This is a genomic window from Microbacterium suaedae, from assembly GCF_003254645.1.
Taxonomy (GTDB): Bacteria; Actinomycetota; Actinomycetes; order Actinomycetales; family Microbacteriaceae; genus Microbacterium; species Microbacterium suaedae.
This window is the reverse complement of the sequence record NZ_PNFD01000007.1, coordinates 1-53,263: the sequence shown is the minus strand read 5'-3', so window position 1 is coordinate 53,263 and position 53,263 is coordinate 1. Positions and strand designations below refer to the sequence as shown.

The window sequence follows — 53,263 nt, the reverse complement described above, 5'->3', positions numbered from 1 at the left end:
ACGCGGATGCGTCCAGCGATGCATCGACGGACGTCTCCTCGGAGGCGAATGCGTCGGCCCAGGTGGCGGCTCAGGCTGCTGCGCAGGCGGATGCGACGTCGGCGTCGAACGCTGATGCCACCTCGGCTGCAGAAGGCAACGCTTCGGCGGCTGCCGCGGCTGCATCGAACGCAGACTCGTCGTCTGACGCTTCGGCCGAGGCCGCGGCGAACGCAAACGCGTCGAGTGCCGCCGACGGGCAACAGATCTCGATGGAGCTCCAGCACGAGCGCCGTCAGGTCGGCGAGCAGCAGGTTGCATACGGCTACGGCTTCGAGCCCGGCGAGACGGTCACGGCGACGCAGTTCTCCGACCCGTACGCCATCGGTGAGCAGGTGGCCGACAGCAACGGTGAGGTCGTGTTCATGTGGGACGTTCCGGCCGACTCTGAGAACGGCGACCACGTCGTTGAGCTGACAGGTGCGACCTCGGGATCCGTCGAGGCGACGTTCGAGGTCTACGGCTCGGGCGGCGACCTGGCCGCCACGGGCGGAGACACGGCTGCCACCATCGGCGCCCTCGCGGCAGCGATGCTGCTGGTCGGAGCCGGCGCCTGGTACCTGCTGCGACGTCGCGAACTCGCATGAGGTAGCGAGCGTGCCCCGGTGCTCCGCGGGAGATGATCCCGCGGGGCACCGGTCCGTACGCAGATCCACCCGTGGTCCGGTGACGCAGTACTCACCGGACCACGGGTGGTTCGTCGTCGCGATCGCCGACTGAGGAGTGACCCCATGGCACTGACAACCCGCCCCCGCCGTCGTCTCTACATCCGCATCGCCATGTGCCTCGCCGTTCTCGTGACGGCCTGGCACGTGTTCGCCTCGTTTCTCTGGATCGCCCCCTGGGCGCCCCTGCGCGAGGTCGTCGGCCAAGAGCGTCTGTCGAGCTACATGATCCCGATGTTCGGGCAGTCGTGGAGCGTCTTCGCGCCCGAGCCGATCAACGGCGATTACCGCTTTGAGGTACGGGCGCTCGTCGGGGGAGCAACCACAGAATGGGTCTCTGCGACCGATGTCGAGCTCACGATGATTCAATATCAGCTCTTCACGCCGCGCGCCGGGATCGTCGCCCAAGACGTGTCGAGCCAGCTCAAGGCGGCGTGGGCTCGACTCGACGGCGACCAGAAGTCGGTCGCAGAACTGAACTACTTCGAAGACGCGTGGGAGGAGCGCATGGCGGAGGCCATGACGGCGTACGCGGACACGAACTCGGTCGACGAGTACATGGAGCAAGAGCACCGCGCCACGGCCTACGCCACGCAGGTCGCGTACGCGCTCTGGGGCGATGATGTCGAACGCGTGCAGTATCGGGCCACTCGCCAGAACGTGATCCCCTTCGCCGACCGCCACGATCCTGACGCAGAGCCGCCCGGAATCCAGTACTCGCCGACCGGGTGGCGCGCGCCCGTCGTCAACGAAGGGCAGTCGCAGCAGGCATTCGAGGACGTATTCCGTGCGGCGTATGAACGGATGGGCGAGTGAGCGGCCGCGATGCGGGGACGCCCCGCTCCGTCGTATCCGACGTCCGGCGAACGCTCGTCCGGACACCTCGCGCGATCGCGCGGCTGCTGCGCCTGCTCGTGCACACCCTCCTCCGGGTCGCGCGAGACGCATGGCTCTGGGGCGAGGCCTGGCTGCTCGACACCAAGAAGTCGCTCTACGGGCTGGCGGTCACGCGGATCCTGTTCGGTCTCACCGGCATCGGCCTTCTGCTGACGAACTTCTCGACACGCCTGTACACGTTCGGATCCGGGTCCGCGTGGAACGGTGAGGGCGCCGAGCCGGTCAGCGACTTCCCGAAGATATGGATCTTCAGCTGGTTCCATCGCGTCGCCTACGACGACGCGCTCTTCACGACGCTCTATCTCGTCCTGCTCGCACTCGCCGTGATGTTCACGATCGGGTGGCGCTTCAAGATCGTGCTTCCCGTGTACTTCGTGCTCTGGGTCAGCTTCATCGAGATGACCGACGCCGTGGGTGACCAGGGCGACAATATGTATCGCATCGTGCTCCTCCTGCTGTTCTTCGCGGATCCCGCCGCGCGATGGTCGGTCGACGCGCGACGCCGCGCTCGCACGGGGTTCCGCACGATCCTTCCCGTCGAGATCAGCAATCTGCTGCACAATCTCGCTCTCGTCGCCCTGACGGCGCAGGTCGTCTTCGTCTACGTATCGGGCGGTCTTTACAAGGCCGGTGGCGACCCGTGGGCGGGCGGCTACGCGGTCTACGCCCCCCTCATGACCGACCGGTTCGGCACCTGGCCCGTGCTCAGCGAGTTCCTCACGGCGTGGGGTCCGGCGGTGACGATGATCAGCTGGGGATCGATCATCCTCCAGATCGCGTTTCCGCTGATGCTGCTCACGCGCCCCACGCGCATCGTCGCGCTGATCGGCATCATGTCGTTCCACATCGGCATCGGCGTGCTGATGGGGCTGCCGTGGTTCTCGCTCGCGATGATCGGCATCGACTTCATCTTCATTCGCGACCGGACCTGGATCCGTGCGCGCGAGGCGATCGTCTCGGCGTTCCGCGAGGAACCCGACGAGAGCATCGACCCACCCGTCGAATCCGAGGAGAGCCGTCCGGAACCCGCGGTCTCCGTGCGCTGATCCGAGGGATGTGCCGAACCGACACGTCGCGCCGAGGTGGGCGGGCACCGACGTTGTGTCGCTGGCACAAAGAATCCGTGGCGATGTGCACGTTCTCGTAGATTCTCGGTGATTCCCACTCGACGACACGAGAGGTCAGCCGTGGCAGACACCGCCGTTCGCCCTGACAAGCCCGCGCACACCAGCACCTCGGGACAGACCGCGCCCGAATTCGACGTGAGCATCGACGTCGATCAGCTCACGCCCCACCTGCTCGGGAAGTGGCGCGACATCCGGCTCGAGGCGCGCGAGATGATCAAGGACGACGCGTTCTGGCGCGTCGAGGGGCAGCACTACCTCGAGCACCGCGAGCGCGTGCTCGAGCAGTGCCGGATGCTCGCCGAGCGCGGCGCCGGAGGGCGGGCCTTCCCGAAGGAGTATGGCGGTCGCGGCACGCAGGGCGGCAATCTCGCGGGCTTCGAGGAGCTCGTGCTCGCGGATCCGAGCCTGCAGATCAAGTCGGGCGTGCAGTGGGGGCTGTTCACGTCGGCGATCTACCAGCTCGGCACGAAGAAGCACTGGGATCGCTGGCTCCCCGATGCGATGTCGCTCGATCTGCCGGGCGCCTTCGCGATGACCGAGACCGGTCACGGATCCGATGTGCAGTCGATCGCAACGACGGCTACGTACGACGTCGAGTCGCGGGAGTTCGTGATCCACACGCCGTTCCGTGGCGCCTACAAGGACTACCTCGGCAACGCGGCGACGCACGGGCGCGCGGCGACGGTGTTCGCGCAGCTCATCACGGGCGGCGTGAACTACGGCGTGCACTGCTTCTTCGTTCCGATCCGCGACGAGAACGGCGACAATCTGCCGGGCATCACGAGTGAAGATGACGGCCCGAAGGGCGGCCTCAACGGCATCGACAACGGCCGGCTCGCATTCGACCACGTGCGCGTGCCGCGCGAGAACCTCCTCAACCGCTACGGCGACGTCGCGGCCGACGGCACCTACTCGAGCCCCATCGCGAGCCCCGGGCGCCGCTTCTTCACCATGCTCGGCGCCCTCGTGCAGGGACGCGTGTCGCTCGACGGCGCCGCCACCTGGGCGTCCGCGCTCGCGCTGAAGATCGCGGTCACCTACGGAAACCAGCGCCGACAGTTCGACGACGGCACAGGGGAGGAGTCGGTGATCCTCGACTACGGGAAGCACCGTCGCCGGCTCATCCCGCGCATCGCGACGGCCTATGCCCAGACGTTCGCCCACGAGGAGCTGCTCCAGAAGTTCGATGGAGTGTTCAGCGGCGAGACCGACACCGACGAGAATCGCCAGGATCTCGAGACTCTCGCGGCCGCGCTCAAGCCGCTGTCCACGTGGAACGCGCTCGACACGATCCAGGAGGCACGCGAAGCGTGCGGAGGGCAGGGCTACCTCGCCGAGAACCGCCTCGTCGGCCTCCACCAGGACCTCGACGTCTACGCGACGTTTGAGGGCGACAACAACGTGCTCCTCCAGCTGGTCGGCAAGCGGCTGCTGGGCGATTTCGCAGCGCAGTTCTCGGGGAAGGACACCCGGCACCTCGCCGCATACGCCGCACGTCAGGGCGCGTCGAAGTTCTTCCACGGCGCCGGGCTCCGCCAACTTGGCCAGGCCGTCGCCGATCTCGGATCCACCGCGCGCTCGGTTGAGCTCGGCCTGCGCGCCGAAGACCAGCACCAGCTGCTCGCCGATCGCGTGCAGCAGATGGTGTCCGATGTCGGCTCGCGCCTGAACGCGGCGCGGAAACTGCCGCCCGCCGAGGCGCAGGAGGTCTTCAACGAGAACCAGGTCGAGCTGCTCGAGGCGGCCCGCGCACACGGCGAGCTGCTGCAGTGGGAGGCGTTCACCGACGGGATCGACCGGATTGAAGATGAAGACACGCGTGCCGTTCTTGTGTGGGTGCGAGACCTCTTCGGCCTCTCGCTCATCGAGACCCACCTCACCTGGCACCTCGTGAACGGCCGACTGTCGACGCAGCGAGCGGCTGCGGTCACGCGCTACATCGACCGGCTCTGCACCCGCCTGCGACCGCACGCTCAGGACCTCGTCGACGCGTTCGGCTTCGCGCCGGAGCACGTGCGGGCGCCGATCGCGTCCGGCGCGGAGCGCGAGCGGCAGGAGGAGGCACGCGCGCACTACGAGGATCTGCGCGCCCGCGGAGCGGAGCCGACCCCCGAGAAGAAGGCACGCGCACGGTAGGGGAGGCGTCGTTCCTGGCGTGTCGTCGCGGCTAGGGTGGTGAGGCTGGCGCCCTGAATGGTCGCGCGCATCCCCGCGAGCGAAAGCGAGACCCACCATGAGCATGACACCACAGCAGGCCGCGTGGTTCACGACCACCTTCGGCCGTCTCGTCGACAACGTCGATCACGCGCTGATGGGCAAGCGCGACGTCGTGAGCCTCGTGCTCGCTTCGATGCTGGCAGAGGGGCACGTTCTGCTCGAGGATGCGCCCGGCACCGGCAAGACGAGCCTCGCGAAGGCCCTCGCGGCCACGGTGCAGGGCACGTCGAACCGTATCCAGTTCACGCCAGACCTCCTGCCGAGCGACGTGACGGGCGTGACGATCTACGACCAGCAGACCCACTCCTTCGAGTTCCACAAGGGGCCGGTCTTCACGTCGATCCTCCTCGCCGACGAGATCAACCGCGCCTCGCCGAAGACCCAGTCGGCCCTGCTCGAGGTCATGGAAGAGGCGCGGGTCACGGTCGACGGGGTGACGCACGAGGTCGGTCGCCCGTTCCTCGTCGTCGCGACGCAGAACCCCGTCGAGACGGCCGGAACCTACAAGCTGCCCGAGGCACAGCTCGACCGCTTCCTCATCCAGACGTCCATCGGGTACCCGACGGTCGAGGTGACGGAGCGGATCCTGGCGGGCTCGGCCGAGCGCGACCCGGCGAGCCGTTTGGCGCCGCTGATCACGACCGACGCGGTCGCCGACATGGCGGATCTGGCGGCAAGCGTGCACGTCGAGCCCTCGGTGCTGCGATACGTGGCGGAGCTCGCCGAGGCGACCCGTACGGATCGAGACACGCGTCTCGGGGTGTCCGTGCGCGGAGCGATCGCGATGATCCGACTCGCGAAGGTGTGGGCGGGGTCCCAGGGGCGCCACTACGTGATCCCTGACGACATCAAGTCGCTCGCCCAGCCCGTGTGGGCGCACCGCCTCGTGATGGATCCGGAGGCCGAGTTCTCGGGCGTCGTGCAGAGCACCGTCATCGAGCGCGCGCTCGCAGAGATCCCCGCACCGCAGACGCGATCGCAGGCCGAGGCCGTCTGAGAGCGGAGTTCTCCGGATCCGTCGCGCATCGCGCCGGGCAGAACTGCCCGCGCCGTCGCGGAACGGTGCGACTTCGTGAGAAAGTCACAGGTACCCGAGAAGCAGTGAGCACGAAGGAGGCCTGACGTGAGTATGTCGACAGGTCAGTCAAGCGACGCAGGCGCGCCGTACGGCGGCGTACCCCCGGCGGCGCAGCACCCTCCGCACGTCGAGGCCCCTCAGCCCGCGTCTCTCGGCACGCGCGTCGGCGTCTACCTCATCGACATGGTGCTCGTCGGCGTCGCCGCGGGGATCCTCATTGGGCCGATCTCGGTCGTGCTCGCCGCCGTCTCCGCGCCGATGTTGGCGCGCGGCGAGGCGCTGGGGTATGTGCCGCTCGTGCTCGTGCCCCTTCTCATCGCCACAGCCCTCATCGTCGTCTACGTCGCCATGCAGGGCTCGGGCGGCTCGTTTGCGCAGCGGTGGCTGAAGGTGCGCCTCGTGCGGGCCGGGACGGGAGCGAAGCTCGGATTCTGGCGCGCCCTGGCGCGGCACCTCATCTGGGCGCTCTCGACGGTGATCGTCGTCGGCTACTTCTCGGTGTTCTTCGACCGATCAGGGCGACGCCAGGGGTGGCACGACAAGGCGACGGACACGCTCGTCGTCGACATCTCGGGATCGCGGGCCGCCTCCGCCGTCGCCCCGCAGGGCTGGCAGCCGGATCCGCGCCTCAACGGCGCGCCTGCGGCCGCCGCACCGGCGTCGCCCTACGCCGCGCCATCTGCACCCGCCGCGGCTCCGCAGTCTCCGGCCGGGTACGGCACGCCTCAGGCGCAGTACGCGCCGCCCGCCGCACCTCCCGTGCCGCCGAGGCCCGCGGATCCGCCGGCGCCCGCCGACCCGTCTCCCGCACCTGCTTCACCACGGGGTGGCATTGCGGCATCGGATCCCGCGCCCGCCGATCCGTTCGCCACGCCGGCTGCTCCCCAGGACGCCTTCGCGGCGCCGGATCCTGCGCAGCCCGCCGCCGCCGATCCGTTCGCCACGCCAGACGCCCCTCGGGATGCCTTCGCCGAGACGGATCCCGCACAGCAGGCGCCGGTGGATGAGGGGCCGATCGCCTTCGTGCCCGGTGTGACGGGCGAGCGTCCTCCCGCACCTCCGCGAGCCTCGGAGCCCGAGCCGCTCGAACAGCCCTCGGCCCCGCCCGCCTCGGAGACGATCGCGCAGCCGCCGGCGGACGACTTCCCGGACGACACGGTCGTGATCAACCGCTCGAGCCGGCAGGCTCCGGTGAGCGTCGTCCTCGCCTGGGACGACGGACGACACACGACATCGACTTCCCGCACGGTCTTCGGTCGGAATCCCCTCGCGGAGGACGGAGCGGATCATGTCGCGATCGAGGACGACTCGCGGTCGCTGTCGAAGACGCACTTCGAGATCTCCGTCGACGGCGAGGGTGCGACGGTGACCGATCGCCACTCGACGAATGGCGTCGTGCTTGAGCGGGACGGCGTTCCGACGGAACTCGTGCCCGGTGTGCCCACGGCGCTCGCCGTGGGGGACGTGCTCGCGATCGGTGATCGGCGGGCGACGGTCGAGCGCGCGGGCCGGTCCTGAGATGACGGCTGCGATCACGACGGCGAGCGGCGTCGCGACCGACGCCGGACGTCGTCGCACCCTCAACGAGGACGCGGCCCTCGCATCATGGCCGTGCTTCCTCGTCGCCGACGGGATGGGCGGGCATGATGCCGGGGACGTCGCGGCGGCGACCGCGCTCTCCGCGTTCCAGCGCTTCGCGGCGCGCGAGTGGGTCACGGTCGACGATGCGCGCGGGGCCGTCGAGGCCGCGCGATCTTGCATCGAGAGCTTCTCCCGGGCGCAGAAGGCCGGCGCGGGAACGACGCTCTCGGGAGTGATCGCGACGGAGATCGACGGCGTCGGCTATTGGCTGGCGCTCAACGTCGGCGATTCGCGCACCTACCGGCTGCAGAACGGCGTCCTCACGCAGCTCACCGTCGACCACTCGCTCGTTCAGGAGCTGATCGACGCGGGCGCGCTCACCGAGGAGGGGGCGCGAGGGGACCGCCGCCGCAACGTCGTCACACGCGCTCTGGGGGCCGGTGCCCTGGGGGAGACGGACGTCTGGATGCTGCCCGCCGCGGCCGGCGACCGCATCCTCGTCTGCACAGATGGGCTGACCGAGGAGCTGCCGGCAGACCTCATCGAGGCGACCCTGAACGCCGAGGTCGACCCGCGGACCGCCGCCGCCCGGCTCGTGCGCGAGGCCGTGATGCACGGCGGGCGCGACAACATCACGGCCATCGTCGTCGACGCGGTCGACGTCAGGCGCGGGTGGGACGAGCCCGAGACCGACACGCTGGACCGCGCCGCGTGGCACGACGACACCGTGCCCAGAGAACGTATCGCCGGGAGGAGCGGATGAACGAGGAAGGCTCACTCATCGTCGCGGCGGGCAGGATCGCACTCGTGCCCGAGGGGACGGACCCCGCGCGCGTGCGCATCGCGCTCGCCGAGTCGGCGGAGGCCGCGGGCGACGCGCTCGCGGATGCCGCCTGGTTCGTGATCGTCGATCACTCGGATGAGCCGCCGCGTGTGCTACGACGCGGCGATGTCCCGGTCACCATCGTCTCGGAACCGGAACCGGAACCGGAACCGGAACCGGAACCGGAACCGGAACCGGAACCGGAACCGTCCGATGCGTCTGCGGGCGACACGATCCTCGACCTCTTCGATGAGGAAGCGCCGGATCCTGACGCGGGTGATCATGACGGTGCCACGATCACCCTGGCGGAGCTGCGCGCCCGGCGCGCGGCACGCGAGGCGGAGGATCTGGGAGACGTGGATGACGCGGGCGACCACGACGGTGCCACGATCACCCTGGCGGAGCTGCGCGCTCGACGCGATGCGGCACCGAAGGCTCGCAGCTGGCGGATCCGCCTCTCGACGGGGGAGTCGTACGGCGTCGACCGCCCGATCGTGGTCGGCAGGAGCCCACGCGCGTCGCGCGTCGCGATCGAGGACGCTCCGCGCCTCGTGACGGTCGCGAGCCCGCACCTCGATATCTCCCGTAACCACATCGAGGTCCGACGGGACGGAGATGGGGTCGTGATCACCGATCTGCGCACGACGAACGGCACCGTCCTCCTTCGTGAGGGGGAGGATCCCGTTCATCTGCGGGGCGGAGAGGGCACCGCCGGTGCTGCGGGGGACGTCTTCGACCTCGGTGACGGCGTCACCGTCGAGCTCGAGGACACACCGTGACACGTCGCAAGCGACACGAAGGCTCCGACGAAGCTGCGCGGGGATCCCGGCGGCCCATGCCGGGGCGATCCGGCGAGGTGCCGACGGTCGACACGTCGACGTTTCGCGTCGCAAGCCGCGTGATCCCCCTGCCGGGCGAGCCGCGCGAGATCACGCGCCCGTCGGCGGTCGTGCAACGACGGCGATCCCGTCGCCGACGCATGACCACCTGGATCCTCGCGGGGATTGCGCTGATCGCTCTCGTCGCGGCGGTCATCGTCGTCATCGTCGCGCTCACCTCCGGTGCGCCCGACGCGGGCGCCGAGGCGTCGCTCTCCGCGGTGACCGGCGTCGAAGCCGTCGCGGCTCAGGGGGAGAGAATCGGTGCGGCTGCCCCGGAATGACGTCGAGTATCCGACGTCAGGCGACGGGCGACTCGTGCGCGAGGACCTTGATCATGATGCCGCGGCGACCGAGCTCGGCGATCGTCTGAGCCTCCTCGGAGGCATCGCGGCCGAACACGCCGACGTTCGTCACGACGACGACGTCCCCGCGCTCGAGGCGCCCGAAGAGTCGAGTGAGGCGTTCTTCCCAGGTCTCGGCGACGTTGGGCGCGGGATGACGGAAGCCCTCGATGGGAACGCCGAAGCTCGTGAGCTGGCGCCGCTGCTCGACGATCGACGGCATCCCGTCGCGTCCGACGACGATGCCGACGAGCCGTGCGTCCGTTGGGCGCGCTCGCCAGATCTCGTCCCGCGTGGTGACTTCTTCGACGTGCTCGCTCACACGTCCATTCTGCCGCACCGGGGCAGAGATCCGCAGGCGCACCCCGTCGGCGCGGCGGATGACGCGGTCGCGGAGACCGGGATCAGATGAGGCTGAGCTCGCGCAGCTTCGACTCGACGTCGGCGTTCGACGGCTCGACCTGGTGACTCGCGTCGGGGTAGAGGACCACGGGGATGTTCGTCCGCCCGGAGATGTCCTTCGCGACGTCGGCCGCACTCGGGTCGGTCTCGAGGTCGACGTAGGAGTACTCGATGCCGAGGCCGTCGAGCTGCGCCTTCGTGCGACGGCAGTCGCGGCACCACTCGGCGCCGAACATCGTGATGGTGTCGTTCGCGGGAGTCGTCATCTCTCCAGGATAATCGGCGTGAACGCGGGGGGATCCGTCGTCCGCGCCGGCCGCGGGGGCGGCGCGTGCGACGATAGGTGAGTGCTGACCGTCATCATCCCGACCTACAACGAGGTCGGCAACGTGGCGGAGCTGGTGGGCCGAGTCGAGGCGGCCCTGGCCGGGATGGAAGCCGAGATCCTCTTCGTCGACGACTCGACGGACGGCACCGACGACGAGGCGCGTCGCGTTGCGCGAACAGCGAGCGTGCCTGTTCGCGTCGTCCATAGGGACCGCCCCGCTGGCGGCCTCGGGGGTGCCGTGGTCGAAGGTTTCCGGCGCGCGCGATCGAGCCTGTGCATCGTCATGGACGGCGACCTGCAGCACCCTCCCGAGATGATCCCCGAGCTCGCCCGACGTCTCGCGGCCGACGACGTCGACCTCGTGTGCGCGTCTCGGTATGCCGATGCGGGAAGCGCGACGGGTCTCGCCGACGCGGGCCGACGGCTCGTCTCCCGCGCATCGACGGCGATCACGCGCGCGATGTTTCCCCTGCGCCTGCGGAACGTGACCGATCCCATGACGGGATTTTTCGCGATCGACACCTCGCGCATCGATCTCGACGATCTGCGCCCGCGAGGCTTCAAGATCCTCCTCGAGATCATCGTGCGCACGACGGTGCGCGTCGCCGAGGTGCCCTTCGATTTCGCGGACCGCTTCGCGGGCGACTCGAAGGCATCGCTGCGCCAGGGTGCGCGGTTCCTGCATCAGCTGGCCCTGCTGCGGTTCGGGAAGATGAGCGCGTTCGCCGCGATCGGCGCACTCGGCGCCGTCGCCAATGTGGCGATCGTGTGGCTCCTCACCGAGCTCGGCGTCGGCTATATCTGGGCGGCGATCATCGCGGCCGAGGTGACGATCATCGGCAACTTCCTGCTCGCGGAGCGCTTCGTGTTCCGCGACCTGAAGGGGCAGGCGCGGGGGTTCTGGCACCGATTCGCCTCGTCGTTCATCTTCAACAATGTCGAGTCGGCCGTGCGGATCCCCGTGATGGCCCTCATGGTCTCGGCCTGGGGGATGGCGAGCCCCGTCGCGACGGCGATCACGCTCGCGGTCGCATTCCTCATCCGCTTCACGTTCCACTCGCTCGTCGTCTACCGGCCGCGGGTTGAAGCGCGCGAGCGCACGACAACGAGCGCCTGAGCCGAACTACGCCGCCGCGGCGTGAGCCCGGCAGATCGCGCGCTCGCCGCAGTCCTCGCAGAGGACGGTGCGGCGGCGGCAGGCGTCGTCGGCGCAGTTCACCATGCGATCGCTCGGAGCATCGCAGGATCCGCACCGGCCGATCACGGTCGCGTCGTCGCCGAAGCGCGTCGTCTCGCGACCGTCGAACACGTAGAGGGAGCCTTCCCAGAGCCCGGTGTTGCCGAACGTCTCGCCGTATCGGACGATCCCGCCGTCGAGCTGATAGACCTCCTGAAATCCACGGGAGGTCATGAGGCTCGACAGCACCTCGCAGCGGATCCCGCCCGTGCAGTAGGTGACGACCGGCTTGTCCTTGAGGTGGTCGTATCGTCCTGAATCGAGCTCATCGATGAAGTCGCGCGTCGTCTCGGTCGAGGGAACGACGGCGTTCTTGAATCGGCCGATCTCGGCCTCGAAGTCGTTTCGTCCGTCGAAGAAGGTCACCTCGTCGCCGCGCTCCGCGACCAGCCGGTGCAGCTCGCCGGGCTTCAGGTGGACGCCGCCGCCCACGACACCGTTCTCGTCGACGCGCAGCTCCTCGGGGGCGCCGAACGAGACGATCTCGTCGCGCACCTTCACCGAGAGGCGCGGGAAATCGAGGGTCTGTCCGTCGTCGTCGAGCCCTGATCCCGGGGCCCACTTGAAGTCGATCGTCGAGAACGGTGCGTACTGCTTCGTCTTGCGCACGTAGCGCTTGAGGGCGCTCATGTCGCCGCCCACCGTGCCGTTGATGCCGTGCTCAGAGATCAGGATCCGGCCGCGCAGACCGAGCAGCTCGCACAGATCGCGCTGCCACAGGCGGATCGCGTCGGGATCGGCGATCGGCGTGAAGGAGTAGAAGAGCAGGATCTTGGCAAGCACGGCCCCAGGATAGGTCGGCGGCCTTCGAATCCGATGGGGTGATTCGGCGGTGGGCCTTGTCCGATCTGGGACAGAGGTTCAGGATGAGGGCGGGGGGAGGAGTCAGCGATGGCGTCACCACGAGGGGAACGGGCCGAATCGAGGCGGCGCGTGTCGCGCGTCATCGGCGCCATCGGCCTTTTGGCCGGCATGTGCGTGGCGGCCGCCTTCACGTCGTCGACCGCCGACATCGCGGTTCCGAACGCCTCGGCGCTCGTTGGTACATCGACGTTCGTGCCCGCTAACCCGGCCCCGAAGCTGGTCGCCGATGCTGTCGCGCACGCGGAGGACACCCACGCCGGTGTCGACGACGACGACGCGGCCGCGAGCATCGCCGAGCTCGCGCACAGCACCTACGCCGCGTCGACGAAGGAGGAACTCGAGGAGATCCGCCGCGAGGCGCGCGAGGAACTCATCGACCAGGCGCGCGCCGAGGGGCTTCCCCTCGGCGCGGATACGCTTCCCGGGGAGGGAAGCCTCGGCCCGGTCGGACAGCTCGCCTGGCCTCTCGGCAACTACTGGATCAGCGACCACTTCGGCACGCGCGGGGGCGCCCACATGGGCATCGACCTCGCCGCGGGAGCGGGCGAGCCGATCGGGGCAGCTGCACCGGGCGTGGTCGTGCTGTCGAGCGAGGCCCACTTCGGATACGGCGTCGCTGTCATCATCCATCACGTCGGCGGACTGCAGACGGTGTACGGCCACATGACCCACGGCTCTCGCACGGTCCACGTCGGCGACTGGGTCGAGGCGGGCGATCACATCGGCGACGTCGGGAACACGGGGCGCAGCTTCGGAAACCACCTGCACTTCGAGGTGCGTCAGGCTGGGGTTCCGATCGATCCCTACCCGCTCCTCACCGGCGGATCCGCCGCGCCCGACGACCGTCGCCCGGGAATCCCCGCCCCGGTCCCCGCGGCGCAGCCGAAATCTCCCCCGGACCAGAAGCCGTCGGAGAAGCCGAAGCCGTCGGTGAAGCCGGAGCCGTCGGAGAAGCCGAAGCCGTCGGAGAAGCCGAAGCCGTCGGAAGAGCCGAAGGAGCCGAAGCCGGATCCGTCGCCTTCGCCTTCGGACGAACCGAAGCCCGCGCCGTCACCATCACCGTCGGAGACACCGACGCCCGAGCCGTCGGAGACGCCGGATCCGTCAGAGCCGGTTCCGTCGGAGGATTCGGCGCCGGAACCTGCCGAGGATCCAGAGCCCCAACCGACGGACACACCGAAGCCGAAGCCCGCGGAGGACCCGGCTCCGACGGAGACGCCGGAGCCGACCGTGTCGCCGCAGCCGGATCCGTCGGATGAGCCGAAGGCCGCGGACGATCCGGAGCCGGAGACAGCCGAGGCGCCGGAGCCGGAGACGGAGACGACGGACGAGCCGGACTCGACGGGCACACCGAACTCGGAGTCCGCGGAAGACTCGGAGTCGACAGAGACGCCGGAGCCGAACACGGCGGAGCAGCCGGAGGATGAATTGTCCGAAGCGCTGGACGCGGCCGAGACATCGAATTCGGAGCCAGCCACCGAGCACACACGCGAGTCCGCGAAGGTGGCCGATCCGGGCCCTGCAGAGTCGTCGCAGGAGCCCGCGCAGACGCAGGAATCGATGCCACCGGCAGAGCCAACTCTGGACCCCCAATCGATGTCTGAGCCCGCGGAGAAGACCACCGAGACCGTAGTGTCTGCAGCGACCAGCTGATCACAGGGGATTTCCTGACGTCGGAGGTGGCGGATAGGGTAGGTCGCGTGCGCGCCCCGTCCAGGGGCGCGCCCCGTTCGGAGCTGCGTCTGCGTCGCGATGCACCGTTCTCCCGCGCCGTCGCATCCGACTGGTCCGGTGATTGACGTGCGGAGGGCAACCGGCATGCGCACCGCGATATCGATCACTGTCGGTCTCGCCCCCCTGGCGACCTGAACGGAACTACGACACGATGCGATCAGCTGTGCACGACGACTGAAGGAGTGATACCCGTGAGCTCGACGACAGGGAGCGGTGAAGAAGAACCGCAGAATCCCGCCGGCGGCGTGAATGACAGCAATCCCCCGACGCTGCAGAATCCCATCAGCGGCGAGATCCTCGAGGTGGATCCCGCGATCTCCGCAGTGCCCTCACGCATGCACATCGCGGAGGACGACTCCGACGACCAGATCACCCAGAAGCTGCGGCGGCAAGGCGTGCGCATCGGCAAGGGCATGATCGCCCCGCGCGTCTTCTGGCCCGCCTTCCTCGTGATCGCGCTCGTGACAGTTCTGTCGCTCGTGTTCCCCGACGTGATGGGGTCCGCGTTCAACTCGGGCAAGGCCTGGATCGCCGACACGCTCGGCTGGTACTACATGCTCATCATCGGGCTGTTCGTGATCTTCGTGATCGTGATCGCGTTCTCGAAGCTGGGCACGATCAAACTCGGTCGCGAGGGTGACAAGCCCGAGTTCAGCATCATGGCGTGGTTCGCCATGCTGTTCTCGGCCGGTATGGGCATCGGCCTCATCTTCTACGGTGTCGGCGAGCCTGTCACCTACGCCACGATCGGCGGCAATCCGAGCTGGGACGGCACCGAGAGCGAACTCGCCGGGCTCGCGATGGCGCAGACCTTTGTCCACTGGGGTCTGCACCCCTGGGCCATCTACGCGGTCATCGGCCTCGCCCTCGCTTACGCGATCCACCGTCGCGGCCGCCCCGTCTCGATCCGCTGGGCCCTCGAGCCGCTCTTCGGAGACCGGGTCAAGGGGTGGATCGGCGACGTCATCGACATCCTCGCCATCTTCGGGACCGTCTTCGGCGTCGCGACGTCGCTCGGCCTCGGCGTGCAGCAGATCGCCTCGGGCATGCAGGCGATCGGCGTCGTCGAATCGACCGACACCTGGCTGCTCGTCGCCCTGATCGCAGGAATCACCCTGCTCGCCACCATCTCGGTCGTCAGTGGCCTCGGTGCGGGCATCAAGTGGCTGTCGAACATCAACCTCTCGCTCGCCGGCGTCCTGCTGGTCGCGATGCTGCTGCTCGGCCCGACGCTGTTCCTGCTGCGTACGTTCGTCGAGTCGCTCGGCGTATACCTCGCGAACGTGTTCCACATGACGCTCGACGTCGGCGCCTTCGCCGGTGAGGACACGCACGCGTGGCTGTCGGGCTGGACGCTCTTCTACTGGGGCTGGTGGATCGCGTGGGCGCCGTTCGTCGGCGTCTTCATCGCGCGCATCTCGCGCGGCCGCACGGTGCGTCAGTTCATCGCGGGCGTGCTGCTCGTCCCCACCGTCGTCGGGTTCTTCTGGTTCTCGGTCATGGGCGGCTCGGGCATCTTCCGTCAGTTCTACGGCGAAGCAGATCTGGTGCAGGACGGGGCCGTCTCCGCCGAGGGATCCCTGTTCACGGTTCTCGGCGACCTGCCGCTCGGCAACATCCTGTCGGTCATGGCGATCATCATCGTCGCGATCTTCTTCATCACCTCGTCCGACTCCGGCTCGCTCGTCGTCGACATGCTCGCCTCCGGCGGGCACCCGAACCCGCCCGTCTGGTCGCGCGTGCTGTGGGCGGTTCTCGAGGGCGTCCTCGCGCTCGGCCTTCTGCTCGCGGGAGGATCCGATGCGCTGAGTGCGCTGCAGGCGGGATCCCTCCTGACGGCTCTGCCCTTCAGCGTGATCATGATCCTCATGGCTATCGCCCTCGTGAAGGCGCTGAGATACGAGCATCGCCAGATCGAGCACGATCAGTCCGTCGAGCGCCTCGAACGGCTCACGGAGTTCGTGGCCGACGAGATGTCGAACAGCTTCTCGGAGAACCCCGAGCTGCAGGAGTACGTCGACGATCGCATCGACTACCGGATCTCGCGCACGCGCGGTCTGCGGCGCCCGGGTACTCGCGGAAGCCGCGGAACCGAGTAGGAACCTCCGCAGTCACGAATGCCCCGGATGCGTCCGGGGCATTCGTGTGTTCGGCGGGCCGTCGGCATTCTTCGGCACGCCGCCCCTGGCCGGTCGCCTCGCGATATCGTCGCGGTATGGCATTCGAGCACGTGGTGAAGCTGCTGGACGAGACCAAGGTCGTGGCCGTCGTGACGACGCGGAAGAACGGCGAGCCTGCGGCGACGGCGATCTGGTCCATGGTCGTCGACGGCGTCCCCTACATCCGCTCGGCCTACGGCGACTCGTCGTGGTGGTACCGGCACGTCATCGCAGGGCGGCCCGTCGCGTTCGTCGACGGCGATGGCAGCCTCGCCGAGAGCGACCGCGCCGCGGCGCTCGAACTGCCCCGCGTCGACGTCACGCTGGCCCCGGTTCCTGCCGAAGATCCGGTGCAGACGCGCATCGACGCTGAGATCGAGCGCAAGTACGAGGGATCCCTGGCGTCGTCGATCGCCGCGATGCTCAGCGCCGAGGCGATCGACTGCACCTTCCGCGTCGAGCCCGCGGTCTGACCCGCCCCGTGACACCCCGCACGACGACGTGGAAGGATCCCCGATGACCGTCTCGCATCCCGTTCGCACCTACCGCAGCGATGAGAGCCTGCCCCGCGAGGAGCAGCTGGCCTGGAAGATCGCGCAGGTCGCGGTAGATCCCGTCGCCGTCGATGACGAGGTCGCCGACATGGTGATCAACCGCGTGATCGACAACGCGGCCGTCGCGGCAGCGTCCCTCACCCGCGGGCCCGTCTCGGCCGCCCGCGCGCAGGCGCTGGACCACTTCGTCTCGCGCGGCGGCGACGGATCCACGGTGTTCGGCTGCGTGCTCGGCACCAGGACGAGCCCCGAATGGGCGGCGTGGGCCAACGGCGTCGCCGTGCGCGAGCTCGACTACCACGACACCTTCCTCGCGGCGGAGTACTCGCATCCCGGCGACAACATCCCGCCGATCCTCGCGGTCGCCCAGCACGTCGGATCCGACGGAGCGGCTCTCGTGCGGGGCATCGCGACGGGGTACGAGATCCAGATGGATCTCGTGCGCGCCATCAGCCTGCACAAGCACAAGATCGATCACGTCGCGCACCTCGGGCCGAGCGCCGCTGCGGGCATCGGAACGATGCTCGGGCTCGACGCCGAGACGATCTTCCAGGCCGTGTCGCAGGGGCTGCACACGACGACCGCAACCCGGCAGTCGCGCAAGGGCGAGATCTCGACGTGGAAGGCACACGCACCGGCGTTCGCCGGGAAGATGGCAATCGAGGCCGTCGACCGGGCGATGCGCGGTCAGACGTCGCCGGCGCCGATCTACGAGGGCGAGGATGGCGTGATCGCCTGGCTGCTCGACGGGCCGGACGGGCGGTACGAGGTGCCGCTTCCGGCGCCGGGGGAGGCGAAGCGGGCGATCCTCGATTCGTACACGAAGGAGCACTCGGCCGAGTACCAGGCGCAGGCGTGGATCGACCTCGCCCGCCGGCTCGGCACCGAGCGGCCCGAGCTGCGGGATCCCGCGAACGTCGAATCCGTCGTGCTGCACACATCGCATCACACGCACGTCGTCATCGGATCCGGGTCGAACGATCCGCAGAAGTACTCGCCCGACGCATCGCGCGAGACGCTCGACCACTCGATCCCGTATATCTTCACCGTCGCACTGCAGGACGGCGGGTGGCACCACGTCGACTCGTACGCACCCGAGCGGGCCGCGCGCCCCGACACGGTCGCGCTGTGGCGCAAGGTCACCACGGCGCTCGACGAGGAGTGGACGCGCCGGTACCACTCGGAGGATCCCGACGAGAAGGCCTTCGGCGGACGCGTCGAGATCACTCTGACCGATGGATCCACCGTCACCGCCGAGATCGCGGTCGCGGACGCGCATCCCCTCGGCGCACGCCCCTTCGCTCGCGCGAACTACGTCGAGAAGTTCCGCCTGCTCGCGGCGGACGTGCTGAGCCCCGACGAGATCGAGCGCTTCCTCGGCCTCGCCGAGCGCCTGCCCGAGCTGAGCGCCGCCGAGGTCGCCGAACTGTCGATCGTCGCGAACCCGGGCGTTCTCGACGCCGCCCCGAGCCCGCGAGGGCTGTTCTGATGGGCACCACCCACTGCACAACGACGCCAATTTTTTGCGGACTCCGCCGCGGGCCCGCGGAAAGCCGGGCCTCGGGCGTCGGCCGAGCCCAGAATTGGCGTCGTTGTGTATCGGGGGAGGGAGTGAACTGATGCTGCACGCACAGACTCCGCCGCATGAGAAGCGGCGGCTGCTTCGCGAGAGGTTGACGTCGGGGGAGCTGCTGCGGTTTCCCGGTGCGTTCAATCCCCTCTCGGCGCGGCTGATCGAGCGCAAGGGCTTCGACGGCGTCTACATCTCGGGCGCCGTGCTCTCCGCCGATCTGGGACTGCCCGATATCGGCCTCACGACCCTCACCGAGGTCGCTGCCCGCGCCGCGCAGATCGCCCGCGTGACGGAGCTGCCGGCGATCGTCGACGCCGACACGGGCTTCGGCGAGCCGATGAACGTCGCCCGCACGATCCAGATCCTCGAAGACGCGGGCCTTGCGGGGTGCCACATCGAAGACCAGGTCAACCCGAAGCGGTGCGGTCATCTCGACGGCAAGGAGGTCGTGGATGAGCCCACGGCCCTCGGGCGGATCCGCGCCGCGGTCGATGCGCGCCGCGACGAGAATTTCCTCATCATGGCCCGCACCGACATCCGCGCCGTCGCCGGACTCGACGCGGCGATCGACCGGATCCGGAAGCTCGTCGAAGCCGGAGCCGACGCGATCTTCCCGGAGGCGATGCGCGATCTCGACGAGTTCCGCGCCGTGACGGACGCCGTCGACGTGCCGGTGCTGGCCAACATGACCGAGTTCGGCAAGAGCGAGCTGTTCACGACCGGCCAGCTGCGCGAGGCGGGGATCCGCATGGTGATCTGGCCGGTCTCGCTGCTGCGGATGGCGATGGGAGCCGCCGAGCGCGCTCTCGACACGCTTGAGACGGAGGGAAACCTCGTCTCGCAGCTGGGATCCATGCAGCACCGCGCCGAGCTCTACGACCTCATCGACTACGAGGGATACAGCCGTTTCGACGCGGGTGTCTTCGACTTCACGATCGAGAAGTGACCACCTCTGGGCAAGGGAGCATCAGAATGACGGATGACATCAGGAAGGGCCTCGCCGGCGTCGTCGTCGATGAGACCGCGATCAGCAAGGTGAACCCCGACACGAACAGCCTGCTCTACCGCGGCTATCCCGTGCAGGAGCTCGCGGCGACCCAGCCGTTCGAGGCCGTCGCGCACCTGCTGTGGCGTGGCGAGCTCCCGACCGAGGACGAGCTCGCCGAGTTTGTGAAGCTGGAGCGCTCGCTGCGTCCTCTCGACGACCGGACGGTCGCTCTGCTCGAGACGATTCCCGGTGAGGCACACCCCATGGACATCGTGCGCACGGTGGTGAGCCAGCTCGGCACCTTCGACGACACGCTGCACCGCCCCGGCGGATGGACGGATCGCGAACTCGACTTCGGCCGTGCCGTCTACCTCTTCGCACAGTTGCCGACGATCGTGGCGGCGGTTCAGCGCCGCCGTCGTGGTCTTGAACCGATCCCGCCGCGCGACGACCTCGACTACTCGCGCAACTTCCTGTGGATGACGTTCGGCGAGGATCCGGATGCGGTTGTCGTCGACGCCTTCAACCGGTCGATGATCCTCTATGCCGAGCACTCGTTCAACGCTTCGACGTTCACGGCGCGGGTCATCGCCTCGACGACGTCCGACCTCTATTCGGCGGTCGTCGGGGCGATCGGAGCGCTGAAGGGGCCGCTGCACGGCGGCGCGAACGAGGCCGTCATGCACGTGTTCGACGAGATCGGCGACGCCGAGAACGTTGTGACGTGGCTCGACGAGGCGCTCTCCGCGAAGCGGAAGGTCATGGGGTTCGGTCACCGCGTGTACAAGAACGGCGACTCGCGCGTGCCGACGATGAAGGCGGCTCTCGACACGCTCGTGGACCATTTCGACCGACCCGATGTCGCGGCACTCTACGACGCGCTCGAGAGCGAGTTCGTCTCGCGCAAGGGGATCTACCCGAACCTCGACTACCCGTCCGGCCCGGCATACAACCTGATGGGCTTCGACACCGAGATGTTCACGCCCCTGTTCATCGCCGCCCGCGTGACCGGGTGGACGGCGCACATCATGGAGCAGCAGGCGTCAAACGCGCTGATCCGCCCCCTCTCGGCCTACAACGGCCCCGACGAGCGCCACGTCTCCGCCGGCTGAGTGCCTTCGCGCCGTTGGCGGGGCTTTGAGGGGCGCGGAGGCACTCGGGAGGGAGGGCGAGCCCGCTCCTGGACGCGTGAGGTCGGACATACCGCACGTGGCTCAGCCGGTCGGCGTCTTCGATGCGAGGGAGCCTGTCGCGGGATGGCGTCTGGCGTCGCGATCCTCCGGTAGGTCCCGGCGGGTGTCGGGTGGTCGTTTCTCGCGCCGAGAGTGACCGTTCGGCACCCGCGGCGGGCGTACGCGCCCCCGGGAACGAAAGAACCCCCGCGATGTAGAAGCTACGCGGGGGTTCTAGTGGCTCCGACCGGCGTCGATCCGGTGACCTTTCGATTTTCAGTCGAACGCTCTACCAACTGAGCTACAGAGCCTCGCGGCCAGTGAACTCGCCGCGTCCTACACGAAGAGCCTTCTCGAAAGAAGGCCCATCGCTCAGAGCGACCCTGACGGGACTTGAACCCGCGACCTCCGCCGTGACAGGGCGGCACGCTAACCAACTGCGCTACAGGGCCATTGTGCTTGACGCACGATTTTCAATTGTATCAGCTTGCGTGACCCCAACGGGATTCGAACCCGTGCTACCGGCGTGAAAGGCCGGCGTCCTAGGCCGCTAAACGATGGGGCCGTGGGGCGAACCCGGGGGCTCACGTGCCAACTGTTCAATCTTACGCACGGCCGATCCCGATTCGCAAAATCGTGGCGCGCCCTTCGCCCCTCGGGCGTGTCGGCCGGGCATGATGGGCGCGTTTGCGCGTGTGTGAGGGGATCTGAGGAGATTGGTCTGTTGAGTTTGTGGCAGGTGTTGTTACTGTGACACGTGTGAAAAAGCTCCCCCAGGCCTTCGCGCGCGAACAGGCCGCGCAGGATCCGTGCGACTGCGCGCCCACGGCTGAGGAGCGTCGCGGGTTCCAGGCATCCATCACGCGGCGCGGTGCGTTCGCGGCGGGTGCGGTCGGTGTCGTTGCACTCGGCGTCTTCGGGGCGATCGGCGGATCCTCCTCCGCCTCCGCGATCACGTACGACCCGGACAACTACCCCTCGTGGGGCGACGTCGAGCGGGCGAAGGCCAGCGAGTCGGCGAAGGCCTCGGAGATCTCGCGCATCGAAGCGCACATCTCCGAGCTGAAGGCCGCCGTTGCGGCCGCGCAGAAAGCGGCCGAGAGCGCGGCCGATGAGTACTACGAAGCGCAGCAAGAGTACTTCGAGGCCGCCTACCGCGCCGACGAGCTGCAGTCGCAGGCCGATGAGCAGGCAGAGAAGGCCACGGCCGCCGCCGCGGCGGCCGCGAAGGTCGCCTCCCAGCTCTCGCGCACGGGTGGCGAAAGCACCCCCTACGAACTTCTGTTCGCCGAGTCGGCCGACGATGCCGACGAACTGCTGTCGAAGCTGGGGCAGCTCGACAAGCTCGCCGAGCGCAACGAGTCGGTCTACGCCGACGCAGTCGCGGCTCGTGATTCGGCGCGGCACCTCACCGACCAGGCGGAAGAGGCCCGTAAGGAGCGCGACCGCCTTCAGAAAGTCGCCGAGGAGAAGATGGTCGCGGCGCAGGAGGCGCAGGCCGTCGCCGAGCAGACTCTCGTCGACCAGCAGGATCACCTCAGCACGCTCGAGCAGCAGCTCGCCGCTCTCAAGGACAGCACCGACAAGACGGTCAGCGAGTACCGAGAGGGCGAAGAGAAGCGGAAGGCGTGGGAAGCGGAGCAGCGGCGCCTGGCAGAGGAGAGGCGCCGCAAGGAAGCGGAGCGTCTCCGTCGCGAAGAAGAAGAGCGACGTAAGCGCGAGGAGGAGCAGCAGCGCGACCAGGGCGGACAGAATGACGGCGGCGGCGGAACGCCAGCCTCACCGCAACCCGCGCCCTCGCAGCCCTCCACGCCATCGAGCGGTTGGGTGCGTCCGTCGGGTGGCGGCCGCACCTCCGGGTACGGGTGGCGCACCCAGCAGTGCGGCGCGTCGTACTGCTCGAGCTCGTTCCACGCGGGGGTCGATCTCGCGGCCGGATGCGGTGCCGGGATCTACGCCGCCTCCTCTGGGACGGTTGAATACGCCGGAAGGAACGGCGGCTACGGCAACTACATCCGCATCAACCACGGCGGCGGCATCGGCACGGGCTACGCGCACATCGTCGATGGCGGCATCGCCGTCGGCTACGGCCAGTACGTGCAGGCTGGCCAGCTCATCGCCTACGAAGGCAACACCGGCAACTCGTTCGGCTGCCACCTGCACTTCGAGGTGTACGTGGGTGGCCCGACGGTCAACCCGATCGACTTCATGGCGGGCAAGGGCATCTGGGTCTGACGCGCAGCCGAAAATGAAATGAGGCTCCCGGATCCGAGCGGATCCGGGAGCCTCATTCGCGACAGCCGTCGTCAGTCGCGGGAATCGGGGAACTCGCCCTCGCCCTGCGTCTTGGTCTTGCCTTCCTCCGCCTCGAAGCGCTCCTGCGCCTCCTTGACGAGGCGCTCGGCCTCGGCCGCGTTCGCCCACTCGTCGACCTTGACCCACTTGTTGGGCTCGAGGTCCTTGTAGTGCTCGAAGAAGTGCGCGATCTCCTTGCGGGTGTACTCCTGGAGGTCGCCGACGTCCTGGATGTGCTCCCAGCGCGGGTCCTTCGCGAGCACCGCGATGACCTTGTCGTCGCCGCCGGCCTCGTCGCTCATCTTCAGCACGCCCACGGGGCGAACGCTCGCGCCGACGCCGGGGAACACCGAGTGGTCCATGACGACGAGCACGTCGAGCGGGTCGCCGTCCTCGCCGAGCGTGTTCTCGAAGAATCCGTAGTCCGTCGGGTAGCCGAACGTCGTGTAGAGCACGCGGTCGAGGAACACGCGGCCCGTGCCGTGGTCGACCTCGTACTTCACGCGGCTGCCCCGCGGGATCTCGATGACTGCGTCGTACGCGCCCATACCTGTTTCGCTCCTTGAAAATCCGATGAGGTTCGCCGACAACCCTAATCTGCTGAGGCGGCCTCTGAGGGACCGTGGCCGCGCCGCGACTACGGTGGAGACGTGCTCGATCCCGTCATCGCCGCCGTCCGCCGTGCCGTTCGCGAGAGCCTCGCCCCGTTCGAGTCCTCGGGTGCGACCGTGCTCGTCGCGCTCTCCGGGGGTCCCGATTCGCTCGCGCTGGCGGCGGCCGCCGCGTTCGAAGGGCCGCGCCTCGGCCTCGAGGTGCGCACGGTGACGGTGGACCACGGGCTGCAGAGCGGATCCGACGAGGTCGCCGCGCGCGCGGCGCAGCAGGCGTCCGAGCTCGGGGCCTCCGACGCCCGCATCGCGCGGGTCACCGTCGACGGCGAGGGCGGCCCCGAGGCTGCCGCGCGGGATGCCCGCCACGCGGCGCTCCGGTCGGCGGCCGCCGATGCGGGGGCCGTCGCGATCCTCCTCGGCCACACTCTCGACGACCAGGCCGAGACGGTCCTCCTCGGTCTCGCGCGTGGCGCGGGAGCCGCCAGCCTGCAGGGCATGTCGCCGCGCCTTCTCGACGACCGTGGGCTCGCCTGGATCCGCCCCCTCCTCGGCATCCGCCGCGCGGAGACGCGCGCGTTCTGCGTCGCATCGGGGATCGACGCGTGGGCGGATCCCCACAACGCCGACGAGCGCTTCGCCCGGGTGCGCGTCCGCGAGCGCGTGCTGCCCACGCTCGAAACCGAGATCGGCCCGGGCATCGCCGACGCGCTCGCGCGCACGGCCGAGCAGCTGCGCGAGGACAACGACGCCTTCGCCGCGATGATCGACGAGATCATCGAGGACATCGTCGAGCACGCTGAGGCCGGGATCGCGGTCTCCGTCGCGGCCCTGCAATCGAATCCGGCGGCGCTGCGGCACCGCGTCATCCGCCACGTCGTGCAGAGCGAGTTCGGGTCGTCCCTGACCCGCGTGCAGACGCTGGAGGTCGCCCGTCTCGCCACGGAGTGGCACGGGCAGGGGCCGATCGACCTCCCGTCCTGCCGGGCCTCTCGCACGGGCGGGCGGATCGTGTTCACGGCGCGCTGACACCGCGCGCGCAATAGGCTGGGCGATATGCGCGCCGCAGACATCTCGAACGACCTCGACCGCGTCCTCGTCACCGACGAGCAGATCCAAGAGAAGCTCGCCGAGCTCGCGGCTCGCGTCGACGCCGACTATGCGGGCAAGGACATCCTCCTCGTCGGCGTTCTCAAGGGCGCCATCATGGTCATGGCCGATGTTGCCCGGCACCTCACGATCGACGCCCCCATGGACTGGATGGCCGTCTCGAGCTACGGATCCTCGACGAAGTCGAGCGGCGTCGTGCAGATCCGTAAGGACCTCGACACCCCGCTCGAGGGAAAGCACGTCCTCGTCGTCGAGGACATCATCGACTCCGGCCTCACCCTGCACTGGCTGCTCGAGCACTTCGCGACCCGCGGCGCCGCCTCGATCGAGGTGCTCACCGCGTTCCGCAAGCCCGACGCGATGAAGGTCGAGATCGACGCGAAGTACGTCGGCTTCGACATCCCCAATGACTTCGTCATCGGCTACGGCCTCGACTACGCAGAGCGCTACCGCGGCCTCCGCGACGTGGCCGTCCTCGCGCCCCACGTGTACTCGTAGGCGCACAGCCCGCATTCCGCCGTCGGCGAATCACAGAGCGGGCATAGACACCGGCCGGTAGCCTGAAACGAACTGCGCCAGGGCTCTGCCCGCGCGTCGATCGTCAGGAGGAGTCGGGACACCCCCGCACCATGAACGTCAAGAAGATCTTCCGCCACCCGGTCCTGTACGTCGTGCTGATCGCGGCCGTGCTGATCGCGGGATTCTCGCTGTTCACGAGCTTCAGCGGTCCGAAGCAGATCACGACGCAGGAAGGCTTCGAGCTGCTCGAAGGCGACAGCGTCAGCTCGGTGCTCATCACCGACGGCGATCAGCGCGTCGACCTGACGCTGTCAGACGACTACGAGGGCGCGACGAACGTCCAGTTCTACTACGTGAGCGCTCGCGCTGACGCTGTGGTGGACGCGGTCGCGTCGGCCGCGCCCGAGGACGGATACGACGACGAGGTGCCGCAGGCCTCGTTCCTCGGCAGCCTGATGTCGATCATGATCCCGATCCTGCTGCTCGGGCTGCTGTTCTGGTTCCTGCTCTCGAACGCGCAGGGCGGCGGCAAGATGGCCCAGTTCGGCAAGTCGAAGGCGAAGAACGTCACGAAGGAACACCCCGACGTGACGTTCGCCGATGTCGCGGGCGCCGATGAAGCGGTCGAGGAGCTCCACGAGATCAAGGCGTTCCTCGAGGATCCGTCGAAGTTCCAGGCGCTTGGCGCGCGGATCCCCAAGGGCGTCATGCTGTACGGCCCTCCCGGCACGGGCAAGACGCTCATCGCGCGCGCCGTCGCGGGAGAAGCGGGCGTGCCGTTCTACCCGATCTCGGGATCCGACTTCGTCGAGATGTTTGTCGGCGTCGGCGCGAGCCGCGTGCGCGACCTGTTCAACCAGGCCAAGGAGAACTCGCCGGCGATCATCTTCATCGACGAGATCGATGCCGTCGGTCGCCACCGCGGCGCCGGCATGGGCGGCGGTCACGACGAGCGCGAGCAGACGCTCAACCAGATGCTCGTCGAGATGGACGGGTTCGACCCCAAGGCGAACGTCATCGTGATCGCGGCGACGAACCGCCCGGACATCCTCGACCCGGCGCTTCTGCGCCCGGGACGCTTCGACCGGCAGATCGGCGTCGACGCTCCCGATCTCAAGGGACGCCTGCAGATCCTGCAGGTGCACGGGCGCGGCAAGCCGCTCGCCGAGCACGTCGATCTCGAGGATGTCGCCCGCAAGACGCCGGGCTTCTCGGGCGCCGATCTGGCGAATGTGCTGAACGAGGCGGCGCTGCTCACGGCGCGCTCGGACGCGCAGCTGATCGACGATCGCGCGCTCGATGAGGCGATCGACCGCGTCATCGCGGGCCCGCAGCGGCGCACGCGCGTCATGAAGGACAAGGAGAAGCTCATCACGGCGTATCACGAGGGCGGACACGCTCTCGCGGCGGCGGCGATGAACTACTCGGATCCCGTGACGAAGATCACGATCCTCCCGCGCGGCAAGGCCCTGGGGTACACGATGGTGCTCCCCGTGGAGGACAAGTACTCGGTCACGCGCAACGAGCTGCAGGATCAGCTCACGTACGCGATGGGCGGGCGCGTCGCCGAGGAGATCGTGTTCCACGACCCGACGACGGGCGCCGCGAACGACATCGAGAAGGCGACGAGCATCGCCCGCAAGATGGTCACCGAGTACGGGATGACAAGTGATGTCGGCCCCGTGAAGCTGGCCGGCTCCTCCGGCGAGGTGTTCATGGGCCGAGACATGGGGCACGGCCGCGACTACTCCGACACGATGGCCGAGCGGATCGACGGCGGCGTGCGCGAGCTCATCGAGCAGGCCCACGACGAGGCCTACGAGGTGCTCAACGCGAACCGCGATGTGCTCGACCGACTGGCGCGTGAATTGCTCGAGAAGGAGACGCTCGATCACAAGCAGATCGCCGAGATCTTCCGCGATGTGAGGAAGCTCCCGGAGCGCCCGCAGTGGCTCTCGAGCAGCGAGCGCCCGGTATCGGCCGTTCCGCCGATCGACGTCCCGCACCCCGCGGCTCAGTCCGAGACGGGGCTCGCCGCGTCGACGTCCGCCGAGGGATCCGAGGCGCCGGCGAAGGGCTCCCCCGAAACCGGTGGCTCTGCCCACCCCGCGACCGCGTAGCCACAGGAGGGCGCATGGCCGTCGACACTGAGCGGGTGGCCGCTCTGACCCGCGAGCTCCTCGTCGCGATCGGCGAGGATCCCGACCGTCCCGGGCTGCGTGAGACGCCGCGCCGCGTCGCGGAGGCGACGGCGGAGCTGTATGCGGGAGTCGGCGAGGATCCGGCCGCGCCGCTCGCGCGCACGATCGACGTCGCGCAGGGGCCAGCGCCGGAGACTGCCCCGACGGGCGCCGTCCTCGTGCGTGACATCCGCTTCCGCTCGATGTGCGAGCACCATCTTCTGCCGTTCGAGGGGCGTGCCCACATCGCGTACCTGCCGGGGGAGGACGTCGTCGGTCTCGGATCCCTGGCGCGCGTGCTCGACATCGCCTCGTCCCGGCCGCAGGTGCAGGAGCGCCTGGGAGAGCAGGTCGCCGATGCGATCGCGCACGGCCTCGGCGCGAAGGGCGTGTTCGTCATGCTCGACGCCGAGCACGGCTGCATGCGCACGCGCGGTGAGAAGCGCGCCGACAGCTCGACCGTCACGGTCGCGGCGCGCGGAGAACTCGCCTCGCAGGCCGCGCGCGCAGAGATGGCCGCCTACGTGATCATCGGGGTGCAGAACGCCGCGACCGATTCCGGGCCTTCGATCCAGGGGCGCGAGTGATCGAGATCATGGGCGTCGTCAACGTGACGCCCGATTCTTTCAGCGACGGCGGTGAGCACACAGATGCGGAGACCGCCGTTGCACACGGCCGGCTACTCGCTTCGCAGGGGGCAGGGATCCTCGACATCGGCGGAGAGTCGACGCGGCCTGGCTCGCAGCCGGTCGGCGCCGAGGAAGAGCTGCGCCGCACTCTGCCGGTCGTCGCGCGCCTGGCCGACGAAGGCTATGTGGTGAGCATCGACACGTATCGCGCCGAGGTCGCGGCCCGGGCGCTCGATGCGGGGGCCCGGTACGTGAACGATGTCGCGGGCGGGCTCGCCGATTCGGACATCCTGCGCGTCGTCGCCGACTCGGAGGCGGAGCTCGTGCTCGGCCACTGGCGCGGACCTTCCGCCGATATGTACGCGGCGGCTTCGTACGAGGACATCGCGAGAGAGGTCGTCGGTGAACTGCGCGGCAGAGTCGACGCGGCGCTCGCCGCGGGCGTCGACGAGGCCCGCATCATCCTGGATCCCGGCATCGGCTTCGCGAAGACCGCCGAACAGAACTGGCGGATGCTGCACGAGCTCGACGCCGTCGTCGACGAGGGCTTCCGCGTGCTGGTCGGCACATCGCGCAAGGGGTTCCTCTCCGATGCGGTTGGCGAGGATGCCTCGCGCGAACGGCGCGATCTCGCGACCGCGGTGACGAGCGTCCTCGCGCAGCGCGCGGGCGCGTGGGGCGTGCGCGTGCACGACGTGGCATCGACGCGAGACGCGCTCGCCGTTCTCGACTCCTGGGACGCGTGAGGTGGGAGACTGCTCTCGACGGTTCGCACGAGGAGGCGCTTCCTATGACGGCACGTGATGTGATTCGCCTGACGGGCCTTGCGGTCTTCGGCCGCCACGGGGTCTTCGAGCACGAGCGCCGCGACGGACAGGAGTTCCGGATCGACGTCGTCCTCGAACTCGACACGGCGCCCGCTGCCGCGACCGATGACGTGGCCGACACGGTGCACTATGGCGAGCTCGCCGAGCGCGTCGCCGCGATCGTCGGGGGCGATCCCGTGAACCTCATCGAGACGCTGGCCCAGCGCATTGCCGACGCCGTCCTCGCGGACGCGCGCATCGCCGCGACGGAGGTGACGGTGCACAAGCCCCACGCGCCGATACCGGCCGCCTTCGCCGATGTCGCCGTCACGATCAGACGCGAGCGCGCCGGGGCGGAGCACGCATGAGCCGCCGCCTGGCCGAGCCGATTCGCGACGCGCCGATGTCCGCCGCGCCTGCCGCAGCAGTCGTCGCGCTCGGCGCGAATCTCGGCGACACGGCCGGGACGTTCGCCGATGCGACAGCAGAGCTGCGGGCGCTCCCGCTCACGGCGAGCGTCGTCTGCTCGGATCCGACCTCATCGGTGGCCGTGACGCTCGACGGGCCGGATCCCACCAAGCCCGCGTACCTCAACGCGGTTGCGCTCGTACGTACTCGTCTCGCACCCTCGCTGCTGCTTCGTGCGCTTCACGACATCGAGGAGCGGCATGGCCGCGTCCGGCGCGAGCGCTGGGGCGATCGCACTCTCGACCTCGACCTCATCGCCTACGGCGATGTCGTCAGCGACGATCCGCGACTGCTGCTGCCGCACCCCCGCGCGCACGAGCGGGACTTCGTGCTCAGGCCGTGGGCGCAGGTGGATCCGGAGGCGCGACTTCCCGGACGGGGGCGTGTCGCCGATCTTCTGGCGGCTCTGCAGGGGGAGGAGACACCGTGAAGCGCACGTCTGCGATCACGCTCGTCGTCTGGGCGATCCTCGGCGCCGCGGTGGGTTTCGTTCTCGACCTTGCTCTCACGGGTGCCGGGCGTGCGACCTTCTCTCCGGCGCTTATGTTGCCGATTCTCCTCGTGGCGCTGGGGGTCTGCTGCTTGGCGTTCGCGTGGCCCGTCCACCGGTCTGTGAAGGATCCGCGAGCGCCGCGCGTCGACCCATTCCGTGCCGTCCGCGTCGCCGTGCTGGCGAAGTCCTCGAGCATGTTGGGCGCCGTGGTCGGTGGCTTCGCCGGGGGACTGCTCGTCTTCCTTCTGACGCGGCCGGTGGTCCCGGGGTTAGGCTCGATGGCGGCGCAGATCGCCACCGTGGTCGCGGGAGCCGTTCTCGTGGTCCTGGCGCTTGTCGCCGAACACCTGTGCACGCTGCCAAAGGACCCCGATGAGCGAGAGCCAGACACCGCCGAACCCGGAGCAGAACCCGAGTTCTGAGCCACCGGTCGTGCCTCCGGTTCCTCCGGCGCCTCCCGCCCCTCCGGCGGACGCACCGGCGTCTCCTGCCCTTCCGACGGAGGCCCCCGCGCCGCCAGACTTCCCGGCGCGCCGCGAGCCGATCGCGGCGCCCGACGTTCTCGACGACGGCACCTACACCCGCGTCCGCGAGCCGCGCCGCGAAGGGCTCGCTCTCGACGGTGTGTGGCACCAGATCTCGCCGAAGTACGTCGTCTCGCAGCTCCTTCAGGAGGCCTTCGGCATCGTCGTGGTCGTCGTCGCCGCGATCGTCGTGCACCAGTTCACGGATCAGCCGTGGGTGTACGCCGCAGCCGGGGTGATCCTGTTCTTCCAGCTGATCAGCGTCATCATCCTCCCGCGCCAGGCGAAGGCGCTCGGGTACATGCTTCGGGGCGATGACATCGTCTTCCGCAAGGGGATCCTGTGGCAGCGGATGGTCGCGGTGCCGTACGGGCGCATGCAGCTCGTCGACATCACCCACGGGCCGCTGGACCGGATCTTCGGCGTTGCGAAGCTCAAGATGGTGACGGCGGCGGCGTCGACCGGTGTGGAGATCCCCGGCCTGGCGCAGGGAGCCGCCGACGCGCTGCGAGACACGCTCATCGAGGTCGCCGAGACGCGCAGGACGGGTCTGTGAGCGCGGTCCCTCCCCCCGACGGCGCGAGCGTGCCGGCACCGGCCCTTCCCTCGGGTGGATCCTCGAACCTCGCCGACGGCGAGTGGCATCGGCTGCACCCCCTGACGCCGCTCTTCAAGGGCGGTCTCGTCATCGTCATCGTGCTCGGCATCGTCATCGCCAATATGCGCGACCGGCTCATCTTCCTGGCGATCCGCCTGTTCGCTCCCGACGAGGCGGTCGACGAAGACCAGAGCATGGGCGGCGACCCCCTCACCTGGGCCGTCGACTGGACGGTCGCGAACAACATGATCCTGCTCGTCGGCGCGGTCCTCCTCGTGGTCGTGGCGCTGTTCGTCGCGGGCTACTGGCTGGTGTGGCGTTTCCATCAGTTCCGGATCACGGACGAGAACGTCGAGGTGCGCAAGGGCATCATCTTCCGATCGCATCGGCGGGCGCCGCTCGACCGCGTACAGGGCGTGAACCTCACGCGGCCGTTCCCGGCGCGCCTCATCGGGATGGGTAAGCTGACGCTCGAAGGGGCCGGCACGGGCGCGGACGTCGCTCTCGAGTTCCTCGCGACCACGCGCGCCGAGCAGGTTCGACGCGACATCCTGCGTCTTGCCTCGGGTGCACGCCAGGCGAAGGCCGAGGCCCGCGGCGCCGAGGCTGAGCCGGGCACGCGGCGGGAGCGGATCGTCGGCACCGTCAGCGGCGGCGTCTCGGACCTCATCGAGGGCGCCGACCAGCAGGACATCGTGCCCGAGACGGTCGTGCGGATCCCGATCGCACGCCTCATCGGATCCCAGGCGATCATGGCGGCGCTCTGGCTCCTGTTCTTCCTCGCGATCGCGAGCGCGTTCGTCATCGGACCGATCGTGATGCTCGAAGACGGGCCCGAGAAGGGGTTCATCCTGCTCGGGGCCGGTCTCGGATCCGGTATCCCCATGGTCTTCGCGACCATCGCGGTCGTGTGGAGCGCCCTGCAGAAGGGATTCCGCTACTCGATCGCTCCGACGCCCGACGGCGTGCGCGTCTCGAGCGGCCTGCTCACGACGGTCACGCGCACGATCCCGCCGGGGCGCGTGCACGCCGTGGAGATCTCGCAGAACCTGCTGTGGCGCCCGTTCGGATGGTGGAGCGTGCGGATCAACCGCATGGGCGGTGCCTCGGCCTCGCAGCAGAGCAGCAGTCAGGCGCAGAGCGCCGCGGTCGTGCTCCCGGTCGGCACGCGAGCCGATGTCGAGCGGGTCGTGGGGCTGCTGCTGCCCGACACGCCGGCGCACGACGCCGTGTTCACGTGGGAGCACGGGATCCTCGGCCCGCAGGAGCAGGATCCCTTTACAACGATCCCGGCGCGAGGCATGATCTGGCATCCGCTGCAGCGCCGTCGCCTCGGCGTGCGGGTGACGTCTTACGCACTGCTGATGCGCCGGGGCCGCCTCGTACGACGTCTCGGGATCTTCCCCCTCGCGCGCCTGCAGGGAGTATCGGTTCGGCAGGGGCCGATCGCGCGCCGACAGGGGCTTGCGGCGTTTCGCACGCACACGGTCCCCGGACCGGTCTCGGGCGGCGTCTCGGCGTTCGATCGCGATGATGCGCAGCGTATCGCCGACCTCGTGGGACGCGGCGCGGTCGCCGCCGCCGCATCCGACCACTCGCATCGCTGGGCCGAGGCCTGATGCGTCGGGAGGGGCGCCTCGGCGTCGGAATCGTCGGCGCGGGGCGCGTGGGGCCGGTGCTCGGTGCCGCGCTCGCCGGTGCCGGGCACCAGATCCTGGGGATCACGAGCGGGGCGGACGACGAACGCGCCGCGGCTGTGCTGCCCGGGGTGCCCGTGCTAGAGGCGCCCGAGGTGCTGCGACGCAGCGAGCTCGTGATCGTCGCGGTGCCGAGGGATGTCGTCGCCGATGTCGTCCGAGGGCTGGCCGAGGCCGGGCACTGGCAGATGGGACAGCTCGTCCTGCACGTCGACGCCGCGCATGGCATCGATGTACTCCGCCCAGCAGCCGAGAAGGGAGCGATTCCCTTGGCCGTGCACCCGGCCATGTCCTTCACGGGCACCTCGATGGATCTGCGCCAGCTCGCGGCGACCTACGCCGCCGTCACCGCGCCGAGTCCTGTCCTTCCTATCGCCCAGGCACTCGCGGTCGAGATGGGATGCGAGCCGGTCGTCATCGACGAGTCCGGTCGAGCTGCATACGCGGAGGCGATCGAGACGGCCACCGGTTTCTCGCGCCAGATCGTGCAGCAGTCGACGGGATTGCTGCGCGGCATCGGCGTGGAGAACCCGGGCGGTTTCCTGTCGTCGCTCGTGCGTTCGACGGTCGACGAGGCCCTCGCCGAGGCGACGCCCGCGATCCCGGACATCCCGCCCGAGCTCGACGTGTAGGCGGTTCGCCGCGCGCCCCGCTGAATGCGGGGTGAGCGACGGATCTGTGGCGCTCATTAGACTTGGCGGCGCCCCCGTCACCCGACATCCGAGGACCACACGCATGACTGAGACGCCCGCCGAGAACGCCGCCAGCGAAGAAGACGAGGTCTTCGAGCAGAAGGCTGTGCGTCTGTCGAAGCGTGAGCGGCTCATTGACGAGCGCGAGACACCGGCGGGTGGAGCGTATCCCGTGACTGTCCCCGTCACGACGACGATCCCGGCTGTGCGCGCGGAGTACGGCGATCTCGAGGCCGGTGTCGAGACGGGTGTCACGGCGGGCGTCGCGGGGCGGATCGTGTTCAGCCGCAACACCGGGAAGCTCTGCTTCGCGTCGCTGCAGGCGGGCGACGGCTCGCGCATTCAGGCGATGGTCTCGCTCGCGAAGGTGGGCGACGAGCAGCTCGCCCGCTGGAAGGAGCTGGTCGACCTCGGTGACCACGTGTTCATCTCGGGTGAGGTCATCTCGAGCCGCCGCGGCGAGCTGTCGATCATGGTCGAGGAGTGGCAGATCGCCGCGAAGGCCGTGCTTCCGCTGCCGAATCTCCACACGGAGCTCAGCGAGGAGTCGCGGGTCCGCCAGCGGTACCTCGATCTCATCGTCCGGGATCAGGCGCGCGAGACGGTCCGCGCTCGTGCGCGCGTCATGAAGAGCCTGCGCGAGACGTTCGAGGACGAGGACTTCCTCGAGGTCGAGACGCCCATGCTGCAGGTTCAGCCGGGCGGGGCGACGGCACGCCCGTTCGTCACGCACTCGAACGCGTTCGACACCGAGCTGTTCATGCGCATCGCCCCCGAGCTGTATCTCAAGCGGGCCGTCGTCGGCGGAATCGACCGCGTGTTCGAGATCAACCGGAACTTCCGCAACGAGGGCGCCGATTCGACGCACAGCCCCGAGTTCGCGATGCTCGAGGCCTATCAGGCATACAGCGACTACAACGGCATCGCCGATCTCACGCAGAAGCTGATCCAGGAGGCGGCGATCGCGGTGCACGGATCCACGACGGTCACCTGGGCCGACGGATCCGAGCACGATCTCGGGGGCGACTGGGCGCGCATCTCGATGTATCCGTCGCTCTCTGAGGCGTGCGGGGTCGAGATCACGCCGGAGACCTCGCTGGACGAGCTCATCGCGCTCGCAGAGAAGAGCGGCGTCGAGGTGCCCGAGCACGCGACCCACGGCAAGCTCGTCGAGGAGCTCTGGGAGCACTTCGTCAAGACCCACCTCACCGCGCCCACCTTCGTCATGGACTTCCCTGTCGATACGAGCCCGCTCACGCGTGAGCACCGCTCGATCCCCGGTGTCGTCGAGAAGTGGGACCTGTACATCAATGGCTACGAACAGGGCACGGGGTACTCCGAGCTCGTCGACCCCGTCGTGCAGCGCGAGCGCTTCGTCGAGCAGGCGAAGCTGGCCGATCGCGGCGACGACGAGGCGATGCGCATCGACGAGGACTTCCTGCGGGCCCTCGAGCACGGCATGCCGCCGTCGGGAGGCATGGGTATGGGCATCGACCGGCTGCTCATGACGCTCACCGGTCTCGGCATCCGAGAGACGATCCTCTTCCCGCTGGTGAAGTGATCGCGCGCGGCGGCGACTCACCACGCCGCCGCACCGGACGAGTGTTCTCGTGCGGGCGATTCGGTCGTGCCCTGAGGGTCGTAGGCCCAGCCGGGCAGCAGCCCTTCGTCGGTCAGAGCCGCGATGAGGCGCGCGAGCGTGCAACTCGGATCGACGTCGATGGCGCGCGCGGCGTACTCGGCCGCGTGCGTCGCGTTTCCGACCGCCCACGACAGCCAGCCGCACACTGCCAAGCAGACGCCGAGGTGGGTGTCGGGAGCTCGTGAGGCGAGCGCGCGGACGAACGTGCGTGCCGCGCGCAGTCGCTCGGAGTCCGGTCGGGATCCTTCGCCCGCGAGCCGGACGGGGAAGTCGGGTTCATCCGCTTCGCCGGCCCGCCAGCGCCGCTGCCATGCGCAGGCGCGGCTCGCCTCCTCGGCGCCGCCCGTCCACTGCGTGAACACGACGTCTCGCAGGGCGGGGCTGTGCAGCGCCCACATCCATACCGCGGCACGTGCCGCGGACGCTTCGTCTGATGACTCGGCGGCTCCGTCGAAGAACCCGCGCGGGTCGGCGTCGAACGCGGCGAGCTCGGCGTCGAGGGCTTCGTCGGACGTCATCGCGCGATCGCCGCCAGCATGTCGCTGGAATGCGTCGTGGGGCAACTGGGCGAGCGTGCGGAGATGCCGCGCGATCGGTGCGCGGTCGGCGGCGTCAGCGCGTATGACGTCCACGCCATCGTTCTGTGCACGGGCCACCGGGCGATCGGGATACGGGTCGGCGCGGGTGATCTCGGAGAGGGGTCTCAACTCGCCGCTCGGGTACGGCGTCCAGCCGTCGGCCCCGACGCACAGCTCGTCGACGACACGCAGGCCGCAGGCCTCGGCGCGGTCCGAGACTGCGAGCGCGAGGGCGTCGTACGCGACGCCCGCGCCGTCGCGCAGAGGGCTGTCCGTGTAGACGGCGGCGATGAGCGCGTCGGCCTCGGGCAATCTGCAGACGTGACCGACGGCGGTCGTGGCGACCTGCTCGACGTCGTCCGGGGCGGGCAGATCGATGCGGAGCACACCGCACGTCGTGCCCTTCGACAGGGGCACGAGAAGCAGACTCTCGCGCGGGGTGTAGCCGAGCAGGTGGGGAAGGAGGGCGAGCAGGTGGGCGGGGGACGAGGCACGGATCTTCTCGGGCATGGTCCGATGCTCGCGGGCTCAGTTCGCGAAGGGACAGTTCTCCACAGGCCGGACCGCGGGATCGAAGCTGTGGACACGTTGACCCCCGGGCGGGAGGCGGGCCTCGCCCTCAGGCACACGGCAGGCGCGCCCCCGTACAATGGCCGTGTGGATGAGTACTGGGTGGCAGCGGCATGGTCCGTCGCGCCGACGATCGTCATCGCGGTGCTGTTCTTCTGGATCCTCCGCAGCATCCTGACCTTCGACCGAACCGAACGTCGCGTCTACTCCGAGATCGAGGCCGCCGAGCGGGCCAAGCGCGCTCAGGCCGCCGAACGAACCCCGCCCCACGACAGCTGACTCCTCCGAGCCTCTAGGCTTGCGGAAGAGCGCGAAGGGGGAGCGGTGGATTGGTTCTCGTGGTCGACGGCGTGGGCGGGATTCGTCTTCATCGTCGACATGGTGATCCGCCTCACGGCGATCATGTTCGTGCCGCCCGGGCGGCGCCCCACTTCGGCGATGGCCTGGCTGCTGCTCATCTTCTTCCTCCCCGTTCCCGGGGTGCTCTTCTTCCTGCTCATCGGCAATCCGCGCCTTCCGAAGAAGCGCCGCGAGGTGCAGGCGGAGGTCAACGAGTTCCTTCGCGACGCCAACGAGCATCTCGAGCTCGGCACGCTGCTTCCGAACCCGCCTGCCTGGTTCGAGCCGATCGTCCGGATGAACCGCGAGCTCGGCGCGCTGCCGCTGTCGGGTGACAACGGCGCGCGCCTCATCTCGGGGTATCAGGACAGCATCGACGCGATGACGGCCGAGATCCGTCAGGCCAAGCGGTATGTGCACGTCGAGTTCTACATCCTGAAGTCCGACGCGGCGACCGACGATTTCTTCCGCGCGCTCGAGGAGGCGATCGAGCGGGGCGTCGCCGTCCGCGTACTCATGGACCACTGGGCGAACCTCTCCAAGCCGCTCCACCGACAGACCAAGGAACGGCTCACGCAGATGGGCGCCGATTGGCGTTTCCTGCTCCCTCTCCAGCCGCTGTCCCGCAAGTTCCAGCGCCCCGATCTGCGCAACCACCGCAAGCTCGTCGTCATTGACGGCGAGGTGGCCTTCATCGGGTCCCAGAACCTCACGGATCCCTCGTACAACGTCCCGAAGAACATCCGCCGCGGCCTGCAGTGGGTCGACCTCATGGTGCGCCTCGACGGCCCCGTTGTGCGGTCGATCGACGCCGTGTTCCTCACCGACTACTACAGCGAGACGGGTGAGATTCCGGACGGCATCGATCTCTCCGAGGAGATCCCGGGAAGCGACGACTTCGACTGCCAGGTCGTGCCGTCGGGCCCCGGCTTCGAGAACGAGAACAATCTGCAGCTGTTCCTCAGCCTGCTGTACGCGGCGCACGATCAGGCCATCATGGTGAGCCCGTACTTCGTGCCCGATGAGGCGCTGCTGCGCGCGGTCGCGGCCGCCTGCTCGCGCGGTGTGCGCGTCGACCTGTTCGTGAGCGAGACGAGCGATCAAGCGCTCGTCTATCACGCGCAGCGCAGCTACTACGAGGATCTGCTGCGCATGGGCGTGCGGATCTGGATGTACGAAGAGCCGTACATCCTCCATACGAAGTCGCTCACGATCGACGACGAGACGGCGGTCATCGGGTCGAGCAACATGGACATGCGCTCGTTCGGCCTCAACTTCGAGGTGTCCCTTCTCGTGCGCGGCGCGGAGTTCGTTGAACAGGTGCGGGCGGTCGAAGACGACTACCGATCGCGCAGCCGCGAGCTGACGCTCGAGGAATGGCGGCGTCAGCCGCTCCGGTCGCGCGCCCTCGACAATCTCGCGCGGCTCACGAGCGCCCTGCAGTGAGCGCGTGCCCGCGCGGCACGGCGACGCGCAGGCCTCCGCGGTCGATCTCGCAGCGGATCCGCGCGGCGTCGCCGAACTCGTCGCCGTCGAGCTCCACGGGCTGCGGCGAGGGGCTCGCCGCCTCGATGCGCTCACCCGTCAAGTAGCGGATCGACTGATTGCGCGTGCGCTCGACGACGCGACGGCCGAGTCGGAAGCGACGCAGCACCGAGTTGTCCCACCACAGCTTGCGCCACACGCCGATCCATCCGAACGGGCCTGCCGGCTGGATCAGCGCGACATCCAGCTGCCCGTCGTCGATGCGCGCGCCCGGCACAAGATCGATGCCGGCGGGAAGTGCGCCGCAGTTCGCGAACAGCACGCTGTGCACCTTCGCGGAGTGCAGGCTGCGCCCCTCGAACTGGTATGCGATGCGGAACGGCGCCGACGCCGGGAGCGATCGCGCGGCACCGTCGACGTACGCCACCCACCCGAGCTGCTTCTTCATCCGAGGATTCGTGTTCGCGATCATCGCGGCATCGAGTCCCATTCCCGCCATGACGACGAAGGCGTGGGCCTCCTGCTCGCCCGAGACGCGCGTGACCGTCGCGACGCCGATGTCGACATCGATGGTGTCGCCGTCGAAGGCAGCCCGCACCATCGGATCCGGCGCGTCGAGGGGGAGGCGAAGATTGCGGGCGAGCAGGTTGCCCGTCCCGCTCGGCACGATCGCGAGCGGCACACCCGATCCGCGCATCGCCTCCGAGACGGCGCGCACGGTTCCGTCGCCGCCCGCGACGAGCACGACGCTCGCGCCGGCCTCGAGCGCGCGTCGCGTCGCACCCTGCCCCGGATCCTCGACGCTCGTCTCGAGGATCAGCGGCTCCCGGTACCCGGCGCGCGCCGACTGATTCGCGACGTCCGCGCGTAGGGCGGACGCGCTGCGGACCTTCACGGGGTTGAAGACGAGGGCGGCCCTGCGTGGTGCGTCCCGGCGATCCCCCATGCGATCACTCTATGACCCGGGCGCGCGCATAGACTTGACGCGTGATCGATCCCGCTCTTCTTCGCGAAAACCCCGAGGCCGTCAAGCAGTCGCAGATCGCGCGCGGCAGCTCGCCCGACACGGTCGACGCCGCGATCGCTGCGGAGGCCTCTCGTCGCGAGGCGCTGACAGCGTTCGAGGAGCTCCGTGCGGAGCAGAACGCATTCGGGAAGACGGTCGCGAAGGCCTCGAAGGAGGACAAGCCCGCGCTCGTCGCCCAGGCGAAGGAACTGGCGGGGCGGGTCAAGGAGGCGCAGGCCGCCGCGACCGAGGCCGAACAGGCGTACCGCGCAGCCGTCGACCGGATCGAGAACGTCGTCCTCGACGGCGTCCCGGTGGGGGGCGAGGAGAACTTCGTGACACTGCGGGAGGTCGGCGAGATCCCGTCGTTCGATTTCACGCCGCGCGACCACCTCGAGCTCGGCGAGATGCTCGGAGCGATCGACATGGAACGCGGCGCGAAGGTGTCGGGCTCCCGCTTCTACTTCCTGAAGGGCGTCGGCGCCCGCCTTGAACTCGCCCTCATGAACTACGCGCTGGCCACGGCGCTCGAGAACGACTTCACCCCGATGATCACGCCGACGCTCGTCCGTCCCGAGGTCATGGCTGGAACCGGCTTCCTCGGCGAGCACTCCGACGAGATCTACCACCTGGGGGAGGACGACCTCTACCTCGTGGGTACGAGCGAGGTCGCGCTCGCCGGGTACCACCAGGACGAGATCCTCACCTTCCCCGAGAGCGGATCCGTGAAGTACGCGGGCTGGTCGACCTGCTACCGGCGCGAGGCCGGCTCGCACGGCAAGGACACCCGCGGCATCATCCGCGTGCACCAGTTCAACAAGCTCGAGATGTTCGTCTACTGCGATCCCGCGCAGGCCGAGCAGGAGCACGAGCGGCTGCTCGCGCTCGAGGAGCGGATGCTGTCGTCGCTCGGCCTCGCCTATCGGGTGATCGACGTGGCGGCGGGCGATCTCGGATCGAGCGCCGCACGCAAGTACGACACCGAGGCGTGGGTGCCGACGCAGGGGGCCTACCGCGAGCTGACCTCCACCTCGAACTGCACGACCTATCAGGCGCGGCGCCTCGACATTCGGCATCGTCCGGAGGAGGGCGGTAGAACCCAGCCCGTTGCCACCCTCAACGGCACGCTCGCGACGACTCGCTGGATCGTCGCGCTCCTCGAGACACATCAGCAGGCCGATGGATCGGTCGTCGTACCCGCACCGCTGCGCCCCTACCTCGGTGGCCTCGAGGTGCTGGAGCCCATTCGATGACGCAGGGCGCCTCGGACGGCGAGCGTCGGTTGATCGCGCTTGACGTCGACGGCACGGTGATGTTCGAGGACGGGAGCTTCAGCCCGGGTGTGCCCGAAGCCGTGCGCCGGGCCGCCGACAGCGGTCACATCGTCACGCTCGCGACAGGACGCAGCTGGGAGTCGACACACCACGTGCTCGACGGGCTCGGGATCGACCCCGAGTACGTGGTCACGGCCAACGGCGCGACGATCATGGAGCGCGACGCGTCGCAGCCGACGGCGTATCGCCGCCACACGATCGAGACCTTCGACCCGACCGATGTGCTCACGCGGCTCGAGCAGCACCTGCCCGACGCGAACTACATGGTCGAGCTCGGTGACGGCACCCGCCTGTTCAACAACTACATGGACGACTGGGACCTCTCCAGCCCGGGCGCGCGCCATGTCGATATCGCGGAGATGAAGGAGTGGGAGGTCACGCGTGTCGTGGTCGTCTCTCCTGCGCACGAGAGCGGCGAGTTCGTCGACTTCGTGGAGGGTCTGGGCCTGCACCAGGTGACCTACGCCGTTGGCTGGTCGGCGTGGCTCGACATCGCGCCGGAGGGCATCGACAAGTCGACGGCCCTCGAGCAGGTGCGAGAGATGCTCGGCATCGCTCGCGATCGGGCGGTCGTGATCGGCGACGGGCGCAACGACATCCAGATGCTCGACTGGGCGCGAACGGGTGGGGGAGAGGCCGTCGTGATGGGACAGGCTGTAGACGAGGTGCTCGTGCATGCGTCGCGCGTGACCGGCACGGTGCACGAAGGCGGCGTCGCGCAGGCTCTCGCCGAGATCTTGGGCGACTGATTCGACGCACCCGGCGCCCGTTGGTGCGCCGTGGAGAATCGCACATACGTTCCTCGGCTACAATCGGGCGCGGTCGGCAGACAGCTGTCGGCCACGGAGGGTTGTCCGAGCGGCCGAAGGATCTGGTCTTGAAAACCAGCAAGCAGCAATGCTTCGTGGGTTCGAATCCCACACCCTCCGCTGGATAGTTCGGTATGCCAGGAAGGGTGCGTGTGAGCAGAACTCCGAGGCACGGCGTGCGTGGTCCGATCGCGCGCCACACGAAGCTGCGGTCGCCGGGCTTCCTCGCACAGGGGGTCAAGGCGCTCGCCTTCATCGTCTCGGCGGCACTCGTCGCGGTGGTCGGCGTCGGCGCCTACGCGTACACCGACCTCACGAGCACGCTGCGCGGCAACTCCGTCACCCTCGAGGGGCAGGACACCGACCCGCCCGAGGTCGATGTGCTGCCGAACGAGGCCGTCAACATCCTTGTGACCGGCATCGACAAGTGCGAAGAGGACTGGCTCGACGACTTCGGCGGGCGCTGTACGGAGGAGATGGCCGAGAGGCAGAAGGATTCGTACGAGGAGCAGCTCAACGACGTCAACATGATCGTGCACATCTCGGCCGAGCCGCGAAGCGTCACGGTCATCCAGATTCCGCGCGACATGATGACGTCTCGCCCGGCGTGCACCGACATCGATGGGAACGAGACCTGGCCCGTCGCGGTCGCACCGTTCAACGAGGCGTACGGGACAGGCGGGCTGCCGTGCGTCGTTGACACGGCGGAGGAGCTCACGGGTCTCGAGATCCGACACGCGGCGCTCATGACGTGGGGCGGCGTGATCGACATCACCAACGCGATCGGTGGTGTCGACGTGTGCGTGGCGAACGATATCGAGGACCGCGAACATACGGGACTCGTTCTCGACGCGGGGGAGCACACGCTCGCGGGTATGGAGGCTCTCCAGTTCTTGCGCGTGCGCGAGAGCATCGGCGACGGATCCGATCTCGCGCGAATCGGGAACCAGCAGGTCTATATGGGTGCGCTCGTGCGCAAACTCGTGAGCAACGAGACGCTCGGCGACGTCGGGGCCTTGCTGCGACTGTCGAACGCCGTCGTCGAGAACGCGACACTCTCGTCGGGCCTGACGAGTGATCCCATGGCGCTCGTCTCGATCGCTCGCGCGGTGTCGGGCGTCCCGACATCCGACTACGCCTTCATCCAGATGCCCGCCCTGGACTACCCCGCGGATGCCAACAAGGTCATCCAGGACGAGTCGGCGTGGGCGCAGATCTCGGCGGCCCTCGAAGCGAATCAGCCGATCGTCGTCGGAGAAGAGCCCGAGCCCGACGCGACGCCCGAGCCGACTCCCGACCCGACTGTCGAGCCAACGGGCACGCCGACGCCGAACCCGACCCAGGTCCCCCTCCCGGGCAATCTCAGCGGTTCCAATGCAGACGACGAGGTCAGCTGTGGAACTCAGGAGGGATTGTTCTGACACGCCTCGTTTCGACGTGACGCGGACGAGCAGGTAACATTGACAAACGTGCCTGCGAGAGCGGGCGCAAGGAGACGTGCCGGAGCGGCCGAACGGACTTCACTGCTAATGAAGGGTCGGGCTAAACCTCGACCGGGGGTTCAAATCCCCCCGTCTCCGCCATAGAAAACCCCTGGTTTACCAGGGGTTTTCTTCGTTTCCGGGTGCCGTGCGTCGCCGGTGCCTCGTTGACGCGTCTCGCATGCGTCCGATCTCTGAGTGTTCATCGCGCGCCCCGGTGGTGCCGCGCGCGTATTCATCGCTTCAGACATCCGACCAATGTCTTGGTGGATCCGGGAATCTCTGATAGGAATACTTCTATAGAAACCCGCAACAACTTATTACGTAGACGTAAAAAGTTGCCGCTCTGCCTGAGGAGGCATTCGATGAAGAAGACTCACCTCGTCGCGGTGGTGGCCGTGACGGCAGGCGCCGCAACGGCGCTCACCGGTTGCTCCGGACCGAGCGACGGCGCCGGAGGAGACGGCGACACGATCGTCGTCGACATGTGGGCCGGGTCCGAGGACGACACCGCCGCCCTCAACGCCCAGCTCGATGTCGTTCGCGAACAGAACCCGGATCTCGATGTCGAGCTCCGCACAGCTCCGTGGGGCGACTTCTTCACGAAGCTCACGACGAATATGGCGTCGGGGAACATGGCGTGCGTGACCGGTATGAACAGCGGCATGCTCGCCGGCTATACCGACGGCTTCGTCGAGCTCACGGACGCCGATCTTGAGACCGCCGGCCTGGCGAAGGACGACTTCGCTGAGGGAGCCACGGAGATCCTCACGCACAAGGGCGTCATGTACGGGCTCCCCTTCGACGTCTCCACGATGCTCACGTACTTCAATGCCGACCAGCTGGAGTCGGCCGGCGTCCCGTCGCCGAGCATCGGATGGACGTTCGACGATTTCGAGAGCATCGCGCAGGGGGCGACCACGGGAGGGAAGGACGGCTTCGGGATCGGGATGGGCGACTTCCAGTGGCAGGCACTGCCGATCGCGATGGCCGGCACGCAGCCGGTGTCCGCGGACGGCGTCCTGCAGCTGACGGATCCCGGCTTCGTCGAGGCCGCCGAATGGTACGCGGGGCTCGTGACAGACCTGGGCGTCGCCGCCCCTGTCGCCTCGGCATCGGACACCGGGTGGGGCGAGAACCAGTTCACGAGCGAGAACGCCGCGATGGCTGTCGACGGCACGTGGAACGCGGTCGGCTACCTCGAGAATGAGGCCGGCTTCAACGCGGGTCTCGCACCGCTGCCCGTCGGCGACAACGGCGACCTCAGTCTCATCCTCGGCTCGGGGTACGGGATCGCGAAGACCTGCGAGAACAAGGAAGCGGCGCTGAAGGTGCTCGGTTCGCTGCTCAGCGCGGACGCGCAGGACTACATTGCGTCGTCCGGCCGCAGCTACCCGGCGCGCGCTGAGAGCCAGCCGCTGTACTTCGACTCGATCGGCGACGAGTACCGCGAGCAGGTGCGCGAGGTGTTCGAGGCGGCGTTCGCGAACGTCGAGGGACAGCACGTATCCGACAACTGGTCGAAGGTCGGCACGTTCGTGCAGCCCGAGCTCGTGAGCATCTACAACGGGCAGGGGTCGATGAGCGACGTTCTCGACAGCGCCCAGCAGCAGTTCGGCGAATGACTCGGCCCCGGTCGGAGGACTCCTCGTCATGAGTACCATGACCGCACCGCGTCGCTCGCGAGGGACGCTCGCGAAGATGGAGGCGCGCCAGGCGCTGGGCTTCGTCAGCCCGGCCCTGGCGGGCCTCGCCCTGTTCACGATCGTCCCGGTCCTGCTCTCGGTCGTGATGAGCTTCTTCGACTGGCCGACGTTCGGCGACCGCACCTTCATCGGCATCGCGAACTACGCGCGGCTTTTCGAGGACCCTGCCTTCTTGCCGGCGCTGCGCAACACGGTGGTGTTCACCGTGCTCTACGTCCCCGCCAGCATCGCGCTCTCGCTCCTGTTGGCGCTCGGGCTCGGCCCGCGGATCCGGGGGAGGGGTGCCCTGCGGGTGCTGTTCTTCATCCCCGTCGTCACGCCGATGGTCGCGAACGTCCTCGTGTGGAAGATGATTCTGCAGCCGCAGGGTCTGTTCAACGGGCTCGCGCTGACCTGGTTCGGTGTCGAGCTGCCGAACTTCCTCGCCGACCGCAATTGGGCGATGATCATGGTCGTCGTCATGAGCGTGTGGCAGGGGCTCGGATACAACATGCTCATCTTCTCCGCCGCGCTTGAGCAGCTGCCGGAGAGCGTCGTCGAAGCCGCACGCATCGACGGTGCCCAGGGCATGCGCATGACCTGGAGCGTGGTGCTGCCGATGATCTCGCCGGCGATCTTCTTCGCGACGATCATGACGATGATCACCTCGCTTCAGGTGTTCGTACAACCGCAGATGCTCACGGGCGGCGGTCCTGGCGATGCGACGACGCCGCTCGTCATGTGGATCTACAACCAGGGATTCAAGTATCAGGAGCTCGGGCTCGCGGCGGCGGGTGCGTGGATCCTGTTCGCGATCATCATCGCGATCACCGCCGTGCAGTTCGGCGCGCAGAGGAAGTGGGTGCACTATGAGCACTGATGTCCTGGCCACCCGTGCGGTGGTGACGGCCGAAGACGGTCACGTGGAGCCGGAACGGCGCACGGGCGGATCCTCGGAGACGCGCGGCTCCCGGCTGCGGCTTGTCTTCGCGCACGTGACGATCTACATCGCGGCCGCCCTGTTCATGCTGCCGCTCGTCTACGCGTTCTTCTCCGCGCTCAAGCCGAACGGCGAGATCTTCGCGATGCCGCCGCGTCTGCTCGGCTCGGAGCTGCGCTGGGCGAACTTCGTCGAGGTGTTTGAATACGGTCCGTTCTGGACCTACATCGGCAACTCGGTTTTCACCTCCGTCGCCGGCACCCTCGTCGTGCTCGTCGTTTCGACGACGGCGGGATACGCCTTCGGACGCCTGCGATGGAAGGGGCGTGACGCGGTCTTCGTGCTCTTCCTCGCCACGCTCATGGTGCCCGCCGAGGTGCTCGTCATCCCGATGTTCCAGGTGATGCAGTGGTTCGGATGGGTCGACTCCTATCCTGCGCTGATCTTCCCCTTCGCGTTCACGGCGTTCGGCACCTTCCTCATGCGCCAGTTCTTCCGTGGGATCCCCTATGAACTCGAGGAGGCCGCGCGCGTCGACGGCGCCGGCGCGGTCCGATCCTTCCTGCAGATCATCCTTCCCCTGTCCACGTCGGCCGTCGCCGTGCTGGCGGTCTTCACCTTCCTGACCTTCTGGAACAGCTATCTTTGGCCGCTGATCGTCACGGTCGACCTGAACGCACACGGCACGCTGCCGATCGGCCTCGCCAGCTTCTCCGGTCTCACCGGCACGCGATGGGATCTGCAGATGGCGGCGTCGATCATCTCGATGGTCCCGACGACGATCCTCGTGATCGCCCTGCAGAAGCACCTGGTGAAGGGCATCGCGATGGCGGGGCTGGGCGGACGATGAGGCGCGGACAGCACACAATGCGGCACGACGAGAAGAGGAATCGCGGATGATGAACTTCGAAGACCGCGTCGGCCCGGACTTCGGCGCCGACGCCCCCGCCTATCCGCGCGCCGGGGTGCCGGAGTGGTACCGCGACGCGAAGCTCGGCTTCTTCGTGCACTGGGGGCTGTACTCGGTGCCGGCATGGGCCGTGCAGCAGGGGCAGCGTTCGATCCCCACCGAAGACGCCTATGCGTGGCATCAGTACGCCGAGTGGTACGGCAACACCGTGCGCATTGCCGGAAGCCCGACATGGCGGCGTCATCAGGAGGTGTTCGGCTCCGGCACGAGCTACGAGGACCTCGCGGATCTCTGGGACGCGTCGGCCTTCGACGCCGATGCCTTCGTCTCGGAGCTCGTCGGGGCGGGGGCCCGCTACGTCGTGCCGACGACGAAGCATCACGAGGGCTTCTGCCTGTGGGACACGCCGACGACGCCCTTCAACGCGGCCCGTCGCGGGCCACAACGGGATCTGATCGCCGAACTCCACGATGCCTCGCGCCGAGCGGGCGCCCGGTTCGGCGTGTACTTCTCCGGAGCCCTCGACTGGCATGCGAGTGACTTTCCGCCGATCGAGTCGGACACCGATCTCTTCCGCTACCGCCGCAACGATCCGGCATTCTCGCGATACGCGGCGGCGCAGCTCGAGGAGCTCATCGAGCGCTTCGGCCCCGACATCCTCTGGAACGATATCGACTGGCCGGACGGGGGCAAGGGGAACGACGAGTACGCGCTCGCCGCGCTCCTCGGGCGATACTTCGAGCGGCACCCACACGGTGTCGTCAACGACCGATGGGGCGTCCCGTTCCACGGCTATCTCACGCGCGAGTACACCGACGTCCGCGAGCCGCAGGAGAAGGTATGGGAGTCGACGCGCGGCCTCGGCTTCTCGTTCGGATACAACCGCGACGAGGACGAACGGCACTCGCTGACGGGCGCGGATCTCCTGCGGCACCTCGTCGACGTCGTCTCGAAGAACGGCAATCTCCTCATCAATGTCGGCCCCACGGCCGCCGGGGAGATCCCGCCGCTGCAGCTCGCGGCGATGCGCGAGATGGGCGCGTGGCTCGCGCAGAACGGCGAAGCGATCTATGGGACGCGTCCGTGGATCCGTGCGGAGGAGCGCACGGGCGCCCCGCGTCGCTACACGGCGTCGGCTGATGCCGTTCACGTGCTCGCGCTGGATCCGGCGGTCGGCGAGATCGAGCTGCCGCGCGAGCTCGACGTGCGCGGCGCGCGGTGGAGCGACGGGAGCGCGCCCGAGTCTCGGATCGGATCCGACGGCGGCGCGATCGTCGATGTCCCGGAGGGGCTGCGAGGAGCGCCGGTCGCCGTGCTCAGCGTGACGCGCGGCTGAGCGCGGGGTCTCTTCGCCACGCGTTCAGCCGCGCCCGGTACCCTGATCCCCGGGCGTGTCCTCGCGCCCGTGAAGGCTGTGCATCTACCGGCCGCCGGCACCTCCGGCGGACAGCGGCGGCACCCACCGCTCACCGTGGAGGTGTCCATGTCCCAGACCCATGCTGTTCGGGCGAGGGAGGAGCAGAAGGTCTCGCTCCTTCGCACCGTCGGCTCGGCGTACTTTGTCATCGCGTTCATTGCGCGGCTGCCCTACGCGATGATGGTCGTCGGCGTTCTGACGATCGTCTCGTCCGCACGCGGATCGATCTCCGAGGGCGGTCTCAGCTCGGCCGCTGTCGGCATCGGCACAGCGTGCTTCGGGGCGCTTCTCGGCGCCGCGGCCGACCGCTTCGGGCAGCGCCGCGTGCTCGTGCTCCTCGCGATCGCGAACTCGGCGCTGATGCTCCTGTTCGCGGCGACCGTCTACAGCGACGCCTCGGTCGGCGTCGTGCTCGCGACGGCGTTCGGCATCGGCGCGACCGCGCCGCAGGTCGCGCCCATGTCGCGCGCGCGCCTGGTCGGCGTCATCGCGGAGAAGTTCGCGCCGGATCGGCGCGCGCGGACGGTCTCGTCGACCATGGCGTACGAGTCGGCGGCCGACGAGACCGTTTTCGTCCTCGGCCCCTTCCTCGTGGGGATCCTCGCAGCCGGCATCGCGCCGTGGGCGCCGCTCGTCGGGGCCGCGGTCCTCACGATCGCGTTCGTGAGCGCGTTCGCGCTGCATCCGACGGGGCGCCGGAGCGACCAGGGCCGGGACGGTGGGCGCCCCGCGTCTCCCGTGGCCGATCTGTTCGGTGCGCGGATCCTCGTCATCGTCGTCGGGATGTTCGGCGTCGGGACGTTCTTCGGCACGACCCTCACCTCCCTCACATCGTTCATGACCGACCGCGGCGACGGCGAGAGCGCAGGGGTTCTGTACGGGATCATGGGCATCGGATCCGCTGCGCTCGCGCTCGGTGTCTCGGTCCTGCCTGCGCGCTTCACCCCGCGGGCGCGGTGGGTCGTGTTCGCGGCCATCATGGTCGCCGGAAGCGTGCTCCTCGCGACGGCGGGCGACATTCCCGCGATGGCGCTTGCGCTCGGTCTCGTCGGCATCGGCATCGGGCCGACGCTCGTGACGCAGTTCAGCTTCGGCGCCGCGCACAGCCCGGCCGGGCGCTCCACAACCGTCATGACGATGCTCGGTTCGAGCCTCATCGTCGGTCAGTCGTTGGGATCCGCTCTCGCGGGCGAGGTCGCCGAGAGCGCGGGAACCGCGTGGGCGGTGCTCCTCCCCGCGTGCGCGGCGGTGCTCGTTCTCGCCGCCGGCATCGTGAATGCGGTGCTGAACCGCCCGGCGCGCGTCTCCGGCTGAGGGCCGCGCGTCGGCGCCCCGTGAGGAGCCGCGTGCGAGCATCCCATCGGACGCTCTCTTGCGGAGGAAGAGGGACGAGTATGTGACGCCTCCGTTTCCCCCGGGCGGGTCAGTGAGGTTAGGCTTACCTGCATGACCGCCGAGCACGTCGCCCTGCATGCGAACCGCGTCTGCATGGGGTACGGCCCCGTCGACGTCGTACGCGATGCCGAGATCTCTCTGGAGCCGGGCGCCGTCGTCGGGCTCGTGGGGCCGAACGGATCCGGCAAGTCGACGCTCCTGCGCGGACTGTCTCGTCTGCAGGGGATCCGCGAGGGCGAGATGCTCGTGGATGGCGGGCGCGATGCGCTCGCCATCACGTCGCGCGAGTTCGCGCGCATGGTGGCGATGCTCGCCCAGAGCCGGCCCGTGCCGTCCGGCGTCACGGTGCGCGATGTCGTCGAGTTCGGGCGCCACCCGCACCGTCGAGGGTGGCGCGGGCGCGACGAAGACGGCGCGCGCTTCGTCGACTACGCGCTCGAGCTGACGGGAATGACGCCGCTCGCCGGCGCACTCGTGGATTCGCTCTCGGGCGGTCAGCTGCAGCGCGCCTGGTTCGCAAGCGCGCTCGCGCAGGACACGGGCGTCCTGCTGCTCGACGAGCCGACGAATCACCTGGACCTCCGCTATCAGGTCGAGACGCTCGAGCTCATGCGATCGCTCGCCGACGATCACGGCGTCGCCGTCGGCGTCGTGCTGCACGACCTCGACCAGGCGGCGGCGATCTCTGACCGTCTCGTCGTGCTATCGCGGGGGCGCGTCGTCGCGTCGGGGGATCCCTCGGAGGTGCTCACGAGCGCCCTCCTCAGCGATGTGTACGAGATCGACATCGAGGTCGAGCACGGCGCCGACGGCCGCGCCCCACGGATCCACGCGCCGCGCATGCGACTGCGGCGCTCGACGGCGGCGGCCCGTGCCGCCGCGCACAAGGAGGAAGCATGAAGAGGACTGCCGTCTGGGGAACCGGGTTGGTTGCGGTCGCCGCTCTCGCTCTGACGGGATGCGGTGCGACGGAGGCGCCCGTCGACGCCGGCGAAGAGGACGGATCCGCGGGGGAGGCGATCACGATCGTCGACGCGCGCGGCGAGGAGATCGTCCTGCCCGACGGCCCTGCCGAGACGGTCGTCGCGCTCGAGTGGCACCAGGCGGAGGACGTCGTCACGCTGGGTGGCGAGCTGGTCGGGCTCAGCGACGTCGACGGGTACACGAGCTGGGTCGGCGAGTCGGCTCCGCTGCCGAACGAGCCGACCGATGTCGGCGTGCGTTCCGAGCCGAGCATCGAGACGGTGTCCGAGCTCGAGCCCGATCTGATCGTCGGCAGCCTCCGCTCGATTCCCGACGAGGCGATGGAGCAGATGGAGCGCATCGCGCCCGTCGCGCTCTTCGCGGGAGCGGACGCGTCGGATCCGCTGGGCACCGTCCGTTCGGAGTTCGAGACGATGGCGACGCTCCTCGGCACGGAGGAACGCGGAGCGGAGATCCTCGCCGATATGGACGAGACGTTCGAGGCGAACGCCGCGCGGATCGACGAGGCGGGCCTCGCCGGCACGCCGTTTGTGTTCGCGTCGCCGTATGCGGACGGGGCGAACGTCACGGTTCGCATGCACGGACCGGGATCGGCGACGCAGGCCGTCGCCACAGAGCTGGGGCTCACCGCTGCATGGAGCGACGACGGCGACGAGGGGTATGGCCTGTCGAACACCGATCTCGAGGGCCTCACGGCCCTTCCGGACGACACGGAGTTCCTCTACTGGGACAACGCCGACACCGAAGACGTCGTCGAGACATCGCTCGCAGGCAGCGCCGTGTGGGAGAGCCTCGCGTTCGTCGAGGACGGACGTGTGCACCCTGCCGCGGTCGGCATCTGGGCATACGGCGGACCGGCATCGATGATGGCCTGGAGCGACGACATCGTCCGCGCTCTCGGGGAGTAGCAGGTGACGGGCGACACGACGACGGCTCCGCCGCGCACGGAGCCGAGTCACGGCGTGCAGCGACGCGGTCGCGGCCTTCCGACGGTCGCGGTGGCGGGCGAGGCTCCCGCCGTGCCGCGCGGATGGTCGGCCGCGACGATGATCGGGGCAGCGGTCCTCCTCGCGGTGTGGCTGCTCGTCGCTGTCGCCTGGCACCTCACGCAGGGCACGGCGGATCTCGACCTCGCGAGCCTCTGGGCGATCGTGACGGGGGAGGGGACGTCGCAGGGCGCCGCTGTCATCGCCGAGTCGCGCGTGCCGCGGCTGCTCGCGGCGCTCGTCGTCGGATCCGCCCTCGGGGCCTCGGGGGCGACGATGCAGGCCGTCGCACGCAACCCGCTCGCCTCGCCTGACACGACGGCGGTCAACGCGGGCGCCCACCTCGCCGTCACGATCGCGGCCGTGCTCGGCGCCACGCTGAGCCCCTTCGCGGGCGTGGGCGTCGCGTTCATCGGAGGGCTCGCCGGCGCGGCGGTCGTGATCGCCCTCTCGTCGGGTCGGGACGCCTCGCCGATCCGCCTCGTGCTCGCCGGATCGGCGATCACGCTCGGGGTCTCGTCGATCACTTCCGCCCTGCTTCTCGTCTTCCCGTGGCGCACTCAGAACCTCTTCGCGTGGGGCGCGGGGTCCCTTGCGCAGAACGGCTCGCAGACGGTGCTGTCGCTCGCGCCGATCGTGATCGCGGGCATCGCCGCGATCATCGTGTTCGGACGGCGACTCGATCTGCTGCAGCTCGGCGACGACGCGGCCCGGTCGCTCGGCGTCAACGTCGGCGCGACGCGGGTGACCTTCATCGTGCTGTCGGTCCTGCTCGCCGCGACAGCGGTCGCGCTCACGGGGCCGATCGGCTTCATCGGCCTGTGCGCGCCCGTCCTCATGCGCGTGCTCGCGCGCTGGGTGCGGCCGATGCGACGACACCGCGTCCTCGTCGCGATGAGCGCGGTCGCGGGAATCGCCCTCGTGCTCACCGCCGATGTGGTCCTGCGGGCCGTCGTCCCCGGCGGATCCCAGGTCACGATTCCGACGGGCGTCGTGACGGCGCTCATCGGCGCGATCTTCCTCATCGCCCTGGCGCAGACCGTCCGCACGGGCGTGTCCTCGGAGGCGATCGCGGCGATGCGGGCGGGTACGCGCCTGGGACGGCGGGCGCCGGGGCTCATCATCGCCGCGTCCGGCGTCATGCTCGCCGCCGTTGCCGTCGCGGGCGCGCTGCTCGGAGACTCGCCCCTGCTTCTCGGCGACGTCGGAAACTGGCTGAAGGGCGTCGCATCCGTTCACGTGCAGATCGTGCTCGAGACCCGGATCCCGCGTGTCTTCGCCGCCGTTCTCGCGGGCGCGTGTCTCGCGGTCGCGGGGTGCCTCGTGCAGACGGTCACGCGGAACCCGCTCGCGGATCCCGGTGTACTCGGCATCTCCGGCGCGGCAGGCCTCGGCGCTGTCGCAGTGATCGTGACAGCGCCCGAGGTGGGGTTCGTCCAGACCCTCCTCGGCGCGCTCGCCGGCGCGGGGGTGGGGGCGCTCATCGTCTTCGTACTCGGATCGGGGCGCGGCGCCGGTCCCGCGCGGACGGTGCTTGTCGGCGTCGGCACGGGCGCTGGGGCGGGGGCGCTCACGACGCTGCTCATCGTGCGCACAGATCCGTTCAACCAGACGATGGCGATCACCTGGCTCGGCGGATCCACATACGGGGCGTTCCTCGAGCACCAGTTGCCGATGGTCGCGGCGCTCGCCCTGGCGGGCATCGTGCTCTCGCGCACCTCGCGCGACCTCGACCTCGTGCAATTCGACGACACCACGCCCCGCACGCTCGGGATCGACCTCGGGCGCACGCAGGTGCTTCACATCGCCATCGCTGTCGTGCTCACGGCGGTCGCCACGGCATCCGTCGGCGTGATCTCGTTCGTCGGACTCGTGGCGCCGCACGCGGCGCGGCTGATGATCGGAAAGCGGCATGCAACGGTCCTGCCGCTCGCTGCCGTGCTCGGCGCCGTACTCGTGGGGGTGGCTGATCTCATCGGCCGCACGGTGATCGCGCCGGCCCAGCTGCCGGCAGGACTCGTCACAGCGGTCATCGGAACGCCGTACTTCGTCTGGCTGCTCTGGCGCATGCGCACGCGGCGCTGATGAAGTGCGGGCATTCGACACGCCCGGATGTGGCTTCGTTTGTGGCGTGGTCGGGATCTGCGTAATGTATTCCCTTGTCGCCGCCAAGCGGTGAGGTTGAGCCGGAAGGTTCCCCACCCCAGACAGGTGACACCACGAGATACGGCTGGTTTTGTTTCGTTCGTGTGTGGGTTTGGATGTTTCTCGGTTTGAGGGCGTTCAGGTTTCATTCAGGTTCGTTTCGTAAGGTTGTTTCTTGTGCCTCAGGGCTCAAGCGGTTGGGTTTTGACACAGCTACGGCGTGTCGGATTTGACAGCGAGGGTCTGGAGGATAAGATAGAGAAGTTGCCCCGGAGGGC

General features: G+C 68.8%; 48 protein-coding genes and 5 tRNA genes. 44 read left to right on the top strand and 9 right to left on the bottom strand.

What is annotated here, in order from left to right; translation table 11 throughout:
- The 9 genes from C0012_RS15240 to C0012_RS15195 all read left to right on the top strand — a co-directional run.
- On the top strand, window positions 1-626 hold a 626-nt coding region (locus C0012_RS15240; RefSeq protein WP_162621964.1), incomplete at its 5' end, for an LPXTG cell wall anchor domain-containing protein.
- 144 nt (window positions 627-770) lie between these two features.
- Entirely contained in the window at window positions 771-1,520 is a 750-nt protein-coding gene (locus C0012_RS15235) for a DUF5819 family protein (RefSeq protein ID WP_110590533.1), read from the top strand.
- The gene (locus C0012_RS15230) at window positions 1,517-2,647 is read left to right on the top strand and encodes an HTTM domain-containing protein (RefSeq protein ID WP_408631147.1); all 1,131 of its coding nucleotides are present in this window, start codon (window positions 1,517-1,519) and stop codon (window positions 2,645-2,647) included. Before C0012_RS15235 ends, C0012_RS15230 begins: the two co-directional genes overlap by 4 nt.
- Before the next feature lie 141 nt (window positions 2,648-2,788).
- The gene (locus tag C0012_RS15225; RefSeq protein WP_110590534.1) at window positions 2,789-4,864 is read left to right on the top strand and encodes an acyl-CoA dehydrogenase family protein; all 2,076 of its coding nucleotides are present in this window, start codon (window positions 2,789-2,791) and stop codon (window positions 4,862-4,864) included.
- A gap of 97 nt (window positions 4,865-4,961) precedes the next feature.
- Window positions 4,962-5,942 carry an AAA family ATPase gene (locus tag C0012_RS15220; RefSeq protein WP_110590535.1) on the top strand — a complete coding sequence of 327 codons (981 nt, stop codon included), beginning with the start codon at window positions 4,962-4,964 and terminating at the stop codon, window positions 5,940-5,942.
- 132 nt (window positions 5,943-6,074) lie between these two features.
- Entirely contained in the window at window positions 6,075-7,541 is a 1,467-nt protein-coding gene (locus C0012_RS15215; protein WP_110590536.1) for an RDD family protein, read from the top strand.
- 1 nt (window position 7,542) lies between these two features.
- Window positions 7,543-8,367: a PP2C family protein-serine/threonine phosphatase gene (locus C0012_RS15210; protein WP_110590572.1), complete on the top strand. Its 825-nt coding sequence runs from the start codon at window positions 7,543-7,545 to the stop codon at window positions 8,365-8,367.
- Window positions 8,364-9,206, top strand: coding sequence for an FHA domain-containing protein (locus tag C0012_RS15610; RefSeq protein ID WP_198411161.1), 843 nt, complete (start codon window positions 8,364-8,366; stop codon window positions 9,204-9,206). Before C0012_RS15210 ends, C0012_RS15610 begins: the two co-directional genes overlap by 4 nt.
- On the top strand, window positions 9,203-9,589 hold the full coding sequence (locus tag C0012_RS15195; protein WP_162621966.1) for a hypothetical protein: 387 nt from the start codon (window positions 9,203-9,205) through the stop codon (window positions 9,587-9,589). The genes C0012_RS15610 and C0012_RS15195 overlap by 4 nt, the downstream gene beginning before the upstream one ends.
- A gap of 16 nt (window positions 9,590-9,605) precedes the next feature.
- Here the strand turns inward: C0012_RS15195 and C0012_RS15190 are convergent, their stop codons facing one another.
- Together C0012_RS15190 and C0012_RS15185 are read right to left on the bottom strand one after the other, a co-directional pair.
- Window positions 9,606-9,971, bottom strand: a complete 366-nt coding sequence (locus C0012_RS15190) for a dehydrogenase (protein ID WP_110590538.1) — start codon at window positions 9,969-9,971, stop codon at window positions 9,606-9,608.
- An 82-nt stretch (window positions 9,972-10,053) separates the two neighbouring features.
- A complete protein-coding gene (locus C0012_RS15185) occupies window positions 10,054-10,317 on the bottom strand; it encodes a glutaredoxin domain-containing protein (RefSeq protein ID WP_110590539.1) in 264 nt (87 codons plus the stop codon).
- An 81-nt stretch (window positions 10,318-10,398) separates the two neighbouring features.
- Here C0012_RS15185 and C0012_RS15180 point away from each other — a divergent pair, with 81 nt between their 5' ends.
- Window positions 10,399-11,496, top strand: a complete 1,098-nt coding sequence (locus tag C0012_RS15180) for a glycosyltransferase (RefSeq protein ID WP_232527969.1) — start codon at window positions 10,399-10,401, stop codon at window positions 11,494-11,496.
- Between the two features lie 6 nt (window positions 11,497-11,502).
- Here C0012_RS15180 and trhO read toward each other — a convergent pair whose 3' ends face one another.
- Window positions 11,503-12,399 (bottom strand): oxygen-dependent tRNA uridine(34) hydroxylase TrhO, encoded by an 897-nt coding sequence (gene trhO / locus C0012_RS15175; RefSeq protein WP_110590540.1) that lies wholly within the window; start codon window positions 12,397-12,399, stop codon window positions 11,503-11,505.
- Between the two features lie 150 nt (window positions 12,400-12,549).
- Between trhO and C0012_RS15170 the strand changes: the two genes are divergently transcribed.
- The 6 genes from C0012_RS15170 (at window position 12,550) to C0012_RS15145 (ending at window position 20,600) form a co-directional block, all read left to right on the top strand.
- On the top strand, window positions 12,550-14,133 hold the full coding sequence (locus C0012_RS15170; RefSeq protein WP_162621967.1) for a peptidoglycan DD-metalloendopeptidase family protein: 1,584 nt from the start codon (window positions 12,550-12,552) through the stop codon (window positions 14,131-14,133).
- Window positions 14,134-14,549: 416 nt separating this feature from the next.
- Complete coding sequence (locus C0012_RS15165) at window positions 14,550-16,313, top strand: BCCT family transporter (protein WP_110590575.1); 1,764 nt, start codon at window positions 14,550-14,552, stop codon at window positions 16,311-16,313.
- A 116-nt stretch (window positions 16,314-16,429) separates the two neighbouring features.
- Entirely contained in the window at window positions 16,430-16,846 is a 417-nt protein-coding gene (locus tag C0012_RS15160) for a DUF2255 family protein (protein ID WP_110590542.1), read from the top strand.
- A gap of 43 nt (window positions 16,847-16,889) precedes the next feature.
- On the top strand, window positions 16,890-18,416 hold the full coding sequence (locus C0012_RS15155) for an MmgE/PrpD family protein (protein ID WP_110590543.1): 1,527 nt from the start codon (window positions 16,890-16,892) through the stop codon (window positions 18,414-18,416).
- Between the two features lie 130 nt (window positions 18,417-18,546).
- Entirely contained in the window at window positions 18,547-19,446 is a 900-nt protein-coding gene (gene prpB, locus C0012_RS15150) for a methylisocitrate lyase (protein ID WP_110590544.1), read from the top strand.
- Window positions 19,447-19,472: 26 nt separating this feature from the next.
- A complete protein-coding gene (locus C0012_RS15145; protein ID WP_110590545.1) occupies window positions 19,473-20,600 on the top strand; it encodes a bifunctional 2-methylcitrate synthase/citrate synthase in 1,128 nt (375 codons plus the stop codon).
- 298 nt (window positions 20,601-20,898) lie between these two features.
- Here C0012_RS15145 and C0012_RS15140 read toward each other — a convergent pair.
- From C0012_RS15140 to C0012_RS15130, 3 genes are all read right to left on the bottom strand, one after another.
- Window positions 20,899-20,971: transfer RNA gene (locus tag C0012_RS15140), tRNA-Phe, on the bottom strand.
- 67 nt (window positions 20,972-21,038) lie between these two features.
- Window positions 21,039-21,112, bottom strand: a tRNA-Asp gene (locus tag C0012_RS15135).
- A gap of 40 nt (window positions 21,113-21,152) precedes the next feature.
- Window positions 21,153-21,225, bottom strand: a tRNA-Glu gene (locus C0012_RS15130).
- Window positions 21,226-21,419: 194 nt separating this feature from the next.
- On the opposite strand from C0012_RS15130, the gene C0012_RS15125 reads away from it, so the two are divergent.
- Complete coding sequence (locus C0012_RS15125) at window positions 21,420-22,895, top strand: M23 family metallopeptidase (RefSeq protein WP_110590576.1); 1,476 nt, start codon at window positions 21,420-21,422, stop codon at window positions 22,893-22,895.
- A gap of 71 nt (window positions 22,896-22,966) precedes the next feature.
- Here C0012_RS15125 and C0012_RS15120 read toward each other — a convergent pair whose 3' ends face one another.
- The gene (locus tag C0012_RS15120) at window positions 22,967-23,503 is read right to left on the bottom strand and encodes an inorganic diphosphatase (RefSeq protein ID WP_110590546.1); all 537 of its coding nucleotides are present in this window, start codon (window positions 23,501-23,503) and stop codon (window positions 22,967-22,969) included.
- Between the two features lie 102 nt (window positions 23,504-23,605).
- On the opposite strand from C0012_RS15120, the gene tilS reads away from it, so the two are divergent.
- The 12 genes from tilS to lysS all read left to right on the top strand — a co-directional run bounded on the left by tilS (window position 23,606) and on the right by lysS (window position 34,840).
- Entirely contained in the window at window positions 23,606-24,592 is a 987-nt protein-coding gene (gene tilS, locus C0012_RS15115) for a tRNA lysidine(34) synthetase TilS (RefSeq protein WP_110590547.1), read from the top strand.
- 27 nt (window positions 24,593-24,619) lie between these two features.
- Window positions 24,620-25,171 carry a hypoxanthine phosphoribosyltransferase gene (hpt, locus tag C0012_RS15110; protein WP_110590548.1) on the top strand — a complete coding sequence of 184 codons (552 nt, stop codon included), beginning with the start codon at window positions 24,620-24,622 and terminating at the stop codon, window positions 25,169-25,171.
- Window positions 25,172-25,302: 131 nt separating this feature from the next.
- Window positions 25,303-27,312, top strand: coding sequence for an ATP-dependent zinc metalloprotease FtsH (ftsH, locus tag C0012_RS15105; protein ID WP_110590549.1), 2,010 nt, complete (start codon window positions 25,303-25,305; stop codon window positions 27,310-27,312).
- Between the two features lie 14 nt (window positions 27,313-27,326).
- A complete protein-coding gene (folE, locus tag C0012_RS15100) occupies window positions 27,327-27,959 on the top strand; it encodes a GTP cyclohydrolase I (RefSeq protein ID WP_110590550.1) in 633 nt (210 codons plus the stop codon).
- The gene (gene folP, locus C0012_RS15095) at window positions 27,956-28,747 is read left to right on the top strand and encodes a dihydropteroate synthase (RefSeq protein WP_110590551.1); all 792 of its coding nucleotides are present in this window, start codon (window positions 27,956-27,958) and stop codon (window positions 28,745-28,747) included. The genes folE and folP overlap by 4 nt, the downstream gene beginning before the upstream one ends.
- A gap of 44 nt (window positions 28,748-28,791) precedes the next feature.
- Complete coding sequence (gene folB, locus C0012_RS15090) at window positions 28,792-29,175, top strand: dihydroneopterin aldolase (RefSeq protein WP_110590552.1); 384 nt, start codon at window positions 28,792-28,794, stop codon at window positions 29,173-29,175.
- Window positions 29,172-29,705 (top strand): 2-amino-4-hydroxy-6-hydroxymethyldihydropteridine diphosphokinase, encoded by a 534-nt coding sequence (folK, locus tag C0012_RS15085; protein WP_110590553.1) that lies wholly within the window; start codon window positions 29,172-29,174, stop codon window positions 29,703-29,705. The genes folB and folK overlap by 4 nt, the downstream gene beginning before the upstream one ends.
- Window positions 29,702-30,190, top strand: coding sequence for a DUF3180 domain-containing protein (locus tag C0012_RS15080; protein ID WP_110590554.1), 489 nt, complete (start codon window positions 29,702-29,704; stop codon window positions 30,188-30,190). Before folK ends, C0012_RS15080 begins: the two co-directional genes overlap by 4 nt.
- Complete coding sequence (locus tag C0012_RS15075) at window positions 30,141-30,848, top strand: PH domain-containing protein (RefSeq protein ID WP_110590555.1); 708 nt, start codon at window positions 30,141-30,143, stop codon at window positions 30,846-30,848. The genes C0012_RS15080 and C0012_RS15075 overlap by 50 nt, the downstream gene beginning before the upstream one ends.
- Window positions 30,845-32,509, top strand: coding sequence for a PH domain-containing protein (locus C0012_RS15070; protein ID WP_232527968.1), 1,665 nt, complete (start codon window positions 30,845-30,847; stop codon window positions 32,507-32,509). Before C0012_RS15075 ends, C0012_RS15070 begins: the two co-directional genes overlap by 4 nt.
- Window positions 32,509-33,219 (top strand): Rossmann-like and DUF2520 domain-containing protein, encoded by a 711-nt coding sequence (locus C0012_RS15065; protein WP_110590556.1) that lies wholly within the window; start codon window positions 32,509-32,511, stop codon window positions 33,217-33,219. The genes C0012_RS15070 and C0012_RS15065 overlap by 1 nt, the downstream gene beginning before the upstream one ends.
- A 103-nt stretch (window positions 33,220-33,322) precedes the next feature.
- Window positions 33,323-34,840, top strand: a complete 1,518-nt coding sequence (lysS, locus tag C0012_RS15060; RefSeq protein WP_110590557.1) for a lysine--tRNA ligase — start codon at window positions 33,323-33,325, stop codon at window positions 34,838-34,840.
- Between the two features lie 17 nt (window positions 34,841-34,857).
- Here lysS and C0012_RS15055 read toward each other — a convergent pair whose 3' ends face one another.
- Window positions 34,858-36,009: a DUF4192 family protein gene (locus C0012_RS15055; RefSeq protein WP_110590558.1), complete on the bottom strand. Its 1,152-nt coding sequence runs from the start codon at window positions 36,007-36,009 to the stop codon at window positions 34,858-34,860.
- A gap of 147 nt (window positions 36,010-36,156) precedes the next feature.
- Here C0012_RS15055 and C0012_RS15050 point away from each other — a divergent pair, with 147 nt between their 5' ends.
- Together C0012_RS15050 and cls are read left to right on the top strand one after the other, a co-directional pair.
- Window positions 36,157-36,348 carry a hypothetical protein gene (locus C0012_RS15050; RefSeq protein ID WP_110590559.1) on the top strand — a complete coding sequence of 64 codons (192 nt, stop codon included), beginning with the start codon at window positions 36,157-36,159 and terminating at the stop codon, window positions 36,346-36,348.
- A gap of 99 nt (window positions 36,349-36,447) precedes the next feature.
- Complete coding sequence (gene cls / locus C0012_RS15045) at window positions 36,448-37,854, top strand: cardiolipin synthase (protein WP_232527970.1); 1,407 nt, start codon at window positions 36,448-36,450, stop codon at window positions 37,852-37,854.
- On the opposite strand, the gene C0012_RS15040 is transcribed toward cls, so the two are convergent.
- Window positions 37,835-38,839 (bottom strand): diacylglycerol/lipid kinase family protein, encoded by a 1,005-nt coding sequence (locus C0012_RS15040; RefSeq protein ID WP_110590561.1) that lies wholly within the window; start codon window positions 38,837-38,839, stop codon window positions 37,835-37,837. The genes cls and C0012_RS15040 overlap by 20 nt on opposite strands.
- A 41-nt stretch (window positions 38,840-38,880) precedes the next feature.
- Between C0012_RS15040 and serS the strand changes: the two genes are divergently transcribed.
- From serS to C0012_RS14975, 13 genes are all read left to right on the top strand, one after another.
- A complete protein-coding gene (gene serS, locus C0012_RS15035; RefSeq protein WP_110590562.1) occupies window positions 38,881-40,152 on the top strand; it encodes a serine--tRNA ligase in 1,272 nt (423 codons plus the stop codon).
- Window positions 40,149-40,982 carry an HAD family hydrolase gene (locus C0012_RS15030; RefSeq protein WP_110590563.1) on the top strand — a complete coding sequence of 278 codons (834 nt, stop codon included), beginning with the start codon at window positions 40,149-40,151 and terminating at the stop codon, window positions 40,980-40,982. The genes serS and C0012_RS15030 overlap by 4 nt, the downstream gene beginning before the upstream one ends.
- Window positions 40,983-41,077: 95 nt before the next feature.
- A tRNA-Ser gene (locus tag C0012_RS15025) sits at window positions 41,078-41,162 on the top strand.
- 32 nt (window positions 41,163-41,194) lie between these two features.
- Entirely contained in the window at window positions 41,195-42,463 is a 1,269-nt protein-coding gene (locus C0012_RS15020; protein ID WP_162621968.1) for an LCP family protein, read from the top strand.
- 70 nt (window positions 42,464-42,533) lie between these two features.
- A tRNA-Ser gene (locus C0012_RS15015) sits at window positions 42,534-42,625 on the top strand.
- 263 nt (window positions 42,626-42,888) lie between these two features.
- On the top strand, window positions 42,889-44,148 hold the full coding sequence (locus C0012_RS15010; protein ID WP_232527967.1) for an ABC transporter substrate-binding protein: 1,260 nt from the start codon (window positions 42,889-42,891) through the stop codon (window positions 44,146-44,148).
- Window positions 44,149-44,176: 28 nt separating this feature from the next.
- Window positions 44,177-45,088 (top strand): carbohydrate ABC transporter permease, encoded by a 912-nt coding sequence (locus C0012_RS15005; protein ID WP_232527966.1) that lies wholly within the window; start codon window positions 44,177-44,179, stop codon window positions 45,086-45,088.
- A complete protein-coding gene (locus C0012_RS15000) occupies window positions 45,078-45,998 on the top strand; it encodes a carbohydrate ABC transporter permease (RefSeq protein WP_110590566.1) in 921 nt (306 codons plus the stop codon). The genes C0012_RS15005 and C0012_RS15000 overlap by 11 nt, the downstream gene beginning before the upstream one ends.
- A 46-nt stretch (window positions 45,999-46,044) precedes the next feature.
- Window positions 46,045-47,394 carry an alpha-L-fucosidase gene (locus tag C0012_RS14995; protein ID WP_110590567.1) on the top strand — a complete coding sequence of 450 codons (1,350 nt, stop codon included), beginning with the start codon at window positions 46,045-46,047 and terminating at the stop codon, window positions 47,392-47,394.
- 147 nt (window positions 47,395-47,541) lie between these two features.
- Window positions 47,542-48,789, top strand: a complete 1,248-nt coding sequence (locus C0012_RS14990; RefSeq protein WP_110590568.1) for an MFS transporter — start codon at window positions 47,542-47,544, stop codon at window positions 48,787-48,789.
- 132 nt (window positions 48,790-48,921) lie between these two features.
- Entirely contained in the window at window positions 48,922-49,770 is an 849-nt protein-coding gene (locus C0012_RS14985; RefSeq protein WP_110590569.1) for an ABC transporter ATP-binding protein, read from the top strand.
- Complete coding sequence (locus C0012_RS14980) at window positions 49,767-50,762, top strand: ABC transporter substrate-binding protein (RefSeq protein ID WP_110590570.1); 996 nt, start codon at window positions 49,767-49,769, stop codon at window positions 50,760-50,762. The genes C0012_RS14985 and C0012_RS14980 overlap by 4 nt, the downstream gene beginning before the upstream one ends.
- Window positions 50,763-50,765: 3 nt before the next feature.
- Complete coding sequence (locus C0012_RS14975; RefSeq protein WP_232527965.1) at window positions 50,766-52,925, top strand: iron ABC transporter permease; 2,160 nt, start codon at window positions 50,766-50,768, stop codon at window positions 52,923-52,925.
- Window positions 52,926-53,263 lie beyond the last annotated feature (338 nt).

What these genes read in the sequence shown, in the direction of transcription:
- prpB (WP_110590544.1), top strand. Translation starts at nt 18,547, where the DNA reads ATGCTGCACGCACAGACTCCGCCGCATGAGAAGCGGCGGCTGCTTCGC.
- C0012_RS15215 (WP_110590536.1), top strand. Translation starts at nt 6,075, where the DNA reads ATGTCGACAGGTCAGTCAAGCGACGCAGGCGCGCCGTACGGCGGCGTA.
- cls (WP_232527970.1), top strand. Translation starts at nt 36,448, where the DNA reads ATGGTGATCCGCCTCACGGCGATCATGTTCGTGCCGCCCGGGCGGCGC.
- lysS (WP_110590557.1), top strand. Translation starts at nt 33,323, where the DNA reads ATGACTGAGACGCCCGCCGAGAACGCCGCCAGCGAAGAAGACGAGGTC.
- C0012_RS15065 (WP_110590556.1), top strand. Translation starts at nt 32,509, where the DNA reads ATGCGTCGGGAGGGGCGCCTCGGCGTCGGAATCGTCGGCGCGGGGCGC.
- C0012_RS14980 (WP_110590570.1), top strand. Translation starts at nt 49,767, where the DNA reads ATGAAGAGGACTGCCGTCTGGGGAACCGGGTTGGTTGCGGTCGCCGCT.
- C0012_RS15010 (WP_232527967.1), top strand. Translation starts at nt 42,889, where the DNA reads ATGAAGAAGACTCACCTCGTCGCGGTGGTGGCCGTGACGGCAGGCGCC.
- C0012_RS15030 (WP_110590563.1), top strand. Translation starts at nt 40,149, where the DNA reads ATGACGCAGGGCGCCTCGGACGGCGAGCGTCGGTTGATCGCGCTTGAC.
- folB (WP_110590552.1), top strand. Translation starts at nt 28,792, where the DNA reads ATGACGGCACGTGATGTGATTCGCCTGACGGGCCTTGCGGTCTTCGGC.
- folK (WP_110590553.1), top strand. Translation starts at nt 29,172, where the DNA reads ATGAGCCGCCGCCTGGCCGAGCCGATTCGCGACGCGCCGATGTCCGCC.
- C0012_RS14990 (WP_110590568.1), top strand. Translation starts at nt 47,542, where the DNA reads ATGTCCCAGACCCATGCTGTTCGGGCGAGGGAGGAGCAGAAGGTCTCG.
- C0012_RS14985 (WP_110590569.1), top strand. Translation starts at nt 48,922, where the DNA reads ATGACCGCCGAGCACGTCGCCCTGCATGCGAACCGCGTCTGCATGGGG.
- C0012_RS15145 (WP_110590545.1), top strand. Translation starts at nt 19,473, where the DNA reads ATGACGGATGACATCAGGAAGGGCCTCGCCGGCGTCGTCGTCGATGAG.
- C0012_RS14995 (WP_110590567.1), top strand. Translation starts at nt 46,045, where the DNA reads ATGATGAACTTCGAAGACCGCGTCGGCCCGGACTTCGGCGCCGACGCC.
- C0012_RS15160 (WP_110590542.1), top strand. Translation starts at nt 16,430, where the DNA reads ATGGCATTCGAGCACGTGGTGAAGCTGCTGGACGAGACCAAGGTCGTG.
- C0012_RS15000 (WP_110590566.1), top strand. Translation starts at nt 45,078, where the DNA reads ATGAGCACTGATGTCCTGGCCACCCGTGCGGTGGTGACGGCCGAAGAC.
- C0012_RS15235 (WP_110590533.1), top strand. Translation starts at nt 771, where the DNA reads ATGGCACTGACAACCCGCCCCCGCCGTCGTCTCTACATCCGCATCGCC.
- C0012_RS15165 (WP_110590575.1), top strand. Translation starts at nt 14,550, where the DNA reads ATGCACATCGCGGAGGACGACTCCGACGACCAGATCACCCAGAAGCTG.
- C0012_RS15210 (WP_110590572.1), top strand. Translation starts at nt 7,543, where the DNA reads ATGACGGCTGCGATCACGACGGCGAGCGGCGTCGCGACCGACGCCGGA.
- hpt (WP_110590548.1), top strand. Translation starts at nt 24,620, where the DNA reads ATGCGCGCCGCAGACATCTCGAACGACCTCGACCGCGTCCTCGTCACC.
- C0012_RS15155 (WP_110590543.1), top strand. Translation starts at nt 16,890, where the DNA reads ATGACCGTCTCGCATCCCGTTCGCACCTACCGCAGCGATGAGAGCCTG.
- C0012_RS15120 (WP_110590546.1), bottom strand. Translation starts at nt 23,503, where the DNA reads ATGGGCGCGTACGACGCAGTCATCGAGATCCCGCGGGGCAGCCGCGTG.
- folE (WP_110590550.1), top strand. Translation starts at nt 27,327, where the DNA reads ATGGCCGTCGACACTGAGCGGGTGGCCGCTCTGACCCGCGAGCTCCTC.
- C0012_RS15220 (WP_110590535.1), top strand. Translation starts at nt 4,962, where the DNA reads ATGAGCATGACACCACAGCAGGCCGCGTGGTTCACGACCACCTTCGGC.
- C0012_RS15610 (WP_198411161.1), top strand. Translation starts at nt 8,364, where the DNA reads ATGAACGAGGAAGGCTCACTCATCGTCGCGGCGGGCAGGATCGCACTC.
- C0012_RS15185 (WP_110590539.1), bottom strand. Translation starts at nt 10,317, where the DNA reads ATGACGACTCCCGCGAACGACACCATCACGATGTTCGGCGCCGAGTGG.
- C0012_RS15005 (WP_232527966.1), top strand. Translation starts at nt 44,177, where the DNA reads ATGAGTACCATGACCGCACCGCGTCGCTCGCGAGGGACGCTCGCGAAG.
- C0012_RS15040 (WP_110590561.1), bottom strand. Translation starts at nt 38,839, where the DNA reads ATGGGGGATCGCCGGGACGCACCACGCAGGGCCGCCCTCGTCTTCAAC.
- C0012_RS15055 (WP_110590558.1), bottom strand. Translation starts at nt 36,009, where the DNA reads ATGCCCGAGAAGATCCGTGCCTCGTCCCCCGCCCACCTGCTCGCCCTC.
- ftsH (WP_110590549.1), top strand. Translation starts at nt 25,303, where the DNA reads ATGAACGTCAAGAAGATCTTCCGCCACCCGGTCCTGTACGTCGTGCTG.
- C0012_RS15075 (WP_110590555.1), top strand. Translation starts at nt 30,141, where the DNA reads ATGAGCGAGAGCCAGACACCGCCGAACCCGGAGCAGAACCCGAGTTCT.